General features: G+C 64.1%; 56 protein-coding genes and 1 pseudogene (1 of these 57 only partly in view). 25 read left to right on the top strand and 32 right to left on the bottom strand.

Annotation, left to right across the window (positions count from 1 at the left end):
• Nucleotides 1–87 carry the final stretch of a DHCW motif cupin fold protein gene (locus BM275_RS08350; protein ID WP_038655783.1) on the top strand. It extends 243 nt beyond the left edge of the window, so the window shows 87 of its 330 coding nt (coding positions 244–330); its start codon lies beyond the left edge, outside the window; it ends in the stop codon at nt 85–87.
• Here BM275_RS08350 and BM275_RS22410 read toward each other — a convergent pair.
• The 4 genes and pseudogenes from BM275_RS22410 to BM275_RS08330 all read right to left on the bottom strand — a co-directional run bounded on the left by BM275_RS22410 (nt 12) and on the right by BM275_RS08330 (nt 2,373).
• Nucleotides 12–317, bottom strand: coding sequence for a DUF1289 domain-containing protein (locus BM275_RS22410; protein WP_244153874.1), 306 nt, complete (start codon nt 315–317; stop codon nt 12–14). The genes BM275_RS08350 and BM275_RS22410 overlap by 76 nt on opposite strands.
• A 6-nt stretch (nt 318–323) precedes the next feature.
• Nucleotides 324–686, bottom strand: a pseudogene (locus tag BM275_RS08340) (hypothetical protein); the annotation flags it as partial.
• A gap of 203 nt (nt 687–889) precedes the next feature.
• On the bottom strand, nt 890–2,140 hold the full coding sequence (locus BM275_RS08335) for a type II toxin-antitoxin system HipA family toxin (protein WP_090520620.1): 1,251 nt from the start codon (nt 2,138–2,140) through the stop codon (nt 890–892).
• Complete coding sequence (locus BM275_RS08330; RefSeq protein WP_226930269.1) at nt 2,137–2,373, bottom strand: helix-turn-helix domain-containing protein; 237 nt, start codon at nt 2,371–2,373, stop codon at nt 2,137–2,139. Before BM275_RS08330 ends, BM275_RS08335 begins: the two co-directional genes overlap by 4 nt.
• A gap of 260 nt (nt 2,374–2,633) precedes the next feature.
• On the opposite strand from BM275_RS08330, the gene yghU reads away from it, so the two are divergent.
• From yghU to BM275_RS08315, 3 genes are all read left to right on the top strand, one after another.
• Nucleotides 2,634–3,476: a glutathione-dependent disulfide-bond oxidoreductase gene (gene yghU / locus BM275_RS08325; RefSeq protein WP_090520618.1), complete on the top strand. Its 843-nt coding sequence runs from the start codon at nt 2,634–2,636 to the stop codon at nt 3,474–3,476.
• A 320-nt stretch (nt 3,477–3,796) separates the two neighbouring features.
• Nucleotides 3,797–4,606, top strand: a complete 810-nt coding sequence (locus BM275_RS08320) for a hypothetical protein (protein WP_090520615.1) — start codon at nt 3,797–3,799, stop codon at nt 4,604–4,606.
• Between the two features lie 211 nt (nt 4,607–4,817).
• On the top strand, nt 4,818–5,210 hold the full coding sequence (locus BM275_RS08315; RefSeq protein WP_090521163.1) for a hypothetical protein: 393 nt from the start codon (nt 4,818–4,820) through the stop codon (nt 5,208–5,210).
• Nucleotides 5,211–5,307: 97 nt separating this feature from the next.
• Here BM275_RS08315 and BM275_RS08310 read toward each other — a convergent pair whose 3' ends face one another.
• The 8 genes from BM275_RS08310 to BM275_RS08275 form a co-directional block, all read right to left on the bottom strand.
• The gene (locus BM275_RS08310) at nt 5,308–5,811 is read right to left on the bottom strand and encodes a DUF4126 family protein (protein WP_090520613.1); all 504 of its coding nucleotides are present in this window, start codon (nt 5,809–5,811) and stop codon (nt 5,308–5,310) included.
• A 97-nt stretch (nt 5,812–5,908) separates the two neighbouring features.
• Complete coding sequence (locus BM275_RS08305; RefSeq protein ID WP_090521160.1) at nt 5,909–6,313, bottom strand: hypothetical protein; 405 nt, start codon at nt 6,311–6,313, stop codon at nt 5,909–5,911.
• Between the two features lie 117 nt (nt 6,314–6,430).
• Nucleotides 6,431–6,724, bottom strand: coding sequence for a GNAT family N-acetyltransferase (locus tag BM275_RS08300; protein ID WP_090520611.1), 294 nt, complete (start codon nt 6,722–6,724; stop codon nt 6,431–6,433).
• 214 nt (nt 6,725–6,938) lie between these two features.
• Entirely contained in the window at nt 6,939–7,565 is a 627-nt protein-coding gene (locus tag BM275_RS08295) for a Type 1 glutamine amidotransferase-like domain-containing protein (protein ID WP_090521157.1), read from the bottom strand.
• A 171-nt stretch (nt 7,566–7,736) separates the two neighbouring features.
• A complete protein-coding gene (locus BM275_RS08290) occupies nt 7,737–9,572 on the bottom strand; it encodes an ABC transporter ATP-binding protein (protein ID WP_090520609.1) in 1,836 nt (611 codons plus the stop codon).
• Nucleotides 9,573–10,270: 698 nt separating this feature from the next.
• Nucleotides 10,271–10,837, bottom strand: coding sequence for a DUF1993 domain-containing protein (locus BM275_RS08285; protein ID WP_090520606.1), 567 nt, complete (start codon nt 10,835–10,837; stop codon nt 10,271–10,273).
• 109 nt (nt 10,838–10,946) lie between these two features.
• On the bottom strand, nt 10,947–11,672 hold the full coding sequence (locus tag BM275_RS08280; RefSeq protein WP_090520604.1) for an LEM-3-like GIY-YIG domain-containing protein: 726 nt from the start codon (nt 11,670–11,672) through the stop codon (nt 10,947–10,949).
• Nucleotides 11,673–11,814: 142 nt separating this feature from the next.
• Entirely contained in the window at nt 11,815–12,672 is an 858-nt protein-coding gene (locus BM275_RS08275) for a DUF3800 domain-containing protein (RefSeq protein ID WP_090520602.1), read from the bottom strand.
• Nucleotides 12,673–13,135: 463 nt separating this feature from the next.
• On the opposite strand from BM275_RS08275, the gene BM275_RS08270 reads away from it, so the two are divergent.
• Together BM275_RS08270 and BM275_RS08265 are read left to right on the top strand one after the other, a co-directional pair.
• Complete coding sequence (locus BM275_RS08270; protein WP_090520599.1) at nt 13,136–13,675, top strand: DUF421 domain-containing protein; 540 nt, start codon at nt 13,136–13,138, stop codon at nt 13,673–13,675.
• 115 nt (nt 13,676–13,790) lie between these two features.
• The gene (locus BM275_RS08265) at nt 13,791–14,678 is read left to right on the top strand and encodes a LysR substrate-binding domain-containing protein (RefSeq protein WP_090520596.1); all 888 of its coding nucleotides are present in this window, start codon (nt 13,791–13,793) and stop codon (nt 14,676–14,678) included.
• An 11-nt stretch (nt 14,679–14,689) separates the two neighbouring features.
• Here the strand turns inward: BM275_RS08265 and BM275_RS08260 are convergent, their stop codons facing one another.
• The 3 genes from BM275_RS08260 to BM275_RS08250 all read right to left on the bottom strand — a co-directional run bounded on the left by BM275_RS08260 (nt 14,690) and on the right by BM275_RS08250 (nt 19,029).
• Nucleotides 14,690–16,732: an ATP-binding protein gene (locus BM275_RS08260; protein ID WP_090520594.1), complete on the bottom strand. Its 2,043-nt coding sequence runs from the start codon at nt 16,730–16,732 to the stop codon at nt 14,690–14,692.
• A gap of 433 nt (nt 16,733–17,165) precedes the next feature.
• Nucleotides 17,166–18,647, bottom strand: a complete 1,482-nt coding sequence (locus BM275_RS08255; RefSeq protein WP_090520592.1) for a YdgA family protein — start codon at nt 18,645–18,647, stop codon at nt 17,166–17,168.
• Nucleotides 18,648–18,831: 184 nt separating this feature from the next.
• Nucleotides 18,832–19,029, bottom strand: coding sequence for a DUF2934 domain-containing protein (locus tag BM275_RS08250; RefSeq protein ID WP_090520589.1), 198 nt, complete (start codon nt 19,027–19,029; stop codon nt 18,832–18,834).
• A 259-nt stretch (nt 19,030–19,288) separates the two neighbouring features.
• Between BM275_RS08250 and pgm the strand changes: the two genes are divergently transcribed.
• The gene (gene pgm, locus BM275_RS08245; protein WP_090520588.1) at nt 19,289–20,953 is read left to right on the top strand and encodes a phosphoglucomutase (alpha-D-glucose-1,6-bisphosphate-dependent); all 1,665 of its coding nucleotides are present in this window, start codon (nt 19,289–19,291) and stop codon (nt 20,951–20,953) included.
• A gap of 16 nt (nt 20,954–20,969) precedes the next feature.
• Here the strand turns inward: pgm and BM275_RS08240 are convergent, their stop codons facing one another.
• From BM275_RS08240 to pbpG, 7 genes are all read right to left on the bottom strand, one after another.
• The gene (locus tag BM275_RS08240; protein ID WP_090520586.1) at nt 20,970–21,155 is read right to left on the bottom strand and encodes a hypothetical protein; all 186 of its coding nucleotides are present in this window, start codon (nt 21,153–21,155) and stop codon (nt 20,970–20,972) included.
• Nucleotides 21,156–21,229: 74 nt separating this feature from the next.
• A complete protein-coding gene (locus tag BM275_RS08235) occupies nt 21,230–21,835 on the bottom strand; it encodes an eCIS core domain-containing protein (protein ID WP_090520583.1) in 606 nt (201 codons plus the stop codon).
• A 79-nt stretch (nt 21,836–21,914) separates the two neighbouring features.
• Nucleotides 21,915–23,984, bottom strand: a complete 2,070-nt coding sequence (treS, locus tag BM275_RS08230) for a maltose alpha-D-glucosyltransferase (protein ID WP_090520582.1) — start codon at nt 23,982–23,984, stop codon at nt 21,915–21,917.
• 57 nt (nt 23,985–24,041) lie between these two features.
• Entirely contained in the window at nt 24,042–25,595 is a 1,554-nt protein-coding gene (locus tag BM275_RS08225) for a sodium:proline symporter (protein WP_090520580.1), read from the bottom strand.
• 5 nt (nt 25,596–25,600) lie between these two features.
• Nucleotides 25,601–27,649: a TonB-dependent receptor gene (locus tag BM275_RS08220; protein ID WP_090520578.1), complete on the bottom strand. Its 2,049-nt coding sequence runs from the start codon at nt 27,647–27,649 to the stop codon at nt 25,601–25,603.
• A gap of 120 nt (nt 27,650–27,769) precedes the next feature.
• A complete protein-coding gene (locus BM275_RS08215) occupies nt 27,770–28,162 on the bottom strand; it encodes a DUF2946 family protein (RefSeq protein ID WP_090520576.1) in 393 nt (130 codons plus the stop codon).
• Nucleotides 28,163–28,316: 154 nt separating this feature from the next.
• A complete protein-coding gene (gene pbpG / locus BM275_RS08210; RefSeq protein ID WP_090520572.1) occupies nt 28,317–29,255 on the bottom strand; it encodes a D-alanyl-D-alanine endopeptidase in 939 nt (312 codons plus the stop codon).
• 234 nt (nt 29,256–29,489) lie between these two features.
• On the opposite strand from pbpG, the gene BM275_RS08205 reads away from it, so the two are divergent.
• Both BM275_RS08205 and BM275_RS08200 read left to right on the top strand, forming a co-directional pair.
• On the top strand, nt 29,490–29,798 hold the full coding sequence (locus BM275_RS08205; RefSeq protein WP_090520570.1) for an ElaB/YgaM/YqjD family protein: 309 nt from the start codon (nt 29,490–29,492) through the stop codon (nt 29,796–29,798).
• Between the two features lie 12 nt (nt 29,799–29,810).
• Nucleotides 29,811–30,422, top strand: a complete 612-nt coding sequence (locus BM275_RS08200) for an NAD(P)-dependent oxidoreductase (protein WP_090520568.1) — start codon at nt 29,811–29,813, stop codon at nt 30,420–30,422.
• Here BM275_RS08200 and aroE read toward each other — a convergent pair.
• Nucleotides 30,419–31,231, bottom strand: a complete 813-nt coding sequence (gene aroE, locus BM275_RS08195; protein WP_090520566.1) for a shikimate dehydrogenase — start codon at nt 31,229–31,231, stop codon at nt 30,419–30,421. The two genes, BM275_RS08200 and aroE, sit on opposite strands and share 4 nt — an antisense overlap.
• A 42-nt stretch (nt 31,232–31,273) precedes the next feature.
• On the bottom strand, nt 31,274–32,191 hold the full coding sequence (hemF, locus tag BM275_RS08190; RefSeq protein WP_090520565.1) for an oxygen-dependent coproporphyrinogen oxidase: 918 nt from the start codon (nt 32,189–32,191) through the stop codon (nt 31,274–31,276).
• A 152-nt stretch (nt 32,192–32,343) separates the two neighbouring features.
• Here hemF and BM275_RS08185 point away from each other — a divergent pair, with 152 nt between their 5' ends.
• Complete coding sequence (locus BM275_RS08185; RefSeq protein WP_090520563.1) at nt 32,344–33,321, top strand: quinone oxidoreductase family protein; 978 nt, start codon at nt 32,344–32,346, stop codon at nt 33,319–33,321.
• Nucleotides 33,322–33,375: 54 nt separating this feature from the next.
• On the opposite strand, the gene tsaC is transcribed toward BM275_RS08185, so the two are convergent.
• From tsaC to BM275_RS08170, 3 genes are all read right to left on the bottom strand, one after another.
• Nucleotides 33,376–33,933, bottom strand: a complete 558-nt coding sequence (gene tsaC, locus BM275_RS08180; RefSeq protein ID WP_090520559.1) for an L-threonylcarbamoyladenylate synthase type 1 TsaC — start codon at nt 33,931–33,933, stop codon at nt 33,376–33,378.
• A 176-nt stretch (nt 33,934–34,109) separates the two neighbouring features.
• Nucleotides 34,110–35,207, bottom strand: a complete 1,098-nt coding sequence (gene dprA / locus BM275_RS08175) for a DNA-processing protein DprA (protein ID WP_090520556.1) — start codon at nt 35,205–35,207, stop codon at nt 34,110–34,112.
• A gap of 86 nt (nt 35,208–35,293) precedes the next feature.
• Nucleotides 35,294–36,319: a LysM peptidoglycan-binding domain-containing protein gene (locus tag BM275_RS08170; RefSeq protein WP_046621984.1), complete on the bottom strand. Its 1,026-nt coding sequence runs from the start codon at nt 36,317–36,319 to the stop codon at nt 35,294–35,296.
• Nucleotides 36,320–36,467: 148 nt separating this feature from the next.
• Here BM275_RS08170 and def point away from each other — a divergent pair, with 148 nt between their 5' ends.
• The 9 genes from def (at nt 36,468) to BM275_RS08125 (ending at nt 44,666) form a co-directional block, all read left to right on the top strand.
• Nucleotides 36,468–36,974 carry a peptide deformylase gene (gene def, locus BM275_RS08165; RefSeq protein WP_014818507.1) on the top strand — a complete coding sequence of 169 codons (507 nt, stop codon included), beginning with the start codon at nt 36,468–36,470 and terminating at the stop codon, nt 36,972–36,974.
• Between the two features lie 55 nt (nt 36,975–37,029).
• A complete protein-coding gene (fmt, locus tag BM275_RS08160; protein WP_090520553.1) occupies nt 37,030–37,974 on the top strand; it encodes a methionyl-tRNA formyltransferase in 945 nt (314 codons plus the stop codon).
• Nucleotides 37,971–39,293, top strand: a complete 1,323-nt coding sequence (gene rsmB / locus BM275_RS08155) for a 16S rRNA (cytosine(967)-C(5))-methyltransferase RsmB (RefSeq protein ID WP_090520551.1) — start codon at nt 37,971–37,973, stop codon at nt 39,291–39,293. The genes fmt and rsmB overlap by 4 nt, the downstream gene beginning before the upstream one ends.
• Before the next feature lie 74 nt (nt 39,294–39,367).
• On the top strand, nt 39,368–40,741 hold the full coding sequence (gene trkA, locus BM275_RS08150; RefSeq protein WP_014818504.1) for a Trk system potassium transporter TrkA: 1,374 nt from the start codon (nt 39,368–39,370) through the stop codon (nt 40,739–40,741).
• A gap of 335 nt (nt 40,742–41,076) precedes the next feature.
• The gene (gene ehuB, locus BM275_RS08145) at nt 41,077–41,934 is read left to right on the top strand and encodes an ectoine/hydroxyectoine ABC transporter substrate-binding protein EhuB (protein WP_023446435.1); all 858 of its coding nucleotides are present in this window, start codon (nt 41,077–41,079) and stop codon (nt 41,932–41,934) included.
• Nucleotides 41,935–42,054: 120 nt separating this feature from the next.
• Nucleotides 42,055–42,714, top strand: a complete 660-nt coding sequence (gene ehuC, locus BM275_RS08140) for an ectoine/hydroxyectoine ABC transporter permease subunit EhuC (RefSeq protein WP_003284262.1) — start codon at nt 42,055–42,057, stop codon at nt 42,712–42,714.
• Nucleotides 42,711–43,370, top strand: a complete 660-nt coding sequence (gene ehuD, locus BM275_RS08135; protein WP_008569079.1) for an ectoine/hydroxyectoine ABC transporter permease subunit EhuD — start codon at nt 42,711–42,713, stop codon at nt 43,368–43,370. The genes ehuC and ehuD overlap by 4 nt, the downstream gene beginning before the upstream one ends.
• The gene (ehuA, locus tag BM275_RS08130) at nt 43,367–44,203 is read left to right on the top strand and encodes an ectoine/hydroxyectoine ABC transporter ATP-binding protein EhuA (RefSeq protein ID WP_090520548.1); all 837 of its coding nucleotides are present in this window, start codon (nt 43,367–43,369) and stop codon (nt 44,201–44,203) included. The genes ehuD and ehuA overlap by 4 nt, the downstream gene beginning before the upstream one ends.
• A 145-nt stretch (nt 44,204–44,348) precedes the next feature.
• Nucleotides 44,349–44,666 (top strand): tetratricopeptide repeat protein, encoded by a 318-nt coding sequence (locus tag BM275_RS08125; protein ID WP_014818499.1) that lies wholly within the window; start codon nt 44,349–44,351, stop codon nt 44,664–44,666.
• A 22-nt stretch (nt 44,667–44,688) separates the two neighbouring features.
• Here the strand turns inward: BM275_RS08125 and BM275_RS08120 are convergent, their stop codons facing one another.
• The 3 genes from BM275_RS08120 to BM275_RS08110 all read right to left on the bottom strand — a co-directional run bounded on the left by BM275_RS08120 (nt 44,689) and on the right by BM275_RS08110 (nt 46,539).
• Entirely contained in the window at nt 44,689–44,955 is a 267-nt protein-coding gene (locus BM275_RS08120; RefSeq protein WP_014818498.1) for a PilZ domain-containing protein, read from the bottom strand.
• Nucleotides 44,956–44,985: 30 nt separating this feature from the next.
• The gene (locus BM275_RS08115; protein ID WP_090520545.1) at nt 44,986–45,873 is read right to left on the bottom strand and encodes a lysophospholipid acyltransferase; all 888 of its coding nucleotides are present in this window, start codon (nt 45,871–45,873) and stop codon (nt 44,986–44,988) included.
• A 108-nt stretch (nt 45,874–45,981) separates the two neighbouring features.
• Nucleotides 45,982–46,539, bottom strand: coding sequence for a DNA-3-methyladenine glycosylase I (locus BM275_RS08110; RefSeq protein ID WP_090520542.1), 558 nt, complete (start codon nt 46,537–46,539; stop codon nt 45,982–45,984).
• A 107-nt stretch (nt 46,540–46,646) separates the two neighbouring features.
• On the opposite strand from BM275_RS08110, the gene glyQ reads away from it, so the two are divergent.
• The 5 genes from glyQ to BM275_RS08085 are packed head-to-tail and all read left to right on the top strand — an operon-like array spanning nt 46,647 to nt 52,369.
• Nucleotides 46,647–47,594 (top strand): glycine--tRNA ligase subunit alpha, encoded by a 948-nt coding sequence (glyQ, locus tag BM275_RS08105; protein WP_003284253.1) that lies wholly within the window; start codon nt 46,647–46,649, stop codon nt 47,592–47,594.
• Complete coding sequence (gene glyS, locus BM275_RS08100) at nt 47,591–49,645, top strand: glycine--tRNA ligase subunit beta (RefSeq protein ID WP_090520538.1); 2,055 nt, start codon at nt 47,591–47,593, stop codon at nt 49,643–49,645. Before glyQ ends, glyS begins: the two co-directional genes overlap by 4 nt.
• Before the next feature lie 4 nt (nt 49,646–49,649).
• Nucleotides 49,650–50,192: a D-glycero-beta-D-manno-heptose 1,7-bisphosphate 7-phosphatase gene (gmhB, locus tag BM275_RS08095; RefSeq protein WP_090520536.1), complete on the top strand. Its 543-nt coding sequence runs from the start codon at nt 49,650–49,652 to the stop codon at nt 50,190–50,192.
• Nucleotides 50,189–50,938, top strand: a complete 750-nt coding sequence (locus BM275_RS08090; protein ID WP_014818493.1) for a lysophospholipid acyltransferase family protein — start codon at nt 50,189–50,191, stop codon at nt 50,936–50,938. The genes gmhB and BM275_RS08090 overlap by 4 nt, the downstream gene beginning before the upstream one ends.
• Before the next feature lie 51 nt (nt 50,939–50,989).
• Nucleotides 50,990–52,369, top strand: coding sequence for a GGDEF domain-containing protein (locus BM275_RS08085; protein WP_042925919.1), 1,380 nt, complete (start codon nt 50,990–50,992; stop codon nt 52,367–52,369).
• A 55-nt stretch (nt 52,370–52,424) separates the two neighbouring features.
• On the opposite strand, the gene ahpF is transcribed toward BM275_RS08085, so the two are convergent.
• Nucleotides 52,425–53,987 carry an alkyl hydroperoxide reductase subunit F gene (gene ahpF / locus BM275_RS08080; RefSeq protein ID WP_090520534.1) on the bottom strand — a complete coding sequence of 521 codons (1,563 nt, stop codon included), beginning with the start codon at nt 53,985–53,987 and terminating at the stop codon, nt 52,425–52,427.
• A 567-nt stretch (nt 53,988–54,554) separates the two neighbouring features.
• Complete coding sequence (locus tag BM275_RS08075; protein WP_090520530.1) at nt 54,555–55,736, bottom strand: SEL1-like repeat protein; 1,182 nt, start codon at nt 55,734–55,736, stop codon at nt 54,555–54,557.
• 296 nt (nt 55,737–56,032) lie between these two features.
• Between BM275_RS08075 and BM275_RS08070 the strand changes: the two genes are divergently transcribed.
• Nucleotides 56,033–56,298 (top strand): transposase (locus BM275_RS08070; RefSeq protein WP_139229573.1); only part of this gene is annotated, 266 nt, incomplete at its 3' end.

Below are 56,298 nucleotides of genomic sequence, written 5' to 3'. Positions count from 1 at the left end.
CCGGGAATGAGCTACCAGGTCGCCGACGGCGCCGAGCCGCATCGCTCATCTACCGAAGTGGGGGCAAAGCTGTTCGTGGTGGATTGATTGCGTCGCCTCGGCAGCAGAGGCGCCCCATCGCTCGGCTCAGCCTTTCTTTTTCTTCTTTTTTTCAGCGCCTTCAACCGCTGCGCCGCGCGCTCCACGACGGCCTTTTTGTCCGGGCGCTTCATGCGTTTCCATTTGCGGATCTCGTCCTTGGTGCGGCCGCAGCTGGTACAGAGTTCGTCAGTGAGCTTGCAGACGGAAATGCACGGATTCTCGACGTCCTTACCCATGGTCAGTGTCGTGGCGTTGCGGGCCAGGCGACGTTGCCAGTCACCGCCATCGTCGCGCTTGCAGGCTTCCTCGCTGTCGAAGCGCACCGGTGCAATCAAGGCACCCATGTCCACACCCGCCTCAGCGAGCGCCGCTCGGGTGAGCGCCTGCATGCGTGCGCCCTGTCCTTGGCCAATCGCCAGAGCCCTCTGCACCTCCGTGACGAATACCCAGGTGACCTGCAGGCTCTCGGGAAAGCGCGCGTAATCGACCTCATGGGTGAGCCAGCTGAAGCCGACGACCTCCGCCTTGCCCGCCTCGCAGGCCTGGCTCAGGCAGCTGGAGAGTTGCCGTTCCATACGGGTCTGATCGCGTTTGCTGAGAAGCATCGTGCCGTCCTGTTACGGTTTGGCCCCGAGCCAAAGGGACAGTAAGCAGGAGTCTAGCGCGACCGCTGCATGCCGGACCGTCGGCACCGCTTGTTGTCAGTACCACTGATCGATTACTGACTATGGTTGCCACGCTCGCGGCAATCTCACACAGCGAGGCTCTAGCGTGCGCTGTAGGCATTCACGAAGGAGGACCCTGGCCGCTACAGCTTGCGGTAGCGGCGGCACTGCTGAACGACGTATTTGCGCACATGCTGCACCTTCGCCCAACCCGCCTCATCCATGCCAACCGTCTGCAGTTCAGCTTGCAACTCGGCGCTATTGGCAGCTGGCTCGAGCAGATCCAGCATTTGCCGCAGCTCCCGCAGTACGAACGGCGGCGCGAGGCCCATGTGGCGCGCCAGCTCTTCCCAATCGGCTCTGCGCAGCTGCTGCGGATGGAAGTTACCGCCGACCGCGAAACCAAGACTGGGGCTGTATGGCAGCACCATCGTACATACCAGGTCATAGGCCGGCGCCAATGACCAGCGGCCCTTGGCGTCTTGTAACAGCGAAATGTTCTTGGCATGGCCATCGCTGTTGCCGGCCAGCACGTTGAATATCTGCCAGCGCAGCAACTGGCGCACCTGCAGCGCAGGCATGGCCGTCACCGCGCGCAACAGGTCTGCGCAGGCAGCCAGCGTCGGGCCGCCCTCTTCCTGGTACTTGAGCCGCCGCGGATAGCCAAGCGCCTGGCACATGTCCTCCTGCTGCACACGCTCGATCTGGTTATCCACTCGCTCACGATCGTAACGAGTCACGGCAAGATAGTGAGCTTTTCCTGCCTGACCTGCCTGACCTGCGTGCAAGTCGGGTACCACAAGCCCAGCGATCCGAGCCAGGCGGTTCATATAGAGTTCGTTGAAAACCAACGCCGGCTTTAGCGAGAACTTGATCAGATGCGAAGAAGCGGCGGCACCGCGCGGGAGGTAGAGCTGGCCGCCTTCGAGGATTACGGGAATCTTGTCCTGGGTGCCGGCAAGCGAAAGCCGTGTCGCCTTGCCCGGCTGAAATAAGGCGTAGCGCTCCTTACCCTGCGCCCAGCGCGCCAGCTGATTGGGGTCGACCGGCTCCTGGCCAGATTCGATCAACGCATCGGCCCGCTCCGGGTCAACAATGCGCAACGCACCGGCACAATCACCACCGATAGCGGCCAACAGCGAAAAGTCGTCATCGGCGATCCCAAGCCGGTTCACCAGCAACTGCCGCGAAGCTTCTTCGGGAAGCAGATTGGCAAACCAGTTATGTGCCGTGCCGAGCGTTGGCGCAAACATACCGGTTGCAAGCGGCAAGCTATTGGAGATTGCAAACCGCGCTGCTTCGCTATAACGAAAACCCATGCTGCGGCCGTCGTCACCCAGCCAAAGCTCACCGATACGGCAATCACCCCGGTAGACGCCGAGCAGTCCGCTCACAGGTCGCTCCCGTCACGTCTAGCCGCCAACAGTTCGATGCCAAGCGTATGACACACGTTCAGCACCCGCCCGAACGAACAGCTCTCGCGGCCATTTTCCAGCTCGCTCAGAAAGCGCACGCTCACGCCACATAGGCCTGCAGCGTCCACCAGACGCAGCCCCTGACCCTTGCGGGTGCGCTGGATCATCTTGCCCAGCTCGGCCATTGATATAAATGCGGTAGGTCCACCCATTTTCCCGTTCCGTACAATTTGTCCTTCGGAAACAGCTCACTTCCGCTTTTTTCCCAATAGGGAAAATACTCTCCACTGCTGGCCGGTGCACTGGATTTTTTACCGATCGGGAAAAAAAATTTCTAGTTCGTCTCAAAAAACCCCTCGCAGAACAAACCATCGCCCATCGATGACCAATATCGACCCGCTTGATTTCGACAGCGCTGGCCGAGGGCGTAGCATGCCCTGCACATCCCCAGTAGCCACCGAGGAGATTGTTCATGCCTGATACCCCTTACGTCCCGCCGAAGATCTGGACCCACGACGCGCCCTCGGGCGGCAAGTTCGCCAGCATCAATGCCCCCACCGCTGGTGCGCGGGAGGAGAAGGTGCTGCTGGTGGGCAAGCATCCGTTGCAGCTCTACTCGCTGGCGACGCCCAATGGCGTGAAGGTCTCGATCATGCTCGAAGAGCTGATCGCCGCCGGCCACAGTGGCGCCGAGTACGACGCCTGGCTGATCAACATCGGTGAGGGCGACCAGTTCCGCAGCGGCTTCGTCGAGATCAATCCCAACTCGAAGATCCCCGCGCTGGCCGATCACAGCGTCGACGGCAAGCCGCTACGGGTGTTCGAGTCCGGCTCGATCCTGGTCTACCTGGCGGAGAAGTTCGGTGCCTTCCTGCCCACGGAAATCCGTGCGCGTACCGAGACGCTGAACTGGCTGTTCTGGCAGATGGGTTCGGCGCCCTTCCTCGGCGGCGGCTTCGGCCATTTCTATGCCTACGCGCCGGAGAAGTACGAGTACCCGATCAACCGCTACGCCATGGAGGTCAAGCGCCAGCTCGACGTGCTCGACCGCCAGTTGGCGGAGAACCGCTACGTGGCCGGTGACGACTACAGCATCGCCGACATGGCGATCTGGCCCTGGTACGGCGTGCTCGCGCGGGGCGAGCTGTACGACGCTGGCGAATTCCTTTCCGTGCAGGACTACAAGCACGTCCAGCGCTGGGCCGCGGAGGTCGCCGAGCGCCCGGCCGTGATCCGCGGGCGCAAGGTCAATCGCACCTGGGGCGAGGAATCCGAGCAGGCACCCGAGCGCCACAGCGCCGCCGACCTCGACTGAAGCGCAACCCGAGCGGGCGGTGGACAGCGCGAAGCCTTTCCACCGCCCGCCATCTTGCCCTGGCAGGCTGCCCGGCCCCGTCTGCCGAGGGGGCCTGCTTCAAAGCTCCCTCATCGCCGCGCAGTCCTCCGCGCAGCGACTGCACTGCCCTCCTCCGACCGCTGATCCTCCACGCTGAACTATGCCGATGCGCTCCGACCCAATGTCTATGAGCGCCGCGAAACCCGCGACCGGCGCGGCCTCGCCAGCACTCGGGCCGCCATCATCGCGACACGCCCAGCGCTCACATCCCGGTTGTTCAACACAACGTGAGGTGGATCATGAGACATACACTGGTAGCAGCGTTCGCAACGCTGACCGACGCCAACCGCACCCGCGGCGATCTGATGTCGCGGGGCATAGCGCGGGAACAGATTCACGCCATTGGCGCCGAGAGCGCCGATATCCATGCCTACGATGCGCCCTACACCACCACGCCGGACACCCCGGTGGACCGGGCGCATCACGAGTCCAAGATCACGCATTTCTTCAAATCGCTGTTCGGCCATGAACCGCACGAAACGCACCGCCACTACGCCACCGCCTATCCAGATGCCGTACGCCGCGGTGCGCTGGTGATCGCTGTGGATGTCGACGATGAAGATCAGCTGGCCAAGGCGCGCGATGCCCTGGAGTACAACGGTGCCATCGACATCAACGAGCGCGGCGGCAGCGGCACAGTCGAAGGCTATCCAGGCCCGAGCAGCCCCTATGCCGGCGCCACCGGCGGCGACAGTCACCTCGACAAGCACTTCAGCGCAACCGGCACGGCAACCGCTGGCAGCGACCGCCCTATGAGTGGTGCGCACACCGGCGACGGCGCCCACATCGGCAATACAACCGCGCCCGGTTCCGACCCGACCGATTACAACGACCGCAGCTCGGCCGACACCGGTCGCTATGACATCGGCGGCGCGGCCAAGCGCGCCGGCACCGACTACCCCGACACCACCGCTACCACGGCACCCACCGGTGCCGGCGCGACCGGCCACGGCAGCAGCCCGGACACGCCGGAAGTGGCACCCGGCGTCGGCACCCGTGACGCCGGCCTCTGCCGCGACCGTATCTGCGTGATCCAGCGGCCGAGCTGACCGCTGCTGCGCAGACCAAGGGCCGCATCACGCGGCCCGTTTTATGTCATGTCCCAGCCGGGCGGCCGCACCCTGACGACGCACAATCCATCACGGCCATAGCCTGCTGCGACGATTGGCGCAGGACCGGACTGCTGAGTGCTGGATGCGCCTGGCGTATTCTGGCGCTTCAGGCGGCCCGAGCGCTGCCAAGCATGCAGAGGACCACGCCATGCCTACGCTGAGAACCGTCTCGTCCTGCCTGATGCTCTGCCTTGCCGCTTCGAGTGTCTGGGCTGCGCAGCCGGCCATGGAGCAGACGGAAGGCGACTCGAAGAGCGCCTTCGTCCTGCATGAAGGCGGCAACATGCACACCGACCAGGCAGCCCTACGCGAGCGTCGCGCCAAGGCGTACGAAGTGGATTTGCGCGAAGCCCACGACGAGCTGATGGCCGCCAAATACGCCATCACCCAGAAATACCTGGCCAAGCTGCCGGCCCACGAGCGCGAAGCACTGCGCGCCGAAGTGGCCGCGCAACACGCCACCTTCGCCTACCGCTACCCCGAAGCCCACGCGCGCTTGCTGCAGAGCAATCCGCACAAGACCGAGATCAGCCAGGACTGACGGGTCCCGAGGGCAACCCGCGCAGGGTGGAAAACGGCAACGCCTTTTCCACGCGTCTACATCACCGCACCACGAAACGCGAAGAGTTCGCGGCTTCCTAGCGCCCGCGCCGCTCCGCGCCCAACGCTCGCCGCAGCCCGGCTCGGCCAATCACCAACGCCAGACATTCCTCCAGCGCACCCAGCGCCGCATTGACCAGCGGCCGGGGCTGATAGGGCTTGCGCAGGCTCAGCCCGACCTTGGATGCAACCAGCGCCGCCGTCGCACCGAGCAACGCCGGCACCAGCACCGGCTCGCGACGGACACCCGCCAACGCGGCCGCGCTGACGCCGCCGGACAGCGCACGAAACATCATTGACGGCACGATGGTGCGATCCGGTGCGAAGGGCATCTTGTCGCCGATCATCTCGCTGGCCGCGAGTGTTGGCAGAAAGGTCTGCGCGGTGTCCGACGTCAGCAGTTGCGCGGCCTCCCCCGCCCCGGCGAGATCATCGCGCTCGCTCAACGCCCGGCTGACCAGCGTCGGCGCCAGCATGCTGCGCATGCCCGTCACCGCCCCGATCGCCAGGGCGGCCCATAACAGATTGCTCGAAGTCGACATCGTTAGATCTCCCGGTGGTTACCAATACCGACCGGGCGCCCGCCGCCAGCGTTCGGCTGCGCAGCGCAGCCAGCGACGGATGACACGCTCGCAGTACTCACCACTGGTAGAGCCCGTAAGCGAACACGCCGAGACCAAAGCCCATTTGCGCCAGCAACAGCGCGCGGATGGCGAAGGTGTAGCTGATCACCCGGCTCTGCCCCAGCGCATCGGCGGCGAAAAGCCGGTAACTCTCGGGATACTCGGCTTCCATCTCCTTCAGCGCCGTGATGGTCAGCTCCAGCAGCTGCCGGCTGCGTGCATCCACCAGCCAGAACACCTGCGCCAGCAAGACGGTAAAGGCACCGAGGAGGATCAGCAGCCTCGGCGAGAAGCCGCGCTGCAGCGCCGCCAGCACGCCGCCATCGGCGAAAATCGCCAGCACCACGAAGAAGTTGAAGCCACGTAGGCGCTGCTCGGCATTGAGCTTGAAATGCGCCCAGACAAACTCTCGACCATCCACGCAATTGCCCTCTGACGAAACCAGCTGCTGATGCGACGCCACACGGCGCAGCGGCAGCGATCACTCAGATAAGAGCATCAGCCCCGGCAATAAATCCCGCCTGGAAGGGTGTGCTGGTCAGGCCGGATCGACCAGGTCCTGCCATTGCTCGTGGCGCTCGATGTAGCTGGCGATGAACTCGCACTGCGGCACCACCCGCTTGCCGCGCCGCCGCGCATCCTCCAGCGCGCCCTTGGCCAGCACACTGCCCAGCCCCTGCCCGGACAGGCTGGGGTCGACCTCGGTATGGGTAAAGACCATCCGCTCGCCCTGCTCGTTGTACTCGGCAAAGCCGAGCGGCTGGCCGTCGACCAGCAACTCATAGCGCTGCTGCGCGGCATCGTGGCGGACGGTGGCTTGTCGATCGCTCATGGTGGGCTCCCTCTCGGTTAATGACTGCGGCTAGAGGTACGAGTGGGCGCTGTGTATGAGGGTTCAGATGACGCGACGACGAACCGGAATGCACCGTGCGCGTTGCTCAGGGCCTTGCAAGCCCGCACCGTGCCACCGCTCCAGTGGTAGCGGTGGCAAGGGCGTTTGGTAACTGATAGAAGCTTGGCAGAGCAAGCAGGCCTTGAAGCTGGCGCTAGCCTCGTTCGCCGCTCGTTTGGATTTCAGCGTGACCGCCCGACACGACGATTGCCTGGTTATTGCTGAATGGGCGAAGCGCCAACACCTGCCCATACTCCTTCAGCACCTGCTCGACGGCCTCGTCGAACGGCGCATTTCGGTAATGCGGCAGCGGGTAGAAATCGACCAGCCCCAGTGCGGTATAGGACTCCAGATCAGGCGCGGCAGTGACGTCATCCAGCGCCCGAATATAGTCGATGCTCGGGGCGAGTATCGCGGAGCCGGCGGATTCGCCGATATAGCACTTCCCGGCCCTGACCTGTTCCGCGATCAACCTGTCCGCGCCTGTGCGCTTCAGCTCCTGCAGCAGAAAGAAGGTGTTGCCGCCTGACACATAGATGTAATCGCCACGTTCGAGCTTGCTGACGATCTCGTCCTGAGTTGCGGTTGAAACTTCGAGTTCATCAATCACCAGCCCGGCTTTGATAAGCGCGTCCTTGGCCGCAACAAGGTAGAAATTGACCTCCTCGGCAAGGCTTGCCGTCGGAATCAGCGTAACCGTCTTGCCGCGGCACTCGCCCTCGGTGGACCTGACAAACAAGTCCACGACCTCAGCAAAGGAGGATGTCAGGAAGATATTCATGGTCACCTCTGCGCTCGATTGGATTTGGGCTCGCAAGCCCGCTCCTGCTTCTTGAGAAAACGGCCGGATAGCTGATACAGACCTGCTGCGCTGCGTGGGAGTGCCGCGCGTGCACCCACGCTTCGACCGCCTGGACGCACTCACCCGCTACCGATCCGACGCCCGTTCGAATCAATCCACCCCGACGAACCCTCCGGTCTGGTGCTGCCACAGCCGCGCATAGAGGCCGCCGCGGGCGATCAACTCGGCATGAGTGCCGGTCTCGATCACCTGGCCGCCATCGATCACTACCAGCCGGTCCATACGCGCGATGGTCGACAGCCGGTGGGCGATGGCGATCACCGTCTTGCCTTCCATCAGGGTATCCAGGCTCTCCTGAATCGCCGCCTCGACCTCCGAATCCAGCGCCGAGGTGGCTTCGTCGAGCACCAGGATCGGCGCGTCCTTGAGCAGCACCCGGGCGATGGCGATGCGCTGCCGTTGCCCGCCGGAGAGCTTCACGCCGCGCTCGCCCACCATCGCCTCGAAGCCCTTGCCGCCCTGGCTGTCGTCCAGGGTCTCGATGAACGCATCCGCGCGGGCCTTGCGCGCCGCGGCCCAGAGCTCTTCTTCCGTGGCGTCGGGCTTGCCGTAGCGCAGGTTGTCGCGGATGGAACGGTGCAGCAGCGAGGTGTCCTGGGTGACCACGCCGATATTGGCGCGCAGGCTCTCCTGGCTGACCTCGGCGACGTTCTGCCCATCGATGAGGATGCGCCCGCTCTCCAGGTCATAGAGGCGCAGCAGCAGGTTGACCAGCGTCGACTTGCCCGCACCCGACGGCCCGACCAGGCCGATCTTCTCGCCCGGGCGAATATCGATGGAGAGCCCGCTGATCACGCCGCCCTGCTTGCCATAGTGGAAATGCACATCCTCGAAGCGCACGCCGCCCTGCTCCACCTGCAGCGGCCTGGCGTCCTCGGGATCGAGCACGTCGCGCGGCCGGACGATGCTCTTCATGCCGTCCTGCACGGTGCCGACGTTCTCGAAGATGCCGTTGACCACCCACATGATCCACTCGGCCATGTTGTTGATGCGGATCACCAGGCCCAGCGCCAGGGCGATGGCGCCTGTGGTGATCAGCGCCTCGCTCCACAGCCACAGCGCCAGCGCGCCGGTGCCGACGATCAACAGGCCGTTCATGCAGGTGATGAGGAAATCCAGGCTGGTGATCACCCGCGACTGCAGGCGGAACTTGCCAAGCAGCTCCTGCATCGCCTCGCGGGCGTAGCTCTCCTCCTCCCGTGAATGGGCGAACAGCTTGAGCGTGGCGACGTTGCTGTAGCCGTCCACCACCCGCCCCATCACCTTCGAACGCGCCGCGGATGCCGCTGCCGAACGCGCGCGGATACGCGGCACGAAGTACCAGAGCGCAGCGCTGTAGCCGACGATCCACAGCAGCAACGGCACGATCAAACGCAGGTCCGCAGCGGCGAACAGATACAGCGCGCTGCCGGCATAGACCGCCACATGCCACAGCGCATCGATCACCTGCATGGCCGAATCGCGCAGCGACGGACCGGTCTGCATCACGCGCTGGGCGATGCGCCCGGCGAAGTCGTTCTGGAAGAAGTTCAGGCTCTGCTTGAGCACGTAGCGATGGTTCTGCCAGCGGATCAGATTGGTCAGCCCCGGGTTGATCGCCTGATGCGTCAGCAGGTTGTGCAGGCCGAATACCAGGGGCCGGATGACCAGCGCCACCGCTGCCATCCACAGCAACGCGTTGCGGTGCTCGGCGAAGAAGGTCCGCGCGTCATCGGTCGCCTGAGCCATATCGATCAACTGGCCGAGAAAGCTGAACAGCGCCACCTCGATCAGCGCCGCGAAAAAGCCCACCACCAGCACGGCCGTCATCAACGGCCAGACCTGCTTCAGGTAGTGGGCATAGAAGCGCAGCATCCCGGCCGGCGGCGCAACATCCGGGCTGGGTTTGAAGACGTCGATCAGGTTTTCGAAACGGCGGAACAACATGAGGAGGTCTGCTTTGTGGCGGGGTGGGCGAACGTCGTTCGCAAATACGACCGCGCGGGCGCGGCATCCCGGTTGGACGCCCGGAGCCCGCGAGCGTTTCGCCAACCATACAACCGGCCCGTCGATTCGCATCGGTGGACAAGCAGAGCGTTGTCCACCCTACGCCACCCCGCCTCCTCTGCCGACAGCGCGCATGCGTAGGGTGGAAAACGGCGAAGCCTTTTCCACGCGTTACGTTCAGACCACCTCGCTGCCTGCTCCCGAGCGCAGCACCGTAGGGTAGGCTTCAGCCCACCAACCCCATAACCGAACCGCCCCGGTGGGCTAAAGCCCACCCTACCCGGCTGCCGACACACCGCACATGCGTAGGGTGGAAAACGGCGAAGCCTTTTCCACGCGTTACGTTCAGACCACCTCGCTGCCTGCTCCCGAGCACAGCACCGTAGGGTGGGCTTCAGCCCACCAACCCCCATAACCGAACCGCCTCGGCGGGCTAAAGCCCACCCTGCCCGGCTACCCGGCTACCCGGCAGCCGACACACCGCGCATGGTTAGGGTGGAAAACGGCGAAGCCTTTTCCACGCGTTACGTTCAGCCCACCTCGCTGCCTGCTCCCGAACGCAGCACCGTAGGGTGGGCTTCAGCCCACCAACCCCCATACCGAACCGCCCCGGTGGGCTAAAGCCCACCCTACCCGGCTTACCCCTTCGGAACCGATTCCGGCCGCAGATACGGCAGCATATGCGCCACGTAGTCCGCCTTGCCCAGCTCGATCCCTTCCTTGCGCAGGATCGAATACGCGGCCATCACATGGAAATAGAACTGCGCCAGCGTCCAGTCACGGGCGTACTGGTCCGCGGTCAGATCGAAGATCATCCCGTTCGCCAACTCGTGGGCGATTGGCTTGTCCGCGTCCATATCCAGCGCATCGGCGGCGAGGCCGTCGAGCAACGCCACCGTCTCATTGATCCGGGCATAGGCATCGGCCAGCGTGCCCGGCCGCTCACCCGCCTGCCGCCCCTCGTCCAGCAGTTCGTTGATCACAGTCGGGAAGGCCTCGCCTCTCAGCCGGCAAACGGCCTCCTGCGCCTGCACACAGGCAAAGCGAACCTGAGTCGACAGCGGAAACATATCCGGCGCCAGCCGCGCGGATAACAGCGCCTGCGCCTCCGCTTCCGGTAGCTGGGCCTGCGCTTTCTTTAGCCAGCCGGAGAGGGTGTTGAGCATTTGTATATAGGTTGGGACAAGGAGGGCTGTGAGCTGCATGATTCTTACCTCTATGGAATTGAGGGCTACAACGCCGCATAAGTCGATAGGTTGTTACTAAGCTCGGCCAATGACGGTAAAAAATCCGCGCTTGGTCCATAGAAGCTACTCACTTCCATGTATAGCGAATTGGGTTTGCAGTTCCGAATCTAAATTCGTCCGGGATGCGCCGCCCAACATACAAGTTCTGTACTTCAATCGGGGCTTCCTTGCCAATAAAGCCTACACGCCCTGGCCGGTCAGCTCGTCCGGGGAAATTAAGCGATGTAGCTTCTAGCCATTTCTCTGGAATATATGCCGCTCTGATAATTCCTTTTTCGGAAGCTAATACTAACTCTGCCTCTTTTACTTTTTTCTTGCTGAGCTTCCATGCATACCTCGTAGCTTCATATAACGGCCGCTCTGAGGCACTTCTATTAACACTGATCAACAATGCTTTATGGGTGAACACGGCTGGCTTTGCAAGGTATTCTCGAACGATCTCCATCGCATGCATCGCGCCACGCTCGCCACTATTTTCGCCGCCCACAACATTCGTGAGCCCCGGATAGGCGTCGATCAGTGCCGCTTCAACTTCCTTCGCCGTTGCTACATCCATACCATGTCGATGAACTACGTGAGCAACCTCAAAGCCGGCAATTCGTATTTCTCTAATGCGTCTAAGTTTGTCGCTGACTTCATCTTTTTCACTCCCTAGCTCATCGCGAATATGAGCATACAAACGGTTCCCAGCACCCCGCCCCACATAAAATGTTTCTCCGTTGCGCGGATCAATAAGTCGATATACGTAATTTCTTAACTTTTCAACGACCTCCGAAGGAAATAGCTCAAACAAGGCAGAGACTCCAAAAATACTGTTTATAGGATAACGTCACATACTGATCTTAACAGCAGTCTAGTCACTTCTTTCCAGTGTTGTAGCAGCATGGTTCCATAGCTAGTAAGTGCAGAAGAAAAGGAATTAGTAAAATTCGTCATCAGTTGCGCTGTATGCCATAAGCGCGCCGCCATTGAGTTCTTGGCTTACACTGGCATCTTGATAAATGCTCGTTGAGATGCTTTAAATTTCTACCAGTGCGTTCAACAATGTTTCTGCTTTTAACCCTTTTATCAATCAAGTTGTAGCACTCAGCGTAAAAGTTTTTGACCACATCAGGAGTGTTTTCCTTATATCCCTTTTCGATTTCCAAAAACCTCCTGACGCAAAGCACCACTAGATCAGAGAGCTGTATCATTGGATTTTTACGCGAGTCGATGGGATAGCTAAACTCGACTATCCATTTTACTTTTTGGCTATTGGGCACTTCAAAACGGCGATTTTGGATAATCGCTTCAACGCTTTCATGATGCTCTTCTTTTTCGTCTAGAACAATCATACCCCTGGCAGACTGCCCCAAATTATTTTTAACATGCCAATTCATGTATGTAATCAAATAATCAAAAGAAAGCAAATAGGGATGCTTCGTGTCGAATACAGATTGATACTGGCATTGCGATTTAATGAGACAGGATTTTTCCACTGCAAAGAAATGCACTTGATGCCCAAGCTCTTCTATCAAACCAAGTAATGAGCGAACTAGTGCTAATCGATCATTTATCGAGTGGCCAGCAAAGAAGCCCGCGCCGTTTGGAGAAAGCAATTCATGAGAGTGAATTTCAAAACCAACAGGAACAGAGCCGTTGAAATAATTGACTATTATGGCGTCAAGCCGCTCCTTGGTATTGTTCCATTTCTTATCAGCAACACTCAGCCCGCCCAAGACGAAGATAGGTTGCTGCTGGTCGGTAAGATTTGCTCCGGAGTCCCCGCTCTCATCCATATAGAAAAAATGCATTAATCAAATCCTTGTAATAACAAGACTTTAAATTATCGAAAGAGGGTGCAGCTTTATTCTTAAGGTCACGCAAAGCTATCCACTCGACCCAAACGAGCTTACGTTCCTGAGTTAGATAAGGAGGATGCCGCGATGAGGATGAAGTACAACGAGGTCGAGGTATCGCGCCTGAGCGCCGACCGGGAGGTTGCTCAAGCAGAGCGAGTGAGCAGTAAAAAAAAGCGCCATCTGTACCTTCCTTGGTAGCGAACCGGTGCAAACCGTAGCGTCGCAGCGGAACCGTGATCGAGTGCGCAGTTGCTGCGCGTGATGGCACATTAGCCACTGCTTCCGTATGGGTAAAGCAGACGATGGATTAATCCTCGGTTTTCACGCCGTCGCCTGACGCGCGGTCGCTCGCGCCGTCTGCACTTTCCGCCCGCCTACCCTGTCCACCCTGCATGGCTCAGTTGCGGAGGTGATCGTGGAAGGCATGTTTTTCAGTAGCGGAACGATGTTGATACGCACGCTGGTGGTGGGCGTGCTGGCCTATATCAGCCTGGTGCTGCTGTTGCGCCTGTCGGGGCGGCGGACGTTGTCGAAGATGAATGCGTTCGATCTGGTGGTGACGGTGGCGCTGGGTTCGACCTTCGCGACGATTCTGCTCAATCGCGATGTATCGCTGGCCGAGGGGGTGCTGGCGTTCGCCCTGTTGATCGGGCTGCAGTACGCGGTCACCTGGTCCAGCGTGCGGGTGGCCTGGGTGCGGCGTACGGTGACGGGCGAGCCGGCGCTGCTGTTCTATCGCGGGCGTTTTCTCGGCGATGCCATGCGCGTGGCGCGAGTGACCGAGGACGAGGTGCGTGCCGCCGCGCGCAGCCAGGGACTGGCCGCGCTGGATGGCATCGAGGCGGTGGTGCTGGAGACCGATGGCAGTTTCAGCGTGATCACCGATGGCGCAGGCGACAGCCGTTCCACGCTGGACGGGGTGAATGTGCCGGGGCCGAATGAAAAGGGCGTTTGAGGCCGTAGCCCTCTTCGCCGGCGGCTGATCGCCGGCCCGCGCCGGTCCGGTTGCCGCCACGCGGCGCTGCCGCCAGACTCGCTGTTTCCGCTCGCTATTCGATGCGACCTCACCGATGAAAACCAACCTCGACGAAATGCTCGCCTTTGTCAGCGTGGTCGACAGTGGCTCGATCAGCGCCGCGGCCGAGCAGCTGGAACAGACCGCTTCGGGCGTCAGCCGGGCATTGAGTCGCTTGGAGGACAAGCTGGCGGTGACGCTGTTGCGCCGCACCACGAGGCGCCTCGAGCTGACCGAGGAGGGCGAGGTGTTCCTGGCGCAGGCGCGGCGCATTCTGGCCAGCGTGGAGGAGGCCGAGGAGCAGATGGCGCTGCGGCGACAGACACCGGCGGGGCGTTTGCGGGTCAACACCGCTTCGCCGTTCATGCTGCATGTGATCGCGCCGCTGATCGGCGACTTTCGCGCGCGCTACCCGCAGATCGAGCTGGAGCTGTACAGCGACGACCGCATCATCGACCTGCTGGAGCGGCGCACCGATCTGGCCATCCGCATCGGCCCGCTGCCGGATTCCAGCCTGCATGCGCGGCCGCTGTGCCACACCATGCGCCGGGTGCTGGCGAGCCCGGCCTATCTGCAGCGGCATGGCGTGCCGCTGCAGGTCGAGGACCTGGCAGATCACAGCCTGATCGGCTTTACCGAGCCGGATCGGCTCAACGATTGGCCGTTGCGCCATGCGCTGGGCGAGAGCTGGCGGATCACGCCGGCGCTGCGTGTCTCCAGCGGCGATACGGCGCGTGAACTGGCGCTGGCCGGCGAGGGGTTGGTGTGCCTGTCCGACTTCATGACCGAGAAGGATCGCCAGCGCGGCGAGCTGGTCGAGGTGCTGGCGGCGCAGCGCGTCGATGTGCGCCAGCCGATCAACGCGGTGTACTACCGCAACAGCGCGCTGGCCTCGCGCATCGCCTGCTTTATCGACTTTCTCAGCGAGCGCCTGGGCGCGTAGCCGGCCACGCATCAACCGTTGCCGAGCATCTCGCCGACCTTGCTGGCGAAGACGTCGATGGCGAAGGGCTTGGTGATCACCGCCATGTCCGGGCCGAGAAAATCATTGGCGGCAAAGCTCTCGGCATAGCCGGTGGCGAACAGCACCTTCAGGCCGGGGCGTTGCTGGCGGGCGATGTCGGCCAGTTGCCGGCCGTTCATGCCGGGCAGGCCGACGTCGGAGATCAGCAGGTCGATGCGCTGCTCGCTCTCGGTGATGCAGAGCGCTTCGCTGGCTTCGCCGGCCTCCAGCGTTTCGTAGCCCAGTTCGTTCAGCACCTCGACCACCAGCGAGCGGACCACCGGCTCATCCTCGACTACCAGGATGGTTTCGCCAGAGCCTGTAGGCGTGCGCTCGGGTTCGTGGGCGAGGGCGCTGACTTCGCCCTGATGCACCGGCAGGTAGAGGTGCACCCGCGTGCCGATATCCGGCTCGGACTCGATCTGGATGTAGCCCTTGGCCTGCTTGATGTAGCCATACACCATCGACAGCCCGAGCCCGGTGCCCTGGCCGATCGGCTTGGTGGTGAAGAACGGCTCGAAGGCCCGTGCCATGACGTTCGGCGCCATACCGGTGCCGGTGTCGGTGACGCTGAGCAGCACGTATTCGCCGGCGCTCATGCCGCGCTTCTTCGGGTCGGGTGTGTCGCCCATGGCGAAGCTGGCGGTGGACAGGGTGATGCGGCCGCCGTAGGGCATGGCATCGCGCGCATTGATGACGAGGTTGATCAGCGCGCTTTCCAGCTGGTTGACGTCCATGCAGGCAGGCAGCAGCCCGGCGCTGAGCCGCGTCTCGATGGTGATGTTCTCGCCCGTGGTGCGATGCAGCAGATCCTCCAGCGAGGCCACCAGCTGGTTGACGTCGACCGGTTTGAGGTCGAGCGCCTGCTGCCGGGAGAAGGCCAACAGGCGCTGGGTCAGCGCGGCGGCGCGCTGGGCGGACGTCACGGCGGCACCGATGTAGCGCTCCAGCTCCAGCGGCTCGTTGCGCTGATGGCGCCGCTGCATCAGGTCGAGGCTGCCGATGATGCCGGTCAGCAGGTTGTTGAAGTCGTGGGCGATACCGCCGGTGAGCTGGCCGACGGCTTCCATCTTCTGCGCCTGGCGCAGGGCTTCTTCGGCGCGGCTGCGCTCGGCGACCTCGGTGGCCACCCGCGCTTCGAGGGTCTCGTTGAGCTGGCGCAGGCTGTTCTCGCTGACGCGCAGGGCATCTTCGACATGCCGGCGGGCGCTGATGTCGGTGCAGGCGCCGGCGACATAGGCGAGCGCTCCGCTGGCATCGCGAAAGGCCTTGGCCTTGCAGGCCAGCCAGCACTCCGCGCCGGCACGCAGCAGGCGAAACTCCGCGGTGTAGTCGTCGCCCCTGGCGTAGTGGTCGAAGGCCAGCCGTACATCGGCGCGGTCTTCGGGATGAACCTGCTCGACGAAGGTATCGACGCTGGTCACCTTCAGCCCGAGCGGCAGGCGGAAGAGCTGCTCCAGCGCGCTGTCCAGGCTGAGGCTGCCATCGCTGAAGAGCCAGGTGAAGGTGCCGATGCCGGAGCCGAGCAGCGCTGCGCGAAAGCGCTCCTCGAAGTGGCTGAGGCTGGCGCTGCCCTGACGCAGGACTTCCTCGGTCACGTCTTCGACCTGATGGATGATGTAGAGCACGGCGCCGTGCTCATCGAGCACCGGGACATTCAGCGGCCGCCAGTAGCGCAGCTCGAAACCGCCACCCTGCGCTGCGGGCCGGGGGATATCGTAGCGGGTGATCGCCATGCGGTCCGGCGCGCGGCTACGCAGGACGCGCTCGAGCGAGTCGCGCAATACGCTGGTGCCGAACTCGGTCGGGTCGTCCGGGTTCTTGCGGAACACGTCGAAGACCGGTCTGCCGATGCTTTCTTCCCTGCGCGTGTAGGTAGCGCGCAGCTGCGCATCGCTTGCAGCGAGGATGGTGAAATCCTGATCAGGCGCGAGGATCAGATGCAGGTTGGGGACGGCTTCGAATATCGCCTGATAGTTGAGCGTTTGCGTCATCGGACAAACGGGCCCTTTGAATGAAGCCCCGGCAGGGCGGTTCGCCACCGGCCAGGGGCTGCATGGTTTGAATGAGCGTGTGTTTTCTCGCTGCGTCAGGCCCCAATCGGCTGAGTCCCGGCTCGGCCTGGCGCATTTGTCATATTCAGCAGAGGCGGCGAGAGCGACGATGGTTCCGGCCACCTGACGGAGCGCAGGCGAATACCGGAATAGGGCGACGCGCGGGCGTTGGCAGGTGCAGATAGCGGCCGCAGGGAGATCAGGTCAGCGGTCGCGCAGCCGGCTCGGGCAGGGCGAGGGCAGGAAGGTGTCGGGGAGGTGACGGTTGATCGGAACGCCGCAAACGCCCTAAAGCGACACGGCCCTGCCCAGCGAGGTGCTGAACAGGGCCGCGGGGTTTTCTGTCACTGCGGACGCATCCGCAGGCTGGCGCTTACTGGCCGAGCAGACCGGCGTTCTGCGCCGAACCGAAGGCGAAGCCGATGAATTCCTGCACGCTCATTTCGCGGCCGTTGAAGGTCACCCGGTTGTCTGCGTAATGCAGCGAGCTGACCAGGCGTTCGCCTTCCAGGCGCGACCAGCCGGTGTCCAGCGCCATGCCGCTGAACAGCTCGGTGGCGGCGTCGGTTTCCTGCTGCAGTGCCGCCTTATCGGGCTGGCCGTCAGGCTGGTTGTTCTGCGCGACCAGCCCGGCGATGTCGCGCACCAGGTCTTTGTCGATACCGGCTTCGGCCTTGAGCGAGGCGAGCATGCTGGTGATCATCGCATCCGGGGTGAAGGCTTCTGCGCTCGGCGATTGCAGGTCGAGCACGACGGACAGGCGGGCCGAACCGTGGGCGGTCTCGAAGCCGAACTCGTCGAGGGCCAGGGTGGGTTTGTGTTCCAGCAGCTGCAGGCCGTGCGCCTGGAGTTCCTGCTGCTGGGCGGCAGTCATGCCGACGAAGGATTCCTCCGGCGTGGCGCTGCTGTCGAGGATTGCCTTGTAGCTCGCGACCAGCGCCTTGAGGCTGCTTTCCTCGAGGTTGCGCAGGCTGAAGGCGAGGGTGAGGTTGCGCAAGGCCTGGCCTTTGGCGCTGACCTCGCCGATGCGGTAGGCGATGGTCTGGTCGAGGCCACGGCTGCCGCGGCTCAGCGACTCCTCGACGGAGGCCTGCTGGATGACCACGGCGGGCTCGTCGCCGGCCTTGATTTCCATGCGCTGCAGGGTGATGGCAGACGGGCCGAAACCGAAACCGGCGTCATAGTCCTGCTTGTCGGCGCTCAGGCCGATGCCGCGCAGGCTCACCTGCACCGGCTGGCCACTGTCGCTGCGCTGCAGGTCGATATCGACTTCCGCCAGCTCGCCGTCCATGCGCACGTCGCTGCCGTCCTTGTTCGCCTCGAAGTTGAGGTTGGCGGGGGCGATGCGCACGCTGCCGTCCTCGTCCTCGATGTTCAGCGCGGCGGTGCGCAGATCGCCGGCTTGGCCGCCGTCGTAGCCGATGGCCACCTCACCCACCAACGGCACTTCGCCGGAGGCGGCGTCGAACAGCTTCTGCGTCAGCGGTGTGCGTTCGAGTTCGAAGTGGCTCTGCGCGGCGACCGGCATCAGCTGGCCGCGGCTCAGGCGCGAGACGGGAAAGGGGCCGTGTTCGAGGCGATCGTTCAGCAGCAGGGCGTAGTGCTCGGTGTTGCCTTCGTCATCCGCTACATCGATATCGATCTGGTAGCGCGCGGTGCTGGACAGCAGGCCGCGTTCGAAGCTGAGCAGGGTGAGGCTGACATCGGCACCGGCGCCGACGCCCATCTCGCGCAACTTGAGGTTGGCCTGGTCGACGGCATCGCGGGCAGTCGATTCGACCTGGGTGCTGGTGTAGAAAGTGGCGGCCCCGAAAAGGGCCAGGGGTACGGCTACGGCGAGTGCGAGCTTTTTCATGGAAGCATCCTGTGCGGTGGCTGGGCAGACGTCCTGTCAGCCGATGGTTGGCAAGCGGCGGCACTCTAGCAGCGCGCTTCGGCAGGCTCCAGCGCGCCGGGGCAGAGGATGGGAAGGGTGAGAACGTGGCAACAGATTCGGGCGGGACGACGCCTGCCGCGCCTTCGCCGCCCTGCCTGTGTGGTTAATGCGTGTTGTCCGATTTCGGCATGGGGATCGCCACACTGCTTTCCACACTGCCGGCCTCGGCATTGCCTTCCTTGTAGAAGGGTTCGGTTTCCTCGCGGGCCTGTTGCCAATGCTCGCTTTCCTTGCCTTCCGGCTGGCCTTCGGCTTGCCAGATTTCATAGGCGCGCTGGCGGATTCGTTCGTCGACGTTCATGTGACAACCTCCTGGTCACGGGCTCGCGAACGCGAGCCGCTAAGCAGTGGAAAGGGGGCTGTGGCGGAGGTTCCGGCGGGGCGACGAGCGCGCATGGCCCTGGTTGCGCCGTGGCGTCGCAGGCTGGATAGCGCCGCGCATGGAACCGCCGGCGCTGATGCGGTCGAAGCTCTGGATAAATGGCGCCGACTGGCGTTTCATTCGCTTCGCGCCACGCCCGCCTGGGCCGGCGTACCGCCTTTTCGCACAGGACTGACCGATGAGTATCGCCGCCAACGCAGGACGCCTGCCCGACCCGCACACCCTGACCCACCTGCCGCGCCTGGTGGCGCGCTACTACAGCGACCGGCCGGACCCGTCCGACCCGGTGCAGCAGGTGGCGTTCGGCACCTCCGGGCACCGCGGTTCCTCGCTCAAGGGCAGCTTCAACGAGTGGCACATCCTCGCCACCACCCAGGCGATCTGCGATTACCGCCGCCAGGAAGGCATCGACGGCCCGCTGTTCATGGGCATGGACACCCATGCGCTGTCCGAGCCGGCGTTCGTCTCGGCACTGGAAGTGCTGGCGGCCAACGGCATCGAGACGCGCATCGACGCCGGTTGCCCGGAAACCGGCGGCGAGCCGGGCTACACGCCGACCCCGGCGATCTCCAACGCGATCCTCAGCTACAACCGCGGCCGCGCGAGCGGGCTGGCCGACGGCATCGTCATCACGCCGTCGCACAACCCGCCGGGCGATGGCGGCTTCAAGTACAACCCCACCAATGGCGGCCCGGCCGACACCGGTGTGACCAAGTGGATTCAGGAACGCGCCAATGCGCTGCTGGTCGCCGGACTCGATGGCGTCAAGCGCATGGATTACCGCCAGGCGCTGAAGGCCTCGACCACCCAGCGCTTCGATTTCATCGACGCCTATGTCGGCGGGCTGGAGCGGGTGATCGACCTCGACGCCATCCGCGGCTCGGGTCTGAAATTCGCGGTCGACCCGCTGGGCGGCGCCGGCGCGCACTACTGGCCACGCATCGCCGAGCGCTTCGGGTTGCCGCTGGAGGTGCTGTCCACGGTGGTCGACCCGACCTTTCGCTTCATGCGTCTGGACTGGGACGGCAAGATCCGCATGGACTGCAGCTCGCCACATGCCATGGCCGGGCTGATCGAGAACAAGGACCGCTTCGACGTGGCCTTCGCCTGCGACACCGACCACGACCGCCACGGCATCGTCACCCGCTCCGGCGGCCTGATGAACCCCAACCATTACCTGGCGGTGGCCATCGAATACCTGTTCACCCATCGCCCGGGCTGGAGCGCCGAGGCCGGCATCGGCAAGACGCTGGTGTCCTCGTCGATGATCGATCGCGTCGCCTCCGGCATCGAGCGCCGCCTGGTGGAAGTGCCGGTGGGCTTCAAGTGGTTCGTCGACGGTTTGATGGATGGCAGCCTCGGCTTCGGCGGTGAGGAATCGGCCGGTGCTTCGTTCCTCGACAAGCAGGGCGGCGCCTGGTCCACCGACAAGGACGGGCTGATCCTCGGCCTGCTCGCCGCGGAGATCACCGCGTTGACCGGCAAGGACCCGAGCGAGCGTTACAAGGCGCTGACCGACCGCTTCGGCGCGCCGGTATATCAGCGCATCGACGCCGCGGCCAACCGCGAGCAGAAGGCACGCCTGGGCAAGCTATCCGCATCGCAGGTCAGCGCCAAGGAGCTGGCCGGCCAGCCGATCACGCGCATCCTCACCGAGGCACCGGGCAACGGCGCGGCCATCGGCGGGCTGAAAGTGGAAACGGAAAACGGCTGGTTCGCCGCACGGCCGTCCGGCACCGAGGACGTGTACAAGATCTACGCCGAGAGCTTCGAAGGCGAAGCGCACCTGGCGCGCATTCAGGCCGAGGCCAAGGCGCTGGTGGATTCGGTACTGGCGGGCTGAAAGCCAAGGCCCGGCGTCAGGCGTCGGGCTTTAGCTGCTGGCGGTCACTGATGCTGACCGCCAGCTGCGCGGCTTCGACAGCGTCGGTCAGGTAGCGGCTGTGGCCATGAGCATCGGTGACCCGATAGACCCTGGCGATATCCGGGTGGCGCAGATGTTCGGGGATGTCGTCGCCTTCGAGCTTGGTCAGGCTCACGCTCATGCCTCGGCTCCTGTTGGCGGGTACTGTCTGGCATCTGACTGCGCCGCGGCCGATGCGATCCGCGGCCACCCTCTTCAGCGCTGCCCGTCCAGCACCTTTTCCACCTCGATTTCCAGCGCATAGGCCGGCTGTTCCACGGCGCGGTAGTCCAGCGTATAGCGTCGGGCGAATTCCGCGACGCCCCAGTCCAGATACTGTTCGACGTGCTTGAGCTCATGGGCCCAGAGCGCGACGTTGTCCTGCGCATCGCTGGCGTGGCGGAAGACGATGACGTCGATCAGGGTCACGGCGTTGACGTCCGGATTGCGCAGCAGGGTGTTGCCGGCATTCAGCGCCACCTCGTCGCCGACGCGGTAGTGCGCGCTTTCCAGCACAGCGAGATCGAAGAAGGGTTCGAGCTGCGAGCGGATATGCAGCGGCATCGGCTCGAAGTCGCCGGCCATCAGACGATCCCGCGATTGCTGAATCCAGTTCTGCAGCGCCAGCGCGGCCATGCGCTGCACACGGTCGTAAACGGCCTGGGTGTCGCTGGCAGAGCCGGGCACGCAGAGGCAGCTGCCGCTCAGGCAGATTGGCTGTTGGCCAGGCGGGCAGACCGTCTGTGCCAGAGCCGGAGCGCCGGCCCATGCCATGCAGGCGAGCAGCAGGGAAAGGCGGCGAAGAAGCGGGGTGAACGACACGCGAAGTCCTCGAAGGCGAGGGCGAGCCCCGGGCCGGTGCGCACTATAGCCGTGCGCCCGGGGCTCGCGAAGAGGGCCTTCAGATCACCGGCGATGCCGCGCTCACCACGCGCAGGGCCAGGCCTTCGTAAGGGTCGAGGTTAAAGGTCAGCTCGCAGTTCTCGGTGAGGTCGCCTTCCACGCGCTCGTGGATGATGTCCACCACCGGGCCGGGCGCCACGCCGGGCAGGCAGACGGTTTCGCTGATGGTCTCGGCGCTGAAGTTCAGTGCGGTGATCTGCACGCCTTTGCCGGCCGGCAGTTCGTGAACCATGATCAGCAGCCCCGGCGCCTGCACATCGGGAATCAGGATCTGCTTGCTCGCGGCGATGTCGTAGGCCTGACGCACGCTGAGGATGCGTTTGAGCTGGCAGGCGAAGGAGCCGCCGTGCTGCAGCTGCTCGGCCAGGCTGCCGTACAAGGCGCGGGCTTTCGGCAAACCTTCGGCGGACGTCGACGCCTCGGGTGCCAGGTCCGCCAGGTCATAGCCGCCGCGGTTGATCCAGCGCGTGTCGCCGTCGCCCATCAGGTGCTCGACCTGCTCGGGCGCCAGCGGCAGGGCGCCGACCAGATCCCAGCCGGAGAGGGCGAACACGCCGGGCTGCATGGCGTTGAACATCACCAGCAGGAGATGCAGGCGCTGGATCTGCTCGACCTCGGCCGGGCCGATGGCGTCCAGATCGCGGATGTTCAGCGCCGCCGCGATCACGCTGGCGGTGGTGCAGGCCACGCCGTTGGTGACGAACTTGAGGTTGTAGGGCGCATGCTCGCCGGTCAGCCGTTCGTACAGCTCCTCACGGATCAGCTCGCGCAGGTGTCCGCCGGGCAGCGTCTGGCCCTTGTAGTGGTAGTGGTCGTAGGCGTGCAGCGTCCAGAAATGCACCAGTTCCAGGGTCAGCTCGTCGTGGTTCTGCAGTGCATGGATCAGCGAGGCCGGGTCGATGCCGAAGGCGTGCACCTCGCGCAGCATCATGCGCAGGAACTCGGTGTCGCCGGTCACCAGCGCGTGGTGGTAGGCCGGACGGGTGATGAAGTCGTAGGACAGGTCGGCGCCGCCGTGGGACATGGCGGCGATATCGTCGATGGTCAGGTTCAGCTCCTGGAAGCTGAAGCCACCGGCCTTGCGAATCGCGCCAGCGAGCAGCTGGTTGCCGGTGACCGAGAGCGGATGGCCCTCGGACCAGGCGGTGCCCTCGGCCCTTCGCTCGACACCGAGAAAGCCGTTGGCATCCAGGCGCAGCATGCGGGCGCCGGCCACATCAATGGCATGCAGGGCATCGCCAATGATCAGCTGCTGGGCGGCGAACGTCGGATCGAGCCAGTTCAGCGACGGCTGACCTTCCTTGAAATAGTGTAGGTAGACCCAGCGCCTGACCTTGCCGTCGACCCCGGTGACTTCCCCGGTGGCGCTCCAGTCGGTGTCCTTGATGCCGGGCTCGAAGAAGATCACCCGCTGCAGCTGGCCGACGATGTAGTGCTTTTCATGCAGGCGATCAACGACCGGCGGTTCGAGATTGACCGAATCGCGTCCCGGCGGCACCTCGGGCAGCAATTCCCAGTCCTCCTCGCGGATCTCCACCATGTGGTACAGCCCCGGGTAGTCGCCGTAGGCCATTTCCGCGAGGCGGAAGTCGGCGCCCTTGCCGGTGTGCGCCGGGACGATGTCGTCGATGACGATGGCGTTGTGCGCGGCGGCGACCCGGCTGAGCTGCAGCATCTGCTCTTCGGTGCCCAGCTTCGGGTCGATATCGAAGCTGATGCGGTCGAAGTTGCCATCGATGGTCGGCGTGTACTCGCGGCCGCTCAAGCCACCAGAGCGCTTCATCGGGCCGTTGTGGATACCTTGCACACCCAGCTCGGAGAGCGCGCTCCACAGGCGGTCGTTACCCAGCGCTTCGAGCACCGTACCGCCCTCGGGGGTGATGATGGCTGCCGGGTAGGCGGTGAACCACACCGAGCCGATGGCGCTGGCATCGCGCGGCCGCGCCTGGGCGTAGGGCCGCTGCCAGAGCCGCGCCTGGCCGGCATAGAGGCGCGACCGCTCGCGCGCCGCGTGCAACATGGACTGGTCCACCAGCCACTTGATATAGCTATCGTCTGGGATGCTCATTCGACGTCGGTTCCCGCTGTGCTAAGGGAAATGTAGTCGTTTGAGTCGGGTGTTCCGTCATCGTTGCATCGAATCGTCCGCCGAAGTTGTCCGGGCCAGCCGCGACGACCGGGCATCCGGCGCGGCCCGTGGCTTGACGCGTCGTGGCCGACCACGCAGGCGGCGCCAGCCAAGCAGCACGCCACTGACGGCGATCACCAGCATGCCGGCGCTGAATGCCAGCAGCAGGCCGTCACGCAGCAGCGGCCGTTGCAGCAAGGGCAGCCAGTCCCAGCTGTGCAGCAGCTTGAACACCCAGCGCACGGCACGCCGGCGCTGGTCCAGCTGTTCGATAATGTTGCCGCTGTAAGGATCGATGTGCAGCCAGGTCGCGGCCGGATCGTCGAAACGCACCCGCAGCAGCGGCAAGGGTCGCGGCAGATGGCTGTAAAGGCTCGGTTCGCTACGGGCGTAGTAGTGGAAATCCTCCTGTTCCAGCCATTCGAAGCGCAGCTGCTGTTCGGGCCAGGCCTGGCGGACCTCGCGCTCCAGCAGGGCGCGCTCAAGGCGTTCCTGTGCCGGCTCGGAATGGGTGGCGGGCAGAATGCGTGTTTCGCCCCTGGCATCGATACCGAGCAGATAAGGCTGATCGCCGAGCACCTGCCACTGCAGCTCCACCGGTTCGATACCAGCCTCGCGGAATCGGGCCAGCGCGGAGGCCAGATCCGTATCCAGCGCCTCGGTGTTTAGCGGCGCTTGCCGCAGCGCGGCGGCATCGATGGTCGAGTGCTTCTCGAACAGCCCCCAGGGCTCCATCGACAGCATGCCGCTGACCAGCCAGACCAGCAGCGCCACGCCGACCAGCATCCCGCCAACGTGGTGCACGCGGCCAGCGCCAGCCGGGTAGGGCGAGTGCGAGCCGTTGCGGTAGCGACCGGCGAAGCGCCAGCGCAGCAGCCCGATCAGCATGCCCAGCAGCACCAGCACCGCGGCCAGCAGCGCACCGTAGACCAGCGCCACCGACCAGATCGCCTTCGGCATGACTTCGCGCAATGGGTAGAGCCAGTGCAGCCAGGCGCCCAACAGGTTCCAGGCGCGCTCGTGGGCGGTGGCGTCGCGCACCACCAGCCCGGTATGGCTGGAGACGTACAGCAGGCGCCCTTCGGCATCGTCCGCCTGCACGCGATACAGCGGTCGCTCGCGGGCCAGAGCGTGGTTGCGCGTCCAGGCATCTTCCGCGACCCGGTCGAGCAAGTGCACCTCGGAAACGGCGAACTGCCGCGCACTGGCCAGTGCCTCGGCAGCGCCGATGTGCTCGATGCGCTTGCCGCTGCGTGCATCGACCGCCAGCAGCGGCCCGTCACCGTAATCCAGCAGATAGCGCGGCGAGCCTCCGGCGCGCGTCAGACGCAGACTGAGCGGCGTGCGCGGTTCCTTGCTGACGGCAAGCGCTGCACCCGGTGCGATGCAGAAATCGGCACTCAGCGGCTGCAAGCGCGACAGGTGCTCCTCGGGCGTCAACTTGGGGTAGCCGACGAAGAGCATCACCACGCCGCTGACGATCCAGAGCAGGACAAACAGGCCGAGCCCGATACCCAGCCAGCGGTGCGCGAGGTACAGATAGCGCTTCATGCCGGTCAGAAGTCCAGGGTCACGGCGGCATACAGCGCGCGGCCATCGCCCGGCGCGTGCAACGACTGGACACCGTCGTACCAGACGTACTCGTAGTAGCGGTCGGTGAGGTTCTTCAGTTGCAGGTCGACGGCCAGCTGCTCGGTCAGCTGATAGCTGGCGCCCAGGTTGAACAGCACGTAGCCGCCGTACTTGCCCTGGGTGTTTTCGCGTTCGAGGTAGTAGTCGGTCTGGCCGTTGAGCCAGGCGCTGAGCTGCAGGTCCGGGGTCGCCTGGTAGGTGCTGCCGGCCGAGTACAGCCGCTGCGGCACATGGTCGATCTGCTGGCCCTGGCTGGCCGGCAGGCTCGGATCAGCTTTCTCGATTTCGGAGAACTGCCAGGAGTGCGCCAGCCACAGATTCAGATCGCTGGCGGGGTAGAGGTTGAGCTGGGCGTCATAACCCCAGCGGCGGGTCTGCCCGAGGTTTTCCGATTCACCGCTGGGGTCGTTGAGCCGGCGCCGCACCTCGTCCGTGGCCACCTGCTCCCAGTAGGCGACGCGGCCGTCGAGCCAGTGCACCGGGCTGAACTTGATGCCGGTTTCCCAGCCGTCATTGATCGACGGCGAGAGATCGCTGGTGCGCGGCGGCACCTTGTAGGCGGCCGCGCCGGTACCGATCTGGAAGGTCCGCCCCCAGTTGCCATACAGGCTCAGCTGCTCGATGGGGGTGTAGATCAGGCTAATCTTCGGCTGCTCGATGCTGCCGTAGTCGTTGATCGCGTAATCGTTGCCACTGAGCTCGTCGGTGAAGTCACCCCGAATGCGGTCGACGCGAAATGCCGGGATGATCTTCAGCGATTTCACCGGCTGGATCACCGCCTGCAGGTACGCGCCGTAGCTGTCGTAGTCGAAGCGCTGGTCGCGGGTCTGGGTCACGACCTGGCGCTCGACGGTGGTGTAGCGCTCGCTGCGGTTGCGCTGCTGTTCGGTGTCCAGCCCGCCTTCGAGGGCCAGGTCATGGAGCCAGGACACGTCCGGCCGGTAGGTCAGCGAAGTACGCGCGCCGTAGTGATTCTCCTCGCTGGTGCGTCGCTGTTGCGGCTGGGCCTGGGAGAAACGCACCCAGCGGTCGTCATCCAGGGTGTTGATCCAGACCTTGGTCGCCCAGCTGAGGTCGCTGGCCAGCTGGCTGTCCAGATGCAGGCTGAGCTGGTTCATGCGCCGCTCACCCATGTCGCTGGCCGACAGCGCATAGGACTGGCGGGGCGAGTGCCGTGCGTCCTCACGGGACAGGTACCCCGGCTCGTCGGCCTCGGCCTCGTGATGCCGGGCGATCAGGCCGAGGCGCCAGTTGCCGGCATCCGGCGTGTAGAACCATTTGCCGGACAGGCTGGTGCGCTCGCTGCCGGCATGGTCACGGTAGCCATCGCTCTTCTGCTGGCCGATGAAGTAGTTCTGCGTCCAGCTGCCGCTTTCGATGCCCTTGGCCAGCTGCAGCTCCTGGGTGTCGTAGCTGCCGTAGCGCAGCCGTGCCTTGCCGTAGTCACCGCCGATGCGCGACTGCACGGCGACGTTGCCGGCGATGTTGTACAGGCCGTAGCGCGGGTCGTTGGTACCGCGCACCACCTCTATACCGTCGATCTCCAGCGGGAACAGCATGTCCAGATAGGGCATGTTGCCGTCGTTGCTGTTGCTCGGGATGCCGTCGATCAGCAGCTTGACCGCGTTGACCTCACCCTCGCCATTGAAGCCACGAAAGGACAGCTTGCCGGAGCTGGTGCCCTGGCCGAATTCGGTGAGCATCACCCCCGGCGTGCGACGAAACAGCTCCCAGCTGTAGAGCACCGGCTGCTGTTCGAGAATGTCGCCGCCGAGCAGGTCGACCGAGCTGATCACGCTGCTGGTCGGCAAGCCACCACCAGACTGGGTGGCGGTGACGGTGCTGCTGCCCAGCGACAGCGCGGAGGCGGCGGTATCGGCAAGGCTTGCCGGCAGATAAGCAGCAGCCAGGGCCGCAATAACAAGACGAGGCAGCGCAGGGCGCCGCGACGGGTGCGCAGGATGGTCGAGCATCTCGCATGTTCCTTGTGCAACAGACAGGGCCGTACGGCGAATGGCCGCAGGCAAACGCCAGCACCACCGTGGTCGGTGCAGACAGTTCAGGCGAAGCAACGAAGGGTGACGCCAGCGGCGTCAGGCGAGGGGTGAGGCGCGCGGGTTGAGGGCCGGCCATTGTTGCCGTGGCGACGGCCGATGGGCGCCTGCTTCGACAGCGAGGACCGGGCCGCCACGAATTTCCTGCGGTAGCAGCGGTGCGGCACCGGGCAGCGCTGCCAGGCCCATCGAGCCGGCGCAGCAGCAGCACGGCGGCATCCCGCCATGGGTTGCCGGTTCATGCTCGCCATGCTCCGCCGACCCGTGCAGTGCGTGCGACTGCTGCAGCTGTGCCTGCATCAACGGGCAATGTCCGCTCCAGCCGAGCAGCCGCTTGGTCTCTGCCGGCAACAGGCCCGACAGCGGCATGCTCAGCAGATGGATCAGCAGGGCCAGGCTGGCGAGCCAGGCGGGAAGGCGGCGGCGTGTCATCGGCGATCCGATCAGGCGCGGGTGCGAATGGCGTTCATGATAGGAACGACTCTCAGCAAAAAGAGTTGCGCAAACTCAAGAATGTTCGCTGATCGTCAGGCCTGCCGGTCAGGTTCGCTGCGCGACGCCATCGTCACGCAGCGAACGGCAGACCTCAGCGGGTTTTCAGCAGCGCTTGGGCAGCGTCCGCCGGTTGGCCGGCCAGCTGGCGCTGGGCCTGCTTCTGCTGCTTGTAGGCCAGCGCGGCGGCGGGTACCGGGGTCACGGTGCCGGTTTCCAGCCACTTCTTGAGGCGGTTGGCATCGGCCATATGGGTGTACTTGCCGAACGCATCGAGCACCACGAAGGCCACCGGGCGTTGCTTCATGGTGGTGCTCATCACCAGGCAATGGCCGGCAGCGTTGGTGAAGCCGGTCTTGCTCAGCTGAATGTCCCAGTTGTTCTTGCGCACCAGGGCATTGGTGTTGCGAAAGCCGAGGGTGTAGTTGGGCTTGCGAAAGGCCACAGTCTTCTCGTCAGTGGTGCTGAACTGCTGGATCAGCGCGTACTGGCGGCTGGCGCGGATCAGCTTGACCAGGTCATTGGCACTGGAGACGTTGCGTTCGGACAGCCCGGTGGGCTCGACGTAGTGCGTGCGGGTCATGCCCAGCGCCCGCGCCTTGGCGTTCATCGCCTGGATGAAGGCCGAGTAGCCACCCGGATAGTGGTGGGCAAGACTGGCGGCGGCGCGGTTCTCGGAAGACATCAGGGTCAGCAGCAGCATCTCGCGGCGGCTGATCTCGCTGCCGATACGCACGCGGGAGAACACGCCCTGCATCTCCCTGGCATCGCGGATGGTCACCGGCAGCGCCTGATCCAGCGGCAGCTTGGTGTCCAGCACGACCATGGCGGTCATCAGTTTGGTCACCGAGGCGATCGGCACCACCATGTCTGGATTGCTGGAGTAGAGCACTTCGTTGGTCTTCAGATCGACCAGCAGGGCGCTGCCGGAAGCGAGTTCCTGAACGGCCGGCTTGGCGGCCTGGGCATGGATGGCCGGCAACGAGGCCAGGCAGGCGAACAGCAGACTGGCGAGGGTACGACGAAAGTTCACGATGGGTGTTTCCCCGCGATGGAAGGGCGAAATGCGCTGAATGCAACGTGGTAGACGTTTCGCCAGTATAGGGAATCGCCCGCAGACTCGCCTCCTTCCGATGAGCGGTTCGTCGGAAGAGCAGCGCCAGAGCGGCCGCGTAACGATCCGGCCGATGTTGCGCGCAAAGATCGGGCCGCACCTCTGCCTGTTTTCGGAGTCAAACAACCACACTTACCGAGGGGAGGTCCCACCATGTCCCGTTTCAGCAAAGCCACCACCCGCGAAGAAGTCCAACACGAGATCGACAGCCTGATGCGCGCGCTCGATGAGCTCAAGCACGATGCCACCCACGACTCGCGCAAGCGCCTCAGCGCACTGCGTTCGCGTGCCGAGTCACTCTGGCACGACAACGACTGGGATGAGCACTATGCCGATATCTCCCGACGCACCCGCGAAGCCAGCCGTGCTGCGCGCGAATGCGCCAAGGAGCATCCGCTGGGTACCCTGGCTCTGGCAGCGGGCGCCTTTGCCGTGATCGGCTATCTGATCACCCGTCGCTGATCGGCAGCCGTCATGCTCAATGCCGAAACGCCGCGGTTGAAGTTCGCCCTTTACGGCGCTCACGACGACCTTGGCAGCGCGCTGCTGGTGGAGCTGCTCAGCCGCCAGCATGAGGCCGTGGCATTGCTCGACGACCTCAATTCGATAGCCGCCCGGCCAGGTCTGCGGACCAAGCCGGGCGATCCGTTCGATGCAGTGAGCGTCAGCGAGAGCGTGGCCGGGATGGATGCGGTGGTCTGTCTGTTTCAGACGCCGCGCCTACCGGGTGCCAATGCCACTACCGGCGAGTCGCCCCAGCGCGATTTCTACCAGGCGGTCGAAGCGCTGTTGCTCGGGCTGGAGCGCGCCAAGGTCGAACGCCTGCTGCTGGTTGCCGACTTTCCGGCAATCGAGTTGCAGCCAGAGGTCGAGGCTGCCCTGCAACGGCTGATAGCCCATCCGCTGCGCTGGACGCTGGTGGATGCGCCGTCAGCGGGCAATCAGTTGACCGTCGAGGCGCTGGCCGAAGCCGCTGGCAAGGGCGACGCCAATCCCTATCGGGAATTGCAGCGTATTGCCGCCGGCATCGTCGACGAACTGGAAAACCCCCAGCACATCCATCAACGCATTCACTTCAGCGGCTAGCTGAGCTGCCGACGCAGTTCGGCGAGCACCGGCGCGGTATCGGGGCGTACGCCGCGCCACAGTTCGAACGCCTCCGCCGCCTGCTCCACCAGCATGCCGAGCCCGTCGCGGGTGTCCGCACCCAGCGCTGCCGCCCACTGGCAGAACGCCGTGGGCCTGGCGGCGTACATCATGTCGTAGCAGAAGCTCTGACCCGGCCGGATCAGGCTGTCGGCCAGCGGTGGCAGTTCGCCGCCGAGGCTGGCCGAGGTGCCATTGATGATCAGGTCAACCGGTTCGGCAAGATCAGCGAAGGTGCTGGCGGACAGCGGCCCCAGTTCGGCGAATTCCTGCACCAGCTGTTCGGCCTTGCTCGGCGTGCGGTTGGCGATGATCAGCGCCGCAGGCTTTTGCGCCAGCAACGGCTCGAGTACGCCACGCACGGCCCCGCCAGCGCCGAGCAGCAAAATGCGCTGGCCCGCCAGCGCCACACCGGCGTTCAGCAGATCGCTTACCAGCCCGGCACCGTCGGTGTTGTCACCGAGCAGGCGCCCGTCTTCGAGCATCTTCAGGGTATTCACCGCGCCGGCCCGACGGGCGCGCTCGGTGAGCTGATCCGCCATGCCATAGGCCTGTTCCTTGAACGGCACGGTGACATTGGCGCCCTGGCCATCCCGGAAAAACGCCCGGGCGAACCCCGGAAAGTCATCCAGCGGCGCCAGCAGTGCCTCGTAGCAAAGCGCGTGGCCGGTCTGCGCGGCGAACAGGGCGTGAATCTGCGGTGATTTGCTGTGGCCGATGGGGTTGCCGAAGACGCCGTAGCGGTCCATGGGTGAATCCTTGCAGTGTTGGGTGCAGGTAGCAGTCGAAGCTCAGGGCTGCTCGGCGAGCCAGGCGCGGTCCTGCAGGAAATACTCGGTCAGCCGCGCTTCCGGTGTGCCCGGCTCGGGGTGCTTGTCATAGCCCCAGGCCACTTGCGGCGGCAGCGACATCAGGATGGATTCGGTACGCCCGCCCGACTGCAGGCCGAACAGCGTGCCGCGGTCATAGACCAGGTTGTATTCGACGTAGCGGCCGCGGCGCAGCAGCTGGAACTGCCGCTCGCGCTCGCCGAACGGCGTGGCCTTGCGCCGCTGAACGATGGGCAGGTAGGCGTCGAGGTAGGCATCGCCGACTGCGCGCATGAAGGCGAAACTGGTGTCGAAATCCCACTGGTTCAAATCGTCGAAGAACAGCCCGCCGACCCCACGCGGCTCGTGGCGGTGCTTGATGTGGAAATAGCGATCGCACCATTCCTTGTAGCGCGGATAGACATCCGCACCGAACGGCGCACAGGCGTCCCGCGCGACCCGGTGCCAGTGCACGCAGTCTTCCTCGGCGCCGTAATAAGGCGTCAGGTCGAAGCCGCCGCCGAACCACCAGACCGGTTCCTCGCCTTCCTTCTCGGCGATGAAGAAGCGCACGTTGGCGTGGGAGGTGGGCACATACGGATTGTGCGGGTGGATCACCAGCGACACACCAAGCGCCTCGAAGCCGCGCCCAGCCAGCTCCGGGCGATGAGCGCTGGCCGACGGCGGCAGGCTGTCGCCATGCACGTGGGAGAAGTTCACCCCGCCCTTCTCGATCAGTGCGCCGTTCTCGATCACCCGCGTCCGGCCACCGCCGCCACCGGGCCGCGTCCAGGCGTCCTCGGCGAAGCGCGCGCCGCCGTCTTCGGCCTCCAGCGCAGCGCAGATGCGGTCCTGCAGATCGAGCAGATAGGCTTTGACGGCTTCGGTCCTGTGGTTCACGAAATCACCTTGCGAATGACCGCACGCAGCCCTTGAGGCGTGGCTGGGCGGTGCTTGAAACGGGGTCGGCCGGCAAGCATAGCATTCAGCCGATTGACGAACGCAGCCCCGGCGGGTTGGATAGAGGCTCTTTCAATGACCAGGAGCCAGACATGTCCCAGCGCATCCAATTCAGCCAGCACGGCGGTCCCGAAGTCCTGGAACAGGTCGATATGCCGCTCAGCGCGCCGGCTGCAGGCGAAGTGCGGGTGCGCAACCATGCCATCGGCCTGAACTTCATCGACACCTATTTCCGCGGCGGTCTGTATCAGCCGCCGAGCCTGCCATCCGGGCTGGGCACCGAGGGGGCCGGTGTGGTCGACGCGGTGGGCGAGGGCGTGCAGCACCTGCAGCCCGGTGATCGCGTCGCCTATGCCACCGGCCCGCTGGGTGCCTACGCCGACTATCACACGCTGCCTGCACGGCACTTGGTCAAACTGCCGGACTCCGTCAGCTTCGAGCAGGCTGCCGCGGTGATGCTCAAGGGCCTGACCTGCCAGTACCTGCTACGCCAGATCCATCCGTTGCAGGCCGGCGAGACAGTGCTGTTCCATGCTGCCGCCGGCGGTGTCGGATCGATCGCCTGTCAGTGGGCTCGCGCACTCGGCGCGCAGTTGATCGGGGTGGTGGGCTCGGCAGAAAAGGCCGAGCGAGCCAAGGCCCTGGGCGCCTGGGCCATCATCGATCGTACCCGCGAGGACGTGGCGCAGCGCGTGCTGGAGCTGACCGAAGGCAGGAAGTGCCCGGTGGTCTACGACTCGGTGGGCAAGAGCAGCTGGGAAATCTCGCTGGACTGCGTCGCCCCGCGCGGCCTGCTGGTCAGCTTCGGCAACGCCTCCGGGGCCGTCACCGGAGTGAACCTGGGTGTGCTGGCGCAGAAGGGCTCTCTGTTCGTCACTCGGCCAACTCTGGCCGGCTACGCTGACACGCCGGAACGTCTGCAGGCCATGGCCGATGAACTGTTCGAGATGATTGGCAGCGGCAGGATCCAGGTCGAGATCGGCCAGCGCTACCCGCTCAGCGAAGCCGCCGAAGCCCAGCGCAAACTGGCGGCAGGGGAAACCACCGGATCGACCATTCTGCTGCCCTGACGCCGCGGCGGCTGCCTTTATAGGGGCAGCCGCACAGTGCGTTTCACCGCCGGCTCAGGCCGGACGAATCACATCACCCGTGCGCAGATCGCGAATGACGCTGGGGTTACGTCGCCCACCCAGCGGACCGGCGAACACGGCGTCGAGCTGACGCGGGAAATACTGCTCGACCCGCAGCCGCGAGCGCGCTGCTGGACGGCCGGCAGGGTTGGCGGACGTCGAGACCAGCGGGCCGGTCAACGCACACAGCCGCGTGACCAGTGGATGATCGGTCACCCGCAGCGCGACGCTGTCGTGCCGCCCGGTGATCCACTCCGGCAAGCGGCCGCGATGCGGCACCAACCAGGTATTCGGCCCCGGCCAGGTAGCGGCCAGGCGGTCAAGCCAGCGCTCGGGCACATCGTCCAGCAGGAAGTCGAACTGCTCGATGCTGTCGGCGATCAGGATCAGGCCCTTCTCCACCGGCCGCTCCTTGAGCGCCAGCAGGCGCAGCACCGCCGCTTCGTCCCATGGGTCGCAACCCACGCCCCAGACCGCTTCGGTCGGGTAGGCGATCACTCCGCCGGCGCGAACCACCCGCGCCACTTGCTGCACACGCCAATCGCCGATCATGCCGACCTCTGCCTGACTGAAAAGCCGGCAGTTTACCCAAGGCATCTGCCGTCGAGCAGGGGGCTGGGCGACCGATTCGCAACAGCCTGCAACAGACCCTCTGCACTTCGAGCGCGCAAACAACAGGGCGTGAATCGGCAGACGCACCACAGGTCTGCTGTGCGACTCAGCTCCGCCTAGCGCGAGATCGCCGTCCAGAAGCCGTTGTCGCAGGCCACCAGCCCGTCGACTTCCAGTTCGGTCAGCTGCGCCAGCACCTGCCCCAGCGGCTGATCGAGCGCCATGGCCAGTGCTTCACTGCTGCGCGGGGCGGCCAGCAGCTCGCGCAGCAGGGGGTTGTCCGACTGCTTCGGCGCCGGGCCTTCGCCGTCGGACAACTCGACCCACTGCCAGCCGCGCAGGGCTTCGAGCACATCCTCGACCGACTCTACCAGCGCCGCGCCCTGACGGATCAGCTGATGGCAGCCACGGGCACCGGGATGATGGATCGAGCCGGGAATCGCGTAGACCTCGCGGCCCTGCTCGGCAGCGAGTCGCGCGGTGATCAGCGAACCGCTCGACGGGCTTGCCTCGACCACCAGCACGCCCAGCGACAGGCCGCTGATGATGCGATTGCGCCGCGGAAAGTTGCTCGCCTGCGGTGGGCAGTCCAGTGGCAGCTCGGACACCAGCGCACCGCCTTCGTCGACGATCTGCTGGGCGAGGCCGACGTGACGCTGCGGATATAGCCGTTCGAGACCGGTACCGAGCACCGCGACGGTCTTGCCGCCGGCGTCCAGCGTACCCTGATGCGCGGCACCATCAATGCCCAGCGCCAGCCCGCTGGTGATGACGAAGCCGGCACCGGCCAGGCTGCGGGAGAACGCCCGGGCATTGTCCAGGCCATTGCGCGAGGCGCGGCGGCTGCCGACCATCGCCAGCTGGGGTCGCTCGAGCAAGCCGGGATCGCCGGCAATGAACAGCAGCGGTGGCGCATCCGGCAGTTCAGCCAGCAAGGCGGGGTAGTTCGGGTCGTCCCAGCAGAGCAGATGCCGGTCCGGCTGCTCCAGCCAGCCGAGGGCGGCACTGGCACGCTCGCGGATGTCGGCGCTACGTCGTGGCTCGGCACAACTGGCCGGCAATCCCAGCGACCGCCAGGCAATGGCCGGCGCGCTCAACGCCGACGCGGCATCGGGAAAGGCGCTCAGCAACTTGCGCAGGCGGCGTGGGCCGAGTTCGGGCAATAGATGCAGACGCAGCCGGGCTTCCAGCTCGGCAGGGGAAATGGCAGGCATGGCGAACACTCCTTGTCTCTTTGCACCGCATCCGTGCGGTGCTGTCGCAGCATGAAAAAGCCCCGCATTCGCGGGGCTCTCTTGTTTCAGGGGTTACGGACCTTGTCGCTCACCGCCAGTGAGCGGGTGGCCTGCAGTATCAGGCCGTAGCTGAGCTTGTCGTAGGTGCGGAACACCATCAGCAGGCCGGAACGCTCGTCCGGAATCTTCACGTTCTCACCCGTCACGCGGTCACGTACGGTTTCGCCGGTCTTGTAGACTGCCAGCACGTTGCCGTCCTTCAGACCGTCGCGAGCGCCCTTGTTCAGGGTGACCACGTCAAACTGGCCGATCTGGGTAACGCCGCGCGGTACATCGAGAATCACACCGTCCACCTCCGTCTCAGGCGAGCTGGGCATGAACGTCGAGTTGACCGCACGCTCCTCGCTGGCGAACAGACGATCGCCGATGCGGGCTTCCTGGGTGGTACGGGTCAGGTGCATGGTGGCGATATCGCCTTCGACTTCGACGATGTCCACGGTGCCGATGTCATCGGCGTTGATACCGAGAAATTCGCCGGTTTCCGGATCGACGTAGGTCTTGCCCTGGCGGAAGATGCCGTACGCCGGCATGTCTTCTTCGAAGCTCCCGCGGCCGTAGATGCGGTCGCCCGCGCCGCTGACCACCCGCTCGGCGTTGCCGGCGACGATGTAGGGCGCACCCTGGAACTGCTCGGCGGTGTCGATGATGCGGTTGCTCAGCAGGAAGCTGTTGATCGCTTCCAGCGGAATGGTCGGGATGGCTTCGGCCATCGGCGTGGTGCGAACGGTCGGCGACAGTTTGATGGTGCCGCGCGAGGCGCCGCGGTCGAGCACAAGACGCGGCTGGCCGTCGACGTAGACCAGGCTCAGGGTATCACCGGGATAGATCAGATGAGGGTTGGCAATCTGCGGGTTGGCATGCCACAGCTCCGGCCATTTCCACGGCTCGCGGAGGAAGCGGCCGGAAATGTCCCAGAGTGTGTCGCCCTTCACCACCGTATAACGCTCCGGATGGTTGTCCTTGAGCTGCACCGCGGCCTGGGCGAGCCCGCCGACGGCCACCAGCAGCAGGGCGAGTAGTGATTTCCTCATGTGGTGAATCCCTTTATTATGTGCCTTCACGTAAAGCGCCCTAGCGCCGCGGAACCCTTTTGGATCGCGGCATTAAGCCGTTTTCCATGCTGCTCGGCATCTTAGCAGCGGCTTTTGACTTTATTCCATAAGTGCATCACAAACGCATATGGCCATTCTGAACATCCTTGAATTTCCCGATCCGCGGCTGCGCACCATCGCCAAACCGGTGGATGTGGTCGATGACGAGATCCGTCAGCTGATCGACGACATGTTCGAGACCATGTACGAGGCTCCGGGCATCGGCCTGGCCGCGACGCAGGTCAATGTGCACAAGCGCGTGGTGGTGATGGACCTGTCCGAAGACCGGTCCGAGCCGCGAGTCTTCATCAATCCCGAATTCGAATCGCTGACCGACGAGATGGACCAGTACCAGGAAGGCTGCCTGTCGGTACCGGGCTTCTACGAGAACGTCGACCGTCCGCAGAAAGTGCGGATCAAGGCGCTGGATCGTGACGGCAAACCCTACGAGATGGTCGCCGAAGGCCTGCTCGCGGTGTGCATCCAGCACGAATGCGATCACCTCAACGGCAAACTGTTTGTCGACTATCTCTCCAGCCTCAAGCGCGACCGGATCAAGAAGAAGCTGGAAAAGATCCATCGCCAGCAGGCTTGATCATTCCCGAATCCCGAAGGCTTGCTACGCAAGCCTTTTTTGTTAGCGAGCCCTCATGACCCAGCCCTTGCGCATCGTTTTCGCCGGCACCCCGGAATTCGCCGCTCAGCATTTGCAAGCCCTGCTCGACGCAGGCAAATCGATCGTTGCCGTCTACACCCAGCCGGATCGCCCCGCAGGCCGCGGCCAGAAGCTGATGCCCAGCCCGGTCAAGCAGCTCGCCGTGCAGCACGACATTCCGGTATTCCAGCCGCAGACGCTGCGTGACCCGGCGGCGCAGACGGAATTGGCGGACCTGCAGGCGGACCTGATGGTGGTGGTCGCCTACGGCCTGATCCTGCCGCAGGCGGTGCTCGACCTGCCGCGCCTGGGCTGCATCAACAGCCATGCCTCGCTGCTGCCGCGCTGGCGTGGTGCCGCGCCGATCCAGCGCGCGATCGAGGCTGGAGACAGCGAATCCGGCGTCACTGTGATGCAGATGGAAGCAGGCCTGGACACCGGCCCGATGCTGCTCAAGGTCAGCACTCCGATCAGTGACGAAGACACCGGCGGCACGCTGCACGACCGTCTCGCCACACTTGGATCGCAGGCGGTGGTGCAAGCCGTCGACGCCCTGGCTGACGGCACGCTCGCAGGGCAAGTGCAGGACGACAGCCTCGCCACCTATGCCCACAAGCTGAGCAAGGACGAGGCGCGCATCGACTGGACCCGCCCGGCCGTCGAGCTGGAGCGGCTGATCCGCGCCTTCCATCCCTGGCCAATCTGTCACAGCACGCTGGCCGGCGAAGCATTGAAGATCCACGCGGCCCGCCTCGGCGAAGGGCAGGGCGAGCCGGGTCGAATCCTCGAAGCGAGCAAGGAAGGGCTGACAGTTGCCTGCGGTGAAGGCGCCCTGTCGCTGACTCGCCTGCAGCTACCGGGGGGCAAGCCGCTCGGTTTCGGCGATCTGTACAACAGCCGCCGCGAGCAGTTCGCGCCCGGCCTGGTACTCGGTCAATGAACCCGCGGCTGGCCGCCGCCCGCGCGCTGAGCGCCGTGCTCTCCGGCAAGGCTTCGCTGGGCAGCAGCCTGCCGGAGGTTCTGGGCAAGGTCGACGCCCGTGATCGCGGCCTGACCCAGGAGCTGGCGTTCGGCACTGCGCGCTGGCAGCCACGCCTGGCCGGCCTGGCCGACAAGCTCTTGCAGAAGCCGTTCAAGGCTGCCGATCGCGATGTCGAAGCCCTTCTGCTGGTCGGTCTGTATCAGCTGTTCCATACCCGCATCCCGGCCCATGCCGCCATCGGCGAAACCGTCGGCTGCGTCGACAAGCTGAAGAAGCCCTGGGCCAAGGGCCTGCTCAACGCCGTGCTGCGCCGCGCCCAGCGTGAGGGCGAAGCGATGCTAGCGGAGCTGGAACACGACCCGGTGATTCGCGTTGCCCATCCGCGCTGGCTGCAGAAGGCGCTCAAGGCGCATTGGCCCGAACATTGGGAAGCCATCTGCGCGGCCAATAATGCCCATCCGCCGATGATGTTGCGGGTCAATCGCCGCCAGGTCAGCCGCGACGCCTATCTGGCTGAGTTGCAGGCCGCTGGAATCGACGCCCATCCGTGCGAGTTCAGTGAGGACGGCATTCGCCTGGTTGCGCCGTGCGACGTACATCAGCTGCCGGGCTTTGCCGAAGGACGGGTCAGCGTGCAGGACGAAGCCGCACAGCTGGCCGCCTCGCTGCTCGACCTGGCGCCGGGACAGCGCGTGCTGGACGCCTGCTGCGCACCAGGTGGCAAGACCTGTCACCTGCTCGAACGCGAGCCGCAATTGGCCGGGCTGATTGCGCTGGATCTGGAACCCAAGCGTCTGGTGCGAGTTCGGGAAAACCTCGAGCGTCTGCATTTACAGGCCGAACTGGTCGCCGACGACGCCCGCGCCACCGAACGCTGGTGGGATGGCAAGCCGTTCCAGCGCATCCTGCTCGACGCACCCTGTTCGGCCACCGGCGTGATCCGCCGCCATCCGGACATCAAGCTGACGCGCCAGGCCGATGACATCGCCCCCCTTGCCGCGCTGCAGGGCGAGATGCTCGATGCGCTGTGGCCGACCCTGGACGTCGGCGGCATCCTGCTCTATGCCACCTGCTCGGTGCTGCCGACCGAGAACCGCGAGGTGATCGGCGCCTTCCTCGAACGCACGCCCGGCGCGCGCGAACTGGACCTCCCGGGCGGCTTCGGCCTGCAGCAGCCGCATGGTCGCCAGCTGCTGCCGCAGGAGAGCGGCCACGACGGCTTCTACTATGCCAAGCTGATCAAGATCGCAGCTCAACCGCGTGGCCATCATCAGTAAGCCGAACCCGGGCCGGCCAGGCTCGACCCCAACATGGACGCGGCAGCGGATGGCTGCCGCTCAGGAGTGACCGCGTGAAGATCATCATCCTCGGTGCCGGTCAGGTCGGCGGCACCCTCGCCGAACACCTCGCCAGCGAAGCCAACGACATCACCGTGGTCGACACCGACGGCGACCGCCTGCGCGATCTCGGTGATCGCCTGGACATCCGCACCATCCAGGGCCGCGGCTCGTTTCCGACGGTGCTGCGCCAGGCCGGCGCAGACGACGCCGACATGCTGGTGGCGGTGACCAACAGCGACGAGACCAACATGGTCGCCTGCCAGGTCGCTTACACCCTGTTCCATACGCCGACCAAGATCGCCCGCGTGCGCGAAGCGGCCTACCTGGTGCGCTCCGGTCTGTTCGCCAACGAGGCGATTCCGGTCGACGTGCTGATCAGCCCGGAACAGGTGGTCACCAACTACATCAAGCGCCTGATCGAACATCCCGGCTCGCTGCAGGTAATCGACTTCGCCGAAGGCAAGGCGCAGCTGGTGGCGGTGCGCGCCTACTACGGCGGGCCGCTGGTCGGCCAAGAGCTGCGCCAACTGCGCCGCCACATGCCCAACGTCGATACCCGTGTGGCCGCCATCTTCCGTCGCAACCAGGCCATCCTGCCCCGTGGCGACACGGTGATCGAGGCCGATGACGAGGTATTCTTCATCGCCGCCAGGGGCCATATCCGCGCGGTGATGAGCGAAATGCGCCGGCTCGACGAGAACTACAAGCGCATCGTCATCGCCGGTGGCGGCCACATCGGCGAGCGGCTGGCCGAAGCGATCGAGAGCCGTTACCAGGTGAAGATCATCGAGATGAACCCGGCGCGCTGTCGCTACCTGTCGGACACGCTGGACAGCACGATCATCCTGCAGGGCAGCGCTTCCGACCGCGACCTGCTGGTCGAGGAGAACATCAGCGAGGCGGACGTGTTCCTCGCGCTGACCAACGACGACGAGGCCAACATCATGTCGTCGCTGCTGGCCAAGCGGCTGGGCGCGCGCAAGGTGATGTGCATCATCAACAACCCGGCCTACGTCGATCTGGTTCAGGGTGGCGAGATCGACATCGCCATCAGCCCGCAGCTCGCCACCATCGGTACCCTGCTGACCCACGTACGCCGCGGCGACATCGTCAGCGCCCACTCGCTGCGCCGTGGCGCGGCCGAAGCCATCGAGGTGATCGCCCACGGCGATCCGCGTTCGAGCAAGGTGATCGGGCGCCCCATCGAGCAGATCGCGCTGCCCCCGGGTACCACCATCGGCGCGGTGATTCGCGACGACCAGGTGTTGATCGCCCATGACGACACACGGATCGAGTCCGGCGATCACGTCATCCTGTTCCTCGTCGACAAGAAGCACATTCGCGACGTCGAGCGCCTGTTCCAGGCCGGCCTGACCTTCTTCTAGCGATCATTGCGACTGCATGGACGGCCCGCCACTCGGCGGGCCGTTTCGTTTTTTCAATTACCTACGACTGCCAGCCCGATCAGCTGAAATAGACGGCATTCCCACCGATCGGCTCCATTCGATCCCGATGCCCTCCGATTTCCATTTTATGGCCAGCTTTTGTACCCTCCTGGCTTGCCGCCTGTGCGGCCTGACGATTGAGCCAAGCTATCGTCGCTCGGTTTCACCGCACCATTCGTCGTCAGAAGAGTCCCTAAATGAGCTCGAGCAATTGCCCCTCCTAGACAAATAACGATCCGATTCCTCGGGTCTCTACAAGGAACAGGAGAAACTCCATGAGGAACAGCACCATCCCGACACGCTCCCGCCGGCTGCTGATCGGCTGCGCCGCCCTGGCCAGCATCGGTTTCGCAAGCCTGACCCAGGCCGATACCCTGGAAGACATCAAGGACAGCAGCAGCGTCCGCATCGGCTACGCCAATGAAACCCCCTTCGCCTACACCGCTCTCGACGGCAGTGTCACCGGCGAATCGCCAGAGATCGTGCGCAAGGTGTTCGAGCGCATGCAGATCGACACCATCAAACCGGTACTCACCGAGTGGGGCTCGCTGATCCCCGGCCTGCGCGCCGGGCGCTTCGACCTCATCGCAGCGGGCATGTACATCACCCCTGAACGCTGCAAGCAGGTGCTGTTCACCGATCCGCACTACCGCCTGCTCGACACCCTGCTGGTGGCCGAAGGCAACCCGAAGAACCTGCGCAGCTACGAAGACATCGCCAACAACCCAGACGTGAAGATCGCCATCATGTCCGGCACGGTGAACCTCGGTTATGCGCGCAAGGCCGGCATCAAGGATTCGCAGATTCTGCAGGTCCCGGATACCACCTCGCAGCTGCAGGCCGTGCGCGGTGGTCGCGCCGATGCCGCCATCGGCACCCAGCTGACCATGAAGGGGCTGGCGGACAAGGCCGGTGACGATGTCGAGGCCATCGCCGACTTCAAGGACGATCCAGCCCGTGCCGGTTATGGCGCGCTGGCTTTCCGTCCGCAGGACAAGGCGCTGCGTGACGCGGTCAATGCCGAGCTCAAGCAGTGGCTGGGCAGCGAGGAGCATCTGAAGACCATCGAGCCATTCGGCTTCGATCGCTCCAACATCACCGACAAGACTGCCGCCGAGCTCTGCGGCGCCTGAAGCCCGCCGGGGCGGCTGGTTGGCGCCGCCGACCGCTGTCCCGCCTGTGAACGCTGACCAAGGCTGCGCCGCTGTTTGCGCAGCCTCGCTCAGCGCTCCGGAAAACCGGATAGCGCCATCATGATCGAACTGCTTCCTCTGCTGCTGCAGGGTGCCTGGGTCACCGTGAAGGTGACCTTCTTCGGCTCCCTGCTGGCCATCGCCTGCGCGCTGATCGCCGCGCTGGCGCGGCTTTCGCCGGTGGCGCCGTTGCGCTGGCTTGCCATCACCTACATCGAGGTCTTCCGCGGCTCGTCGCTGCTGGTGCAGCTGTTCTGGCTGTACTTCGTGCTGCCGATGCCACCGTTCAATGTCGAAATGAGTGCCTTCGCCGTGGCAGTGGTCGGCCTGGGCCTGAACATCGGCGCATATGGGGCCGAGGTACTGCGCGGCGCGATCCGCTCGGTACACCAGGGCCAGCACGAAGCCTGTCAGGCGCTGAACATGACGCCGCTGACACGCATGCGCCGAATCATCCTGCCGCAGGCGTTGCTCGCGGCAATTCCGCCCGGCACCAACCTGCTGATCGAGTTGCTGAAGAACACTTCGCTGGTGTCCCTGATCACCCTGTCAGATCTGGCCTTCCGCGCCCGCCAGCTGGATCAGGCGACGCTGATGACCATGGAGATCTTCGGCCTGGCGCTGGTGATCTACTTCGTCCTGGCCCAGGCGATCAACTTCGGCATGCGCCAGCTGGAACGCCGGCTGGCCCGCGGGCGGATGCGCGGAGGCCTGTCATGAATTTCTTCGACTGGCAGTTCGCCCGCGAGATCCTGCCGCGCCTGCTGGATGCCTCGCTGACCACCATCGGCATCGCCCTGGCCGGTTTCGCCATTGCCGTGGTGCTCGGTTTGTTCCTCGCTATTGGCCGTCGCAGCCGCCTGCGCTGGCTATCCTGGCCGATCACCGGGCTGATCGAGTTCATCCGCAGCACACCGCTGCTGATTCAGGTGTACTTCCTGTTCTACGTCTTCCCCAACTACGGCCTCAACCTCAGCGCCATGCAGGCAGGCATCATCGGCATCGCCCTGCATTACGCCTGCTACACCGCCGAGGTGTACCGCGCCGGCCTGGACGCGGTACCCCGATCGCAATGGGAAGCCGTCACCGCACTGAACATGAAGCCCTGGACCGCCTACCGCGACGTAATCCTGCCGCAGGCGTTGCGTCCGGTGCTGCCGGCGCTGGGCAACTACCTGATCTCGATCCTCAAGGACACCCCGGTGCTGTCGGCGATCACCGTGGTGGAAATCATGCAGCGAGCCAAGAACATCGGCTCCGAGAGTTTCCGCTATCTGGAGCCGATCACCATGGTCGGCCTGTTCTTTCTCATTCTCAGCCTCGGCCTCGCCTGGTGCGTGCGCCGTCTGGAAAACCGCATGGAGCTGGCCCGATGAATACGCCGATGCAGTCCACGGACACCCTGAACCCGACGCCGCAACAACCGGAGCAGGCGCAACCTTTGGTGCGCTTCGCCGGCGTGACCAAGCGCTACGGTGAACTGACCGTGCTCGACGGGCTCGACCTGCAGATCGAGGAAGGCGAGAAGGTCGCGATCATCGGCCCCAGCGGCTCGGGCAAATCCACCCTGTTGCGGGTGCTGATGACCCTGGAAGGCATTGACGAAGGCGTGATCGAGGTCGACGGCGAGCCGCTGACGCACATGCCCGACGCCAGCGGCCAGTTGGTCCCGGCCAATGCCCGTCACCTGCGACGGGTGCGTGGCAAGGTCGGCATGGTGTTCCAGAGCTTCAACCTGTTCCCCCATATGAACGCCTTGCACAACGTCATGGAAGCGCCGGTCCAGGTGCTCGGCCTGAGCAAGGCCGAAGCCCGCGAACGCGCCGAAGAACTGCTGGCCATGGTCGGCCTGGAAGACAAGCTCGAACACTTCCCGGCGCAACTCTCCGGCGGTCAGCAACAGCGCGTGGCGATTGCCCGCGCACTGGCGATGCGGCCGAAGGTGATGCTGTTCGACGAAGTGACCTCGGCGCTGGACCCGGAGCTCTGCGGCGAAGTGCTCAATGTCATCCGCCGCCTCGGCGAGGCGCACAACCTGACGATGCTGATGGTGACCCACCAGATGGGCTTTGCCCGTGAGTTCGCCGATCGGGTGTGCTTCTTCCATCAGGGCCGGATTCACGAACAGGGCAGCCCGGACGAGCTGTTCAACAACCCGCGCGAGGAACGCACCCGGGAGTTTCTCAGCGCGGTCAACGAGGCCCACTGAGCCGCTTGCAACCCAGCCCACACGAAGACGGCGAAAGCCCCGCATCAGCTAAGACCAATGGCGTATGCTGCCGCTATTGCCCGGCGGCGGCGATGCACTAAAGTGAGAAAACGCCCCGGAGCGCTGCACCGAAAAGGTCTTCAAGATGCTCGAATCGCTGGAAAAGATGCTGTCCCAAGGCATGGACAATCCGATGCTACGTTTCGGCCTCGGCAAGGGCTACATGGATGCCGGGCAGCCGGGGCGGGCGGCAGAGCACCTGCGCCGCTGCGTCGAACTCGATCCGAAATACTCCGCTGCCTGGAAACTGCTGGGCAAGGCGCTGCAGGCCGATGGCGACAAGCCCGGCGCCCATCAGGCGTGGGAGCGCGGAATCGCCGCGGCGAACGCCCAGGGCGACAAGCAGGCGGAAAAGGAAATGACCGTATTCCTGCGCCGGCTCGACCGGCTGACGCCCGACTGAACCGGCGCGCCGCGGCCAGCGGTCAGGTTTCGTGCACGAACTGCAGGCCGACCCCTTCGGCATCCACCCGCATCACCACCATTCGCAGTTCCGGCGCCGGAATCGGCAGGTCCTGGACCTGGCCGGTCACCTCGTCGCCGGGATGCAGCACCACCAGCTCCGGATGCCGGACGTAGACGCCACCATCGGATAGATCACGGGTCTGCGCGAAGACTTCGCCAAAGGCCGGATGCGCAATGCGGATGCGGCACTTCATGTTGGTACGCGGATGCTGTCTCTGGTTTTGCATGCGCTCGTCCCTGTTGTTGTTTGAGCCTGATCAGTACCAGCGCTTCTCGCCGGCGGGGCGTTTCTTGAAGCGCTTCATGGTCCACATGTACTGGCTGGGATAGGCGCGCACATACTTCTCGATCATTGCGCTCATCGCCGCTACGCCAGTTTCCGCATCTTCGCTGTACATCCCTTCGTGCGCGGCCTCGAGGACGACTTTGTAGCCCGAACCGTCCTCCAGACGCAACGCATGAAGGAACACCCCAACCGCCTTGCCACCGGCGAGCATGCCGGGCACGAACTTGCTGGTCAGCGCCTGGGTGGCGAAGAAGGGCACGAAGATGCCACTGCCTTCGCTCGGCTCGGGGTCCGCCGGAATACCGACCGCACCACCACGCCGAACCTCCTTGATGACGCTGAGAATGCCTTCCCTGGTCGAGGGCGCGACGCGATTGCCCAGCTGCACACGCTGCTGGCGCAGCAGATCGTCCACCGCCTTCAGTTTCGGCGGTCGGTAGAAGATGATCGGCTTGCATTGCGCGCAGTAGAAATGATTGAGCACTTCCCAATTGCCCAGGTGACTGGTGATGCCGACCACGCCCTTGCCCGAGGCCAGCGCCGCTTGCAGCACGTCCAGGCCGTCGACTTCGCGGACCAGTTTCAGGGTCTTTTCTGCCGGCCAGATCCAGGCGCAGGCGCTTTCGGTGAAGGTCATGCCGGTTTCACGCAGGGTGCGCCCGAGCAGGGCGTCGAGTTCCGCCGGGCTCAGCTCGGGGAAGCACTTGTGCAGGTTGATTCGCGCGACGTCCCGCGAGCGGTTCGGCAGCTTCCACATCAGCCAGCCGATCATCGAGCCCAGGCCCTGGACCATGCGCCAGGGCAGTCGAGCGAACAGTCGCAGGGAGCCGACGACGATGGCACCTTTGAGCTTTTCCACACCGCACTCCGAAATTTTCAGGTTGCCTAGTCTACCTGCAACCGTCGCCAGCTTTCAGGCGCAGCGGCGGCAACGACGCACATCCTGGCAGCGCAACCATGCAGCGTTTCAAGCATCGCCGGCCAGCTCGGCGTGGCGCTCGCAATCGGTCAGGTGGTCCATGACCATGCCGCAGGCCTGCATGTAGGCGTAGCAGATGGTCGGGCCGACGAAGCTGAAACCGGCCTTCTTCAGCGCGCGGCTCATCGCCTCGGCCTCGGGGGAGACCGGCGGCACCTGATCGATGCCCTCGAAGCGGTTGATCTTCGGCTCGCCGCCGACGAACGACCAGACGAAACCCACCGGATCCTCCAGCTGCAACCAGGCGCGGGCATTCTGCCGCGCCGCCTTGAGCTTGAGACGGTTGCGGATGATGCCGGGGTCCAGCATGCGCTCGTCGATCTCGGCATCGCTCATGCGCGCCAGGCGCTCGGCATCGAAACCGAACAACACCTGCCGGTAGCGCTCGCGCTTGCGCAACACGGTGATCCAGGAGAGTCCGGCCTGAAAGGCTTCGAGCAAGAGGAATTCGAACAGTACCTGCGGATCGCGGGCCGGTACGCCCCATTCACGATCGTGGTAGTCGATGTACAGCGGGTCCGTGCCGCACCAGGCGCAACGTGGCATGTGGTCTCCTTGCGCAGGCCTCGTCCGATGGCCGAAACCATCGCAAGCGCGACCATGCGGGGGGTATACTTCGAGGCTTTCTGTCGAAGCCCAGCACAGGTGAAATTTTGAGCCAGACTACGCCTGCCGTGCGCACCTTCCAAGACCTGATCCTCGCCCTGCAAAGCTACTGGGCCGAGCAGGGTTGCGTGGTCCTGCAGCCCTATGACATGGAAATGGGCGCCGGTACATTCCACACCGCCACCTTCCTGCGCGCCATTGGTCCCGAGACCTGGAACGCCGCCTATGTTCAGCCTTCGCGCCGCCCCGCCGATGGCCGCTACGGCGAGAACCCCAACCGCCTGCAGCACTATTATCAATTCCAGGTGGTGCTCAAGCCCAACCCGGACAACATCCAGGACCTGTACCTGGAGTCGCTGCGCCGCATCGGCGTCGACACCTCGGTGCACGACGTACGCTTCGTCGAGGACAACTGGGAATCGCCGACCCTCGGTGCTTGGGGCCTGGGCTGGGAGGTCTGGCTCAACGGCATGGAAGTCACTCAGTTCACCTACTTCCAGCAGGTCGGCGGCGTCGAGTGCTATCCGGTCACCGGCGAGATCACCTACGGTCTCGAGCGCCTGGCCATGTACCTACAGGGCGTCGACTCGGTCTACGACCTGATCTGGGCCGATGGTCCGTTCGGCACCGTGACCTACGGCGATGTGTTCCACCAGAACGAGGTGGAGCAGTCGACCTACAACTTCGAGCACGCCAACGTGCCGAAGCTGTTCGAACTCTTCGATTTCTACGAGAGCGAGGCCAATCGTCTGATGGCTGCCGAACTGCCGCTGCCGGCCTACGAGATGGTGGTCAAGGCCTCGCACACCTTCAACCTGCTCGATGCCCGTCGCGCCATTTCGGTCACCGCGCGCCAGCAGTACATCCTGCGCGTGCGCAGCCTGGCGCGTTCGATCGCCCAGAGCTACCTGCTGGCCCGGGCCAAACTCGGCTTCCCCATGGCCACCCCCGAACTGCGTGACGAAGTGCTGGCCAAGCTGGAGGCTGCAGAATGAGTGCACTGGATTTTCTCGTCGAACTGGGTACCGAAGAACTCCCACCGAAGGCGCTCGCCAAGCTGGCCGAAGCCTTCTGCGCCGGTATCGAGAAGGGCCTGAAGGACGCCGGCCTGGGCTTCGTCAAGACGCAGGCCTATGCTGCGCCGCGTCGCCTGGCCGTGCTGGTCGAACAGCTGGCGACCCAGCAGCCCGATCGCAGCATCAACCTCGACGGCCCGCCGATGCAGGCCGCCTTCGACGCTAACGGCGAGCCGACCCAGGCCGCCCTGGGCTTTGCCCGCAAGTGCGGCGTCGACCTCGCCGAGATCGATCGCAGCGGGCCGAAGCTCAAGTTCAGCCGTACCATCGAAGGCCAACCGGCTGCCGAACTGCTGCCGGGTATCGTCGCGACCTCGCTGAACGATCTGCCGATCCCCAAGCGCATGCGCTGGGCCGCACGCAAGGAAGAGTTCGTCCGTCCGACCCAGTGGCTGGTGATGCTCTTCGGCGAGCAGGTCATCGATTGCGAGATCCTCGCCCAGCGCGCCGGGCGCGAATCCCGCGGCCACCGCTTCCACAGCCCGGGCCAGGTGCATATTTCCAAGCCTTCCAGCTATCTGGAAGACCTGCGTGGCGCCCATGTGATCGCCGACTTCGCCGAGCGCCGCGAGCTGATCGCCAAGCGCGTCGAGCAGCTGGCTGCCGAGCAGAACGGTACGGCCATCGTGCCGCCGGCGCTGCTCGATGAAGTGACCGCGCTGGTCGAGTGGCCGGTGCCGCTGGTCTGCTCGTTCGAGGAACGCTTCCTCGAAGTGCCGCAGGAAGCGCTGATCACCACCATGCAGGACAACCAGAAGTACTTCTGCCTGCTGGACGCCAACGGCAGGCTGCTGCCGCGCTTCATCACCGTGGCGAATATCGAATCGAAGGACCCGGCGCAGATCGTTTCCGGCAACGAGAAAGTCGTACGCCCGCGCCTGACCGACGCCGAGTTCTTCTTCAAGCAGGACAAGAAGCAGAAGCTCGACAGCTTCAACGAACGCCTGAAAAACGTGGTATTCCAGGCCCAGCTCGGCACCGTGTACGACAAGGCCGAGCGCGTCTCGCGCCTGGCCGGGCTGATCGCCGAGCGTACCGGCGGCGACAAGCAGCGCGCCGCGCGCGCCGGCCTGCTCTGTAAGTGCGACCTGGCCACCGAGATGGTTGGCGAGTTTCCGGAAATGCAGGGCGTTGCCGGTTACTACTACGCGCTCAACGACGGCGAGCCGGAAGACGTGGCGCTGGCGCTGAACGAGCAGTACATGCCGCGCGGTGCCGGCGGCGAGCTGCCGAGCACACTCACTGGCGCAGCTGTGGCCGTGGCGGACAAGCTCGATACCCTGGTCGGGATCTTCGGCATCGGCATGCTGCCGACCGGCTCCAAGGACCCCTACGCCCTGCGCCGCGCCGCCCTTGGCGTACTGCGCATCCTCATCGAGAAGCAGCTGGACCTGAATCTGGTCGAGGCAGTGAACTTCGCCATCGGCCAGTTCGGTACGCAGGTCAAGTCGGCCGGCCTCGCCGATCAGGTCCTGGAGTTCATCTTCGATCGCCTGCGTGCGCGCTACGAGGACGAGGGCGTCGACGTCGCTGCCTACCTCTCGGTGCGTGCCGTGCAGCCTGGTTCGGCGCTGGACTTCGACCAGCGCGTGCAGGCCGTGCAGGCGTTCCGCACATTGCCGGAAGCGGCGTCCCTGGCTGCCGCCAACAAGCGCGTCTCCAACCTGCTGAGCAAGTTCGATGCGAAGCTGCCGGAAGCGGTAGAGCCACGCTGGTTCGACAACGCCACCGAGTTCTCGCTGTACTCGGCGATTCAGCAGGCTGAGCAGGCGGTACAACCGTTGGCCGCCGCGCGTCAGTACCGCGAAGCGCTGGAGCGTTTGGCGCACCTGCGTGGCCCGGTGGATGCGTTCTTCGAGGCGGTGCTGGTAAATGCCGAAGACGCTTCGGTACGTGCCAACCGTTATGCCTTGCTGGCCCGGCTGAGAGGACTGTTCCTTGGCGTTGCCGATATTTCCGCACTTGGCTAAGCCCGTGAAGCTGATCGTGCTGGACCGCGACGGGGTAATCAACGAGGACTCCGACGAGTACGTGAAGTCGCTGGAGGAGTGGATCCCCATTCCCGGGTCGCTGGAAGCCATCGCGCGTCTGTGCAAAGCCGGCTGGACGGTGGCGGTTGCCACCAACCAGTCCGGTGTCGCGCGCGGCAAGTTCGATCTGAGCACCCTCGGCGACATGCATTTCAAGATGCAGCAGCTGGTGATGGAGCAGGGCGGGCGCATCGACCTGATCGTGCACTGCCCACACGGCCCGGACGACGGCTGCAACTGCCGTAAGCCGAAGCCTGGAATGTTCCGCAGCATCGCCGAGCATTTCGGCCTGGCGGACCTGAAGGGTGTACCGGTGGTAGGCGACAGTCACCGCGATCTGCACGCCGGCATGCTGCTCGGCGGCGTGCCTTATCTGGTCAGGACCGGCAAAGGCCTGCGTACCCTGGAGGGTACTCTGCCGCCGAGCACTCAGGTCTTCGATGACCTTGCCGCTGTTGTCGATCATCTACTCGAGAGTTCTCGATGAGCCTCCTGTTACCCGTTCGTATCGCCCTGTTCTACTTCATGCTGGCGTTCACCGCGTTCGCCTGGTGCCTGGTGAGCCTTGTATTCGCCCCGTTCATGGCGTTCCGCGCGCGCTATCGCTTCGTGGTACAGAACTGGTGTCGCTGCGCCGTGTGGTTGGGCAAGACGCTGGTTGGCCTGCGCTACGAGGTGCATGGCGCGGAGAATGTGCCGGCGCGTCCCTGCGTGATCCTGGCCAAGCACCAGAGCACCTGGGAAACCTTCTTTCTCTCGGCCTATTTCGAGCCGCTGACTCAGGTGCTCAAGCGTGAGTTGTTGCGGGTGCCGTTCTTCGGCTGGGCGATCATGCTGCTCAAGCCGATCGCCATTGATCGCGACAACCCCAAGGCGGCGCTGCGCCAGGTCGCCAAGCAGGGTCACGAGCGTCTGGAGCAGGGCGCCTGGGTGCTGATCTTCCCGGAAGGCACCCGCGTACCAGTGGGTGAGCAGGGCAAGTTCTCCCGCAGCGGCGCGGCCTTGGCAGTCAACGCCGGTCTGCCAGTGCTGCCCATCGCGCACAACGCCGGCATGTTCTGGCCGAAGGCCGGTTGGGGCAAGCGTCCCGGCACTATCCAGGTGGTGATCGGCCCAGCCATGTTCGCCGACAGCGAGAGCCCGCGGGCCATCGCCGAGCTCAATCAACGCGCCGAAGATTGGATCAACGCGCAAGTCAGCCAGCTCGAAGCTCAGGGTCGCCCGACCCTCTGATCACTACGCTGAGGCAGGGCAGGGACGCGGCCTCAGCTTCACGAGTCCCCTATGCAGCAAATACCCAACCACCAGCTGGTCGCAGAATGGCTGCGCCTGCTGGACGGCTATCCTACCGAAGCGGCTATCGCACTGCAGGCCGTTGCCGAAGAAAAGAGCGCCGAGCTGGCCGAGCATTTCTATTCCCAGATGCTTGCCGATCCCCATTCGGCCAGCTTCCTGTCCCACGATCAGGTGAAGAACCGCCTCGGCAAATCGATGCAGAAGTGGATCGTCACGGTATGTTCGTCGACGGCCCATAGCGACCTCGACGCCGTCATCGACCTGCAGCGAAAGGTCGGCGACATCCACGCCCGCATCGAGATTCCGGTCAGCCTGGTGCTGCGCGGCTCCCGCTCGCTCAAGGGCCGCCTGCGCCAGTTGCTGGAACAGCGCGATCTCGCCGAGCCAGTGCGACGCAAAGCGGCCCGCATGGGTTCCGACCTGATCGACCTGGCGGTGGAGATCATCTGCTTCGCCTATTCCCAGTCTCATGATCGCAACTCCCGCGCCGAGGAGGCCTATCGGCTGTTCTCCGTCTCGCAGAACATCGGCGTCGAAAAAGAGCGACAGCGCGCGGCACTGCTCGATTGGGAGAATCAGCTGATGTTCGACCTGGCGATCGGCAATCTGACCGGCGCGCTGCCGCAGCTGGCGGGTTCCGAGTTCGGCCTTTGGTTCCGCCACAAGGCCTCCCACGCGTTCCAGGGTTCGCCGGAAAGCGCCAGTATCCTCGACTATATCGAGCGCATCGATCAGGAGCTCAAAGCCATTGGCGGGCTGCAGGACGCCAGTGCGCGGCTGGGCAAGCTGCATCAGATCCGCGAGCAGACCCGCTCGATCAAGTTTCTGCTCGACAGCCTGTTCGAACAGGCCAACGACCTGGAGGCCGGCCGAGACGTGCTGACGCGGCTACTCAACCGCAAGTTCCTGCCGGTGGTGATGGCCAAGGAAGTGCTTTACGCGCGCCAGTCGAACAACACCTTCGGCGTGCTCGCCATCGATGTCGACCACTTCAAGCGCATCAACGACACCCATGGCCATGACGGCGGTGACCAGATTCTGCAGCAGGTCGGTGCGCTGCTGGCCAGCAACACCCGCGGTGGCGACTATGCGTTCCGCCTGGGCGGCGAAGAGTTCCTGCTGGTACTAGTGGACATAGATGCCAACAAGGCGTTTGCCGCGGCAGAGAAGTTGCGCGAGCGCATCGCCCGTGAGCAGTTCCGTCTATCCAATGGAGCAGTTCTGCAGGTCACCGTCAGCATCGGTATGGCAGTGCATGACGGCCATCCGGATTACGAACGTCTGCTGCAACAAGCCGATCAGGCGCTGTATCAGGCAAAACACGAAGGGCGCAATCGCTGCGTGCTTCACAGTCCGGCGCTCGCCTAGCAAACGGCACGCAATGAAAAAGGGGAGCAGCTCCCCTTATTTATTGCGCTTCGATTCAGGCCGGCGCGGACGACCGGATCAGGTGATCGAAGGCGCTCAGCGAGGCCTTGGCGCCTTCACCGACGGCGATCACGATCTGCTTGTACGGCACCGTGGTCACGTCACCGGCGGCGAACACGCCGGGGATGCTGGTCTGGCCCTTGGCGTCGACGATGATCTCGCCGAAGCGTGACAGCTCCAGGGTGCCCTTGAGCCATTCGCTGTTGGGCAGCAGGCCGATCTGCACGAAGATGCCTTCCAGCTCGACGCTGTGCATTTCTTCGCTGCTGCGGTCCTTGTAGACCAGGCCGGTGACCTTCTGGCCGTCGCCCTGGACCTCGGTGGTCTGCGCCATCTTCAGCACGCGGACGTTGGGCAGGCTGTTGAGCTTGCGCTGCAGCACCGCATCGGCACGCAGCTCTTCGCCAAACTCGAGCAGGGTCACATGAGCGACGATGCCGGCCAGGTCGATGGCCGCCTCCACGCCGGAGTTGCCACCGCCGATCACCGCCACGCGCTTGCCCTTGAACAGCGGGCCGTCGCAGTGCGGGCAGTAGGCGACGCCACGGCCGCGGTATTCCTGCTCGCCGGGCACGTTCATTTCGCGCCAGCGCGCGCCGGTGGCGAGGATCAGGGTCTTGGCCTTGAGCTCGCCGCCGTTCTCGAACTGCACGCGGTGCAGGCCGTCTTCGCCGGCCGGGATCAACTGGCTGGCGCGCTGCAGGTTCATGATGTCGACCTCGTACTCGCGCACATGCTCTTCCAGCGCGCGGGCCAGTTTCGGGCCTTCGGTTTCCTTCACTGAGATGAAGTTCTCGATGGCCATGGTGTCGAGCACCTGACCGCCGAAGCGCTCCGCGGCGACACCGGTGCGGATGCCCTTGCGCGCTGCGTAGATGGCCGCTGCGGCGCCGGCGGGACCGCCGCCGACCACCAGCACGTCGAAGGCATCCTTGGCCTTGAGCTTCTCGGCGTCACGGGCGCTGGAGCCGGTGTCGAGCTTGGCGAGGATCTCTTCCTCACTCATGCGACCCTGGGTGAACAGCTCGCCGTTGAGGTAGATGCTCGGCACCGACATGATCTGACGGGCTTCGACTTCGTCCTGGAACAGCGCGCCGTCGATGGCGACGTGCTTGATGTTCGGGTTGAGCACGGCCATCAGGTTCAGCGCCTGGACCACGTCCGGGCAGTTCTGGCAGGACAGCGAGAAGTAGGTTTCGAAGCTGTAGTCGCCATCCAGCGCCCTGATCTGCTCGATTACTTCCGGTGCAGTCTTCGACGGATGACCGCCGACCTGCAGCAGGGCCAGCACCAGCGAGGTGAATTCGTGGCCCATGGGGATGCCGGCAAAACGCAGGCTGATGTTGCCGCCGATGCGGTTGAGCGAGAACGACGGCTTGCGTGCATCGTCACCGTCGGTCTTGAGGGTGATCTTGTCGCTGAGACCGGCGATGTCCTGCAACAGGCTCAGCATTTCCCGGGATTTCTCGCCGTCATCGAGGGACGCGACGATCTCGAAGGGCTGGGTGACCTTCTCCAGGTAGGCTTTCAACTGGGTCTTGAGATTGGTGTCCAACATTGGCAACTGTCCTCGTAACTATGGTGGCCCGGAGGGCTCGGTAAAGTGATGAATCTCGAATGAAGCAACCTTACGCCGGAAAGGGACTATTTCGAAATTGATTAAAACAGTCAGTTCGATTTAGAAAGCCTATCCCTAAAAACAAAAACCCCGACCTTGTGAGTCGGGGTTCTGTTTTGTTGCCTTGGTCTGGAACGGCGGCGGCGGTGTCGACGGGCGATAAAGGCGACATTCGTCACCCTATAAAAATCAATGACTTACGTTAAAAATGGGCACCATTATTGGCATGTTTGAGCCAGATAAAGTGGCATTTTCCGTCGAAATGGCCGGAATAAATGGCATTTTCCGTATGCCCTCACAGGAGAGCACTACAAACCAAGGTAACCGCCACCTGGCGCGGGTCGGTATGGATTGACACCGTGTCAATGAAACTCAGCTTAGGGAGGACGGCAAATTGATGGAAGCCCCGTCCGTCGCAGGTTTCAGGGCTATCCTTCCCTTGAGCCTACACCCCAAAGCTGAGGCAGCCGCACGCTGCGAAAGCTTGAAGCATGCCCAGGCTGCTGACTATGGGTGGCTGATACGGCTAAAAAGCTCCTGAGCTGTATCCCTGGCTCTCGAATCATCTAAAGCGCTCAGCGATTCAAGCTGAAGCCCCTCGTCCCCAGCGACGTAAAGTGGCCCGCCTTGGTCATCGTCGTACTCCTGGCCTGTATACAGACCGCCATCGTGGTATGCCCGCAGCGTACTCTTGCGCAGGTCGCTTCCCAGATGCTCGGCAAGGTAAATCCAGACCCAGTTCTGGAATAGATTGCCCCGGTCATCTTCATCGATCAGATCGCGCATTGCATCGACGTCACCATGCAGAGCGGCCTGATGATTCCAATGCCTTGCAGTGTCCTCATCACCGGCGCCCTGAGCCAACCAGGCTAATGAGCGCATCGCCTCCATATGACCTAAGCCTGCGGCCTCCTTGTACCAATGCTCAGCTTGCCCATGGTCGCCTCGATGCTCAGCACGCTGCGCCTTATCAAGAGCAATATCCAACCTGGCATCTGCCCATCCCAGGCGCGCAGCCTCATTCAAATGAAGTACCTCCCGCTCGGCATTGAGCAGCTGAGTCTTATAGGCCGTCGCCCATTCGAGCCGCACCCCATCAAGATCACGGCCCTGCTCCATAAGTGAATACCAATAAGCGGAGCCCTCCTCTTCACTGAGGTCATCGCCTCTATATATAAGTGCCAAAGCATAGTGAGCTGCCGCGCTGCCCCTCGAAGCCAAACCGTTTAGGCCGTCAATCAACAACGCGATTTTTGCAGGGTCGAGAGATGGAGGCTGGTTGCCTGCTGACTCAGAGTCAGAGGCTTCATCCTCGACCTCCTCATCAATGTCATACCAGTCCTCGGGGTATGCCCAATAGCCTTGTTGAAGGGTATCTATAACCAACTCAACGGAGGCAACCCCCAGACACTGATCAGCAATCATGCTTAACAAGGCCGCACCAGCCGAGTCAGCAACCGACTCATAACCCAACTCGGCTAAACGACGATGAAGTGTTGCCAGTGAAGAGGCCACTGGCACTGGCGCACGCTCCATTACAGCCATGACGTGGCCCGCATCCAACGAAGCACGGGTATTGAACCCAAAGCTCGCTGCAAATAGCTCATAGATATGCGAGTGCCGAAATGACTGCTGGGTAGCAGACTCAAGCTGCTGCTTGGTGGCGTAAACGAGTTCTTTGATAGCCATGAAACCAATCCTCATCGCCTGACGTACGGAGCGAACGGCACACGTTTAAGCCCCGGACATCTAGGCTTGGAAGGGTTTCTCAGCAAGAGAGATATGGAACGAAGGATGTGAAAGCCTGTTTTAACTCGTGTGCAAGTTGGGCGGGCGCCTGCGACAGATTCTAGCTAGCAATCTGTCGCAAAGTCGAGCGCCGCGCCAGCCGATTCGCTAGGCACCATCTCACTTGCAGGATGTAGTGGTCTACTGATTCCGGACACCCATTTAGGGCGAGAATGCTCGCCATAGAGAGGTGTCTGATGACCAAGCAACGTCGTTCCTTTACGCCCGAGTTCAAACGAGAGGCCGCCTGCCTGGTGCTCGATCAGGGCTACAGCCATATCGAAGCAGCTCGTTCACTGGGAGTGGTTGAGTCGGCCCTGCGCCGATGGGTAAAACAGCTTCAAGAGGAGCGCGAGGGCGTTACCCCGAAGAGCAAAGCACTGACGCCCGAACAGCAGAAAATCCAGGAGCTGGAAGCCAGGAACGACCGACTGGAACGGGAGAAAGCGATCCTAAAAAAGGC

The sequence above is a fragment of the Stutzerimonas kunmingensis genome, assembly GCF_900114065.1.
GTDB lineage: Bacteria > Pseudomonadota > Gammaproteobacteria > Pseudomonadales > Pseudomonadaceae > Stutzerimonas > Stutzerimonas kunmingensis.
Note: the sequence above shows the minus strand (reverse complement) of the source record. Positions and strands in the feature narration are given on the sequence as shown.

Bases quoted from the DNA above. Each gene is read 5' to 3' on its own strand.
- BM275_RS22410 (WP_244153874.1), bottom strand. From the start codon at position 317: ATGGGTAAGGACGTCGAGAATCCGTGCATTTCCGTCTGCAAGCTCACT.
- BM275_RS08330 (WP_226930269.1), bottom strand. From the start codon at position 2,373: ATGGGTGGACCTACCGCATTTATATCAATGGCCGAGCTGGGCAAGATG.
- yghU (WP_090520618.1), top strand. From the start codon at position 2,634: ATGCCTGATACCCCTTACGTCCCGCCGAAGATCTGGACCCACGACGCG.
- BM275_RS08320 (WP_090520615.1), top strand. From the start codon at position 3,797: ATGAGACATACACTGGTAGCAGCGTTCGCAACGCTGACCGACGCCAAC.
- BM275_RS08315 (WP_090521163.1), top strand. From the start codon at position 4,818: ATGCCTACGCTGAGAACCGTCTCGTCCTGCCTGATGCTCTGCCTTGCC.
- BM275_RS08310 (WP_090520613.1), bottom strand. From the start codon at position 5,811: ATGTCGACTTCGAGCAATCTGTTATGGGCCGCCCTGGCGATCGGGGCG.
- BM275_RS08300 (WP_090520611.1), bottom strand. From the start codon at position 6,724: ATGAGCGATCGACAAGCCACCGTCCGCCACGATGCCGCGCAGCAGCGC.
- BM275_RS08295 (WP_090521157.1), bottom strand. From the start codon at position 7,565: ATGAATATCTTCCTGACATCCTCCTTTGCTGAGGTCGTGGACTTGTTT.
- BM275_RS08290 (WP_090520609.1), bottom strand. From the start codon at position 9,572: ATGTTGTTCCGCCGTTTCGAAAACCTGATCGACGTCTTCAAACCCAGC.
- BM275_RS08285 (WP_090520606.1), bottom strand. From the start codon at position 10,837: ATGCAGCTCACAGCCCTCCTTGTCCCAACCTATATACAAATGCTCAAC.
- BM275_RS08275 (WP_090520602.1), bottom strand. From the start codon at position 12,672: ATGCATTTTTTCTATATGGATGAGAGCGGGGACTCCGGAGCAAATCTT.
- BM275_RS08265 (WP_090520596.1), top strand. From the start codon at position 13,791: ATGAAAACCAACCTCGACGAAATGCTCGCCTTTGTCAGCGTGGTCGAC.
- BM275_RS08260 (WP_090520594.1), bottom strand. From the start codon at position 16,732: ATGACGCAAACGCTCAACTATCAGGCGATATTCGAAGCCGTCCCCAAC.
- BM275_RS08255 (WP_090520592.1), bottom strand. From the start codon at position 18,647: ATGAAAAAGCTCGCACTCGCCGTAGCCGTACCCCTGGCCCTTTTCGGG.
- BM275_RS08250 (WP_090520589.1), bottom strand. From the start codon at position 19,029: ATGAACGTCGACGAACGAATCCGCCAGCGCGCCTATGAAATCTGGCAA.
- pgm (WP_090520588.1), top strand. From the start codon at position 19,289: ATGAGTATCGCCGCCAACGCAGGACGCCTGCCCGACCCGCACACCCTG.
- BM275_RS08240 (WP_090520586.1), bottom strand. From the start codon at position 21,155: ATGAGCGTGAGCCTGACCAAGCTCGAAGGCGACGACATCCCCGAACAT.
- treS (WP_090520582.1), bottom strand. From the start codon at position 23,984: ATGAGCATCCCAGACGATAGCTATATCAAGTGGCTGGTGGACCAGTCC.
- BM275_RS08225 (WP_090520580.1), bottom strand. From the start codon at position 25,595: ATGAAGCGCTATCTGTACCTCGCGCACCGCTGGCTGGGTATCGGGCTC.
- BM275_RS08220 (WP_090520578.1), bottom strand. From the start codon at position 27,649: ATGCTCGACCATCCTGCGCACCCGTCGCGGCGCCCTGCGCTGCCTCGT.
- BM275_RS08215 (WP_090520576.1), bottom strand. From the start codon at position 28,162: ATGACACGCCGCCGCCTTCCCGCCTGGCTCGCCAGCCTGGCCCTGCTG.
- BM275_RS08205 (WP_090520570.1), top strand. From the start codon at position 29,490: ATGTCCCGTTTCAGCAAAGCCACCACCCGCGAAGAAGTCCAACACGAG.
- BM275_RS08200 (WP_090520568.1), top strand. From the start codon at position 29,811: ATGCTCAATGCCGAAACGCCGCGGTTGAAGTTCGCCCTTTACGGCGCT.
- aroE (WP_090520566.1), bottom strand. From the start codon at position 31,231: ATGGACCGCTACGGCGTCTTCGGCAACCCCATCGGCCACAGCAAATCA.
- BM275_RS08185 (WP_090520563.1), top strand. From the start codon at position 32,344: ATGTCCCAGCGCATCCAATTCAGCCAGCACGGCGGTCCCGAAGTCCTG.
- tsaC (WP_090520559.1), bottom strand. From the start codon at position 33,933: ATGATCGGCGATTGGCGTGTGCAGCAAGTGGCGCGGGTGGTTCGCGCC.
- dprA (WP_090520556.1), bottom strand. From the start codon at position 35,207: ATGCCTGCCATTTCCCCTGCCGAGCTGGAAGCCCGGCTGCGTCTGCAT.
- BM275_RS08170 (WP_046621984.1), bottom strand. From the start codon at position 36,319: ATGAGGAAATCACTACTCGCCCTGCTGCTGGTGGCCGTCGGCGGGCTC.
- def (WP_014818507.1), top strand. From the start codon at position 36,468: ATGGCCATTCTGAACATCCTTGAATTTCCCGATCCGCGGCTGCGCACC.
- fmt (WP_090520553.1), top strand. From the start codon at position 37,030: ATGACCCAGCCCTTGCGCATCGTTTTCGCCGGCACCCCGGAATTCGCC.
- rsmB (WP_090520551.1), top strand. From the start codon at position 37,971: ATGAACCCGCGGCTGGCCGCCGCCCGCGCGCTGAGCGCCGTGCTCTCC.
- ehuB (WP_023446435.1), top strand. From the start codon at position 41,077: ATGAGGAACAGCACCATCCCGACACGCTCCCGCCGGCTGCTGATCGGC.
- ehuC (WP_003284262.1), top strand. From the start codon at position 42,055: ATGATCGAACTGCTTCCTCTGCTGCTGCAGGGTGCCTGGGTCACCGTG.
- ehuD (WP_008569079.1), top strand. From the start codon at position 42,711: ATGAATTTCTTCGACTGGCAGTTCGCCCGCGAGATCCTGCCGCGCCTG.
- ehuA (WP_090520548.1), top strand. From the start codon at position 43,367: ATGAATACGCCGATGCAGTCCACGGACACCCTGAACCCGACGCCGCAA.
- BM275_RS08125 (WP_014818499.1), top strand. From the start codon at position 44,349: ATGCTCGAATCGCTGGAAAAGATGCTGTCCCAAGGCATGGACAATCCG.
- BM275_RS08120 (WP_014818498.1), bottom strand. From the start codon at position 44,955: ATGCAAAACCAGAGACAGCATCCGCGTACCAACATGAAGTGCCGCATC.
- BM275_RS08110 (WP_090520542.1), bottom strand. From the start codon at position 46,539: ATGCCACGTTGCGCCTGGTGCGGCACGGACCCGCTGTACATCGACTAC.
- glyS (WP_090520538.1), top strand. From the start codon at position 47,591: ATGAGTGCACTGGATTTTCTCGTCGAACTGGGTACCGAAGAACTCCCA.
- BM275_RS08090 (WP_014818493.1), top strand. From the start codon at position 50,189: ATGAGCCTCCTGTTACCCGTTCGTATCGCCCTGTTCTACTTCATGCTG.
- BM275_RS08085 (WP_042925919.1), top strand. From the start codon at position 50,990: ATGCAGCAAATACCCAACCACCAGCTGGTCGCAGAATGGCTGCGCCTG.
- ahpF (WP_090520534.1), bottom strand. From the start codon at position 53,987: ATGTTGGACACCAATCTCAAGACCCAGTTGAAAGCCTACCTGGAGAAG.
- BM275_RS08075 (WP_090520530.1), bottom strand. From the start codon at position 55,736: ATGGCTATCAAAGAACTCGTTTACGCCACCAAGCAGCAGCTTGAGTCT.